The 57,671-nt window shown below is 30.8% G+C and carries 44 protein-coding genes and 1 pseudogene (1 of these 45 running past the window's edge); 32 read left to right on the top strand and 13 right to left on the bottom strand.

Going from position 1 to position 57,671, the window contains the following annotated elements:
• Positions 1-6: 6 nt before the first annotated feature.
• The 11 genes from IU405_RS15935 to IU405_RS12045 all read left to right on the top strand — a co-directional run bounded on the left by IU405_RS15935 (position 7) and on the right by IU405_RS12045 (position 18,453).
• Positions 7-99: an integrase core domain-containing protein gene (locus IU405_RS15935; RefSeq protein WP_410896734.1), complete on the top strand. Its 93-nt coding sequence runs from the start codon at positions 7-9 to the stop codon at positions 97-99.
• Positions 100-110: 11 nt separating this feature from the next.
• Positions 111-2,102 carry a DUF2075 domain-containing protein gene (locus IU405_RS12000; RefSeq protein WP_197438852.1) on the top strand — a complete coding sequence of 664 codons (1,992 nt, stop codon included), beginning with the start codon at positions 111-113 and terminating at the stop codon, positions 2,100-2,102.
• Positions 2,103-2,219: 117 nt separating this feature from the next.
• Positions 2,220-2,711 (top strand): DUF2251 domain-containing protein, encoded by a 492-nt coding sequence (locus IU405_RS12005; protein WP_197438853.1) that lies wholly within the window; start codon positions 2,220-2,222, stop codon positions 2,709-2,711.
• Between the two features lie 263 nt (positions 2,712-2,974).
• Positions 2,975-4,186: an RsmB/NOP family class I SAM-dependent RNA methyltransferase gene (locus IU405_RS12010; protein WP_197438854.1), complete on the top strand. Its 1,212-nt coding sequence runs from the start codon at positions 2,975-2,977 to the stop codon at positions 4,184-4,186.
• Positions 4,187-4,261: 75 nt separating this feature from the next.
• Complete coding sequence (locus IU405_RS12015; RefSeq protein WP_197438855.1) at positions 4,262-6,424, top strand: endonuclease; 2,163 nt, start codon at positions 4,262-4,264, stop codon at positions 6,422-6,424.
• Positions 6,424-7,512: an endonuclease gene (locus IU405_RS12020; protein ID WP_197438856.1), complete on the top strand. Its 1,089-nt coding sequence runs from the start codon at positions 6,424-6,426 to the stop codon at positions 7,510-7,512. Before IU405_RS12015 ends, IU405_RS12020 begins: the two co-directional genes overlap by 1 nt.
• Before the next feature lie 127 nt (positions 7,513-7,639).
• The gene (locus tag IU405_RS12025) at positions 7,640-10,432 is read left to right on the top strand and encodes a starch-binding protein (protein ID WP_197438857.1); all 2,793 of its coding nucleotides are present in this window, start codon (positions 7,640-7,642) and stop codon (positions 10,430-10,432) included.
• Positions 10,433-10,544: 112 nt separating this feature from the next.
• Entirely contained in the window at positions 10,545-14,243 is a 3,699-nt protein-coding gene (gene purL / locus IU405_RS12030) for a phosphoribosylformylglycinamidine synthase (RefSeq protein ID WP_197438858.1), read from the top strand.
• Entirely contained in the window at positions 14,243-14,770 is a 528-nt protein-coding gene (locus tag IU405_RS12035; protein WP_197438859.1) for a hypothetical protein, read from the top strand. The genes purL and IU405_RS12035 overlap by 1 nt, the downstream gene beginning before the upstream one ends.
• Before the next feature lie 71 nt (positions 14,771-14,841).
• On the top strand, positions 14,842-16,605 hold the full coding sequence (locus tag IU405_RS12040) for an AMP-dependent synthetase/ligase (protein WP_197438860.1): 1,764 nt from the start codon (positions 14,842-14,844) through the stop codon (positions 16,603-16,605).
• Between the two features lie 75 nt (positions 16,606-16,680).
• A complete protein-coding gene (locus tag IU405_RS12045; protein ID WP_197438861.1) occupies positions 16,681-18,453 on the top strand; it encodes an AMP-dependent synthetase/ligase in 1,773 nt (590 codons plus the stop codon).
• Positions 18,454-18,528: 75 nt separating this feature from the next.
• On the opposite strand, the gene holA is transcribed toward IU405_RS12045, so the two are convergent.
• On the bottom strand, positions 18,529-19,530 hold the full coding sequence (gene holA / locus IU405_RS12050) for a DNA polymerase III subunit delta (RefSeq protein WP_197438862.1): 1,002 nt from the start codon (positions 19,528-19,530) through the stop codon (positions 18,529-18,531).
• A gap of 17 nt (positions 19,531-19,547) precedes the next feature.
• On the opposite strand from holA, the gene IU405_RS12055 reads away from it, so the two are divergent.
• The 9 genes and pseudogenes from IU405_RS12055 to IU405_RS12095 all read left to right on the top strand — a co-directional run bounded on the left by IU405_RS12055 (position 19,548) and on the right by IU405_RS12095 (position 29,881).
• Positions 19,548-20,003, top strand: coding sequence for a type I restriction enzyme HsdR N-terminal domain-containing protein (locus IU405_RS12055; RefSeq protein ID WP_197438863.1), 456 nt, complete (start codon positions 19,548-19,550; stop codon positions 20,001-20,003).
• 34 nt (positions 20,004-20,037) lie between these two features.
• A complete protein-coding gene (locus tag IU405_RS12060; RefSeq protein ID WP_197438864.1) occupies positions 20,038-21,036 on the top strand; it encodes a glycosyltransferase family 2 protein in 999 nt (332 codons plus the stop codon).
• A gap of 398 nt (positions 21,037-21,434) precedes the next feature.
• On the top strand, positions 21,435-23,894 hold the full coding sequence (locus tag IU405_RS12065; RefSeq protein ID WP_197438865.1) for a T9SS type A sorting domain-containing protein: 2,460 nt from the start codon (positions 21,435-21,437) through the stop codon (positions 23,892-23,894).
• A gap of 180 nt (positions 23,895-24,074) precedes the next feature.
• Positions 24,075-24,656: pseudogene (gene nudK, locus IU405_RS12070) on the top strand (GDP-mannose pyrophosphatase NudK).
• Complete coding sequence (locus IU405_RS12075; protein ID WP_197438866.1) at positions 24,653-25,666, top strand: serine aminopeptidase domain-containing protein; 1,014 nt, start codon at positions 24,653-24,655, stop codon at positions 25,664-25,666. Before nudK ends, IU405_RS12075 begins: the two are co-directional and overlap by 4 nt.
• A gap of 82 nt (positions 25,667-25,748) precedes the next feature.
• Positions 25,749-26,744, top strand: a complete 996-nt coding sequence (locus IU405_RS12080) for a TlpA disulfide reductase family protein (RefSeq protein WP_197438867.1) — start codon at positions 25,749-25,751, stop codon at positions 26,742-26,744.
• A gap of 199 nt (positions 26,745-26,943) precedes the next feature.
• Positions 26,944-27,246, top strand: a complete 303-nt coding sequence (locus tag IU405_RS12085; protein ID WP_197438868.1) for a T9SS type A sorting domain-containing protein — start codon at positions 26,944-26,946, stop codon at positions 27,244-27,246.
• 229 nt (positions 27,247-27,475) lie between these two features.
• Entirely contained in the window at positions 27,476-29,245 is a 1,770-nt protein-coding gene (locus tag IU405_RS12090) for an ATP-binding protein (protein WP_197438869.1), read from the top strand.
• 30 nt (positions 29,246-29,275) lie between these two features.
• Positions 29,276-29,881 (top strand): response regulator, encoded by a 606-nt coding sequence (locus IU405_RS12095; RefSeq protein ID WP_231749713.1) that lies wholly within the window; start codon positions 29,276-29,278, stop codon positions 29,879-29,881.
• Positions 29,882-29,893: 12 nt separating this feature from the next.
• On the opposite strand, the gene IU405_RS12100 is transcribed toward IU405_RS12095, so the two are convergent.
• The 8 genes from IU405_RS12100 to nusB form a co-directional block, all read right to left on the bottom strand.
• Positions 29,894-30,514: an L-threonylcarbamoyladenylate synthase gene (locus tag IU405_RS12100; RefSeq protein ID WP_197438871.1), complete on the bottom strand. Its 621-nt coding sequence runs from the start codon at positions 30,512-30,514 to the stop codon at positions 29,894-29,896.
• A gap of 69 nt (positions 30,515-30,583) precedes the next feature.
• Entirely contained in the window at positions 30,584-31,288 is a 705-nt protein-coding gene (locus tag IU405_RS12105; protein WP_197438872.1) for a response regulator transcription factor, read from the bottom strand.
• A 7-nt stretch (positions 31,289-31,295) separates the two neighbouring features.
• Positions 31,296-32,852, bottom strand: coding sequence for a sensor histidine kinase (locus IU405_RS12110; protein WP_231749715.1), 1,557 nt, complete (start codon positions 32,850-32,852; stop codon positions 31,296-31,298).
• Positions 32,853-32,977: 125 nt separating this feature from the next.
• Positions 32,978-33,565 carry a dephospho-CoA kinase gene (coaE, locus tag IU405_RS12115; protein WP_197438874.1) on the bottom strand — a complete coding sequence of 196 codons (588 nt, stop codon included), beginning with the start codon at positions 33,563-33,565 and terminating at the stop codon, positions 32,978-32,980.
• A gap of 3 nt (positions 33,566-33,568) precedes the next feature.
• Positions 33,569-34,507 (bottom strand): CdaR family protein, encoded by a 939-nt coding sequence (locus IU405_RS12120; protein ID WP_197438875.1) that lies wholly within the window; start codon positions 34,505-34,507, stop codon positions 33,569-33,571.
• Between the two features lie 109 nt (positions 34,508-34,616).
• Positions 34,617-34,928 carry a preprotein translocase subunit YajC gene (yajC, locus tag IU405_RS12125; protein WP_197438876.1) on the bottom strand — a complete coding sequence of 104 codons (312 nt, stop codon included), beginning with the start codon at positions 34,926-34,928 and terminating at the stop codon, positions 34,617-34,619.
• 2 nt (positions 34,929-34,930) lie between these two features.
• Positions 34,931-35,392, bottom strand: a complete 462-nt coding sequence (locus tag IU405_RS12130; protein ID WP_197438877.1) for a DUF1573 domain-containing protein — start codon at positions 35,390-35,392, stop codon at positions 34,931-34,933.
• A 49-nt stretch (positions 35,393-35,441) separates the two neighbouring features.
• Positions 35,442-36,380 carry a transcription antitermination factor NusB gene (gene nusB / locus IU405_RS12135; protein WP_197438878.1) on the bottom strand — a complete coding sequence of 313 codons (939 nt, stop codon included), beginning with the start codon at positions 36,378-36,380 and terminating at the stop codon, positions 35,442-35,444.
• A 148-nt stretch (positions 36,381-36,528) separates the two neighbouring features.
• On the opposite strand from nusB, the gene IU405_RS12140 reads away from it, so the two are divergent.
• Positions 36,529-38,283 (top strand): ABC transporter ATP-binding protein, encoded by a 1,755-nt coding sequence (locus tag IU405_RS12140; RefSeq protein WP_197438879.1) that lies wholly within the window; start codon positions 36,529-36,531, stop codon positions 38,281-38,283.
• A gap of 80 nt (positions 38,284-38,363) precedes the next feature.
• Complete coding sequence (locus tag IU405_RS12145) at positions 38,364-38,735, top strand: PUR family DNA/RNA-binding protein (protein ID WP_197438880.1); 372 nt, start codon at positions 38,364-38,366, stop codon at positions 38,733-38,735.
• 108 nt (positions 38,736-38,843) lie between these two features.
• Here IU405_RS12145 and IU405_RS12150 read toward each other — a convergent pair whose 3' ends face one another.
• From IU405_RS12150 to IU405_RS12160, 3 genes are read right to left on the bottom strand one after another with little or no spacing between them, the layout of a single operon-like run.
• A complete protein-coding gene (locus IU405_RS12150) occupies positions 38,844-39,905 on the bottom strand; it encodes an isochorismate synthase (protein ID WP_197438881.1) in 1,062 nt (353 codons plus the stop codon).
• Positions 39,902-40,762, bottom strand: a complete 861-nt coding sequence (locus tag IU405_RS12155; protein ID WP_197438882.1) for an alpha/beta hydrolase family protein — start codon at positions 40,760-40,762, stop codon at positions 39,902-39,904. The genes IU405_RS12150 and IU405_RS12155 overlap by 4 nt, the downstream gene beginning before the upstream one ends.
• Before the next feature lie 3 nt (positions 40,763-40,765).
• Entirely contained in the window at positions 40,766-41,128 is a 363-nt protein-coding gene (locus IU405_RS12160) for a PaaI family thioesterase (RefSeq protein ID WP_197438883.1), read from the bottom strand.
• 127 nt (positions 41,129-41,255) lie between these two features.
• On the opposite strand from IU405_RS12160, the gene IU405_RS12165 reads away from it, so the two are divergent.
• From IU405_RS12165 to IU405_RS12190, 6 genes are all read left to right on the top strand, one after another.
• Positions 41,256-41,765, top strand: coding sequence for an IS1096 element passenger TnpR family protein (locus IU405_RS12165; RefSeq protein ID WP_197438884.1), 510 nt, complete (start codon positions 41,256-41,258; stop codon positions 41,763-41,765).
• Positions 41,766-41,873: 108 nt separating this feature from the next.
• The gene (locus tag IU405_RS12170) at positions 41,874-42,773 is read left to right on the top strand and encodes an ABC transporter ATP-binding protein (RefSeq protein ID WP_197438885.1); all 900 of its coding nucleotides are present in this window, start codon (positions 41,874-41,876) and stop codon (positions 42,771-42,773) included.
• Between the two features lie 17 nt (positions 42,774-42,790).
• Positions 42,791-43,636: an ABC transporter permease gene (locus IU405_RS12175; protein ID WP_197438886.1), complete on the top strand. Its 846-nt coding sequence runs from the start codon at positions 42,791-42,793 to the stop codon at positions 43,634-43,636.
• 223 nt (positions 43,637-43,859) lie between these two features.
• Positions 43,860-46,514 carry a T9SS type B sorting domain-containing protein gene (locus IU405_RS12180; protein ID WP_197438887.1) on the top strand — a complete coding sequence of 885 codons (2,655 nt, stop codon included), beginning with the start codon at positions 43,860-43,862 and terminating at the stop codon, positions 46,512-46,514.
• 29 nt (positions 46,515-46,543) lie between these two features.
• The gene (gene uvrB / locus IU405_RS12185; RefSeq protein ID WP_197438888.1) at positions 46,544-48,532 is read left to right on the top strand and encodes an excinuclease ABC subunit UvrB; all 1,989 of its coding nucleotides are present in this window, start codon (positions 46,544-46,546) and stop codon (positions 48,530-48,532) included.
• Between the two features lie 199 nt (positions 48,533-48,731).
• Entirely contained in the window at positions 48,732-50,696 is a 1,965-nt protein-coding gene (locus tag IU405_RS12190) for a c-type cytochrome (RefSeq protein WP_197438889.1), read from the top strand.
• Between the two features lie 73 nt (positions 50,697-50,769).
• Here IU405_RS12190 and sucC read toward each other — a convergent pair whose 3' ends face one another.
• Positions 50,770-51,966 carry an ADP-forming succinate--CoA ligase subunit beta gene (sucC, locus tag IU405_RS12195; protein WP_197438890.1) on the bottom strand — a complete coding sequence of 399 codons (1,197 nt, stop codon included), beginning with the start codon at positions 51,964-51,966 and terminating at the stop codon, positions 50,770-50,772.
• A gap of 239 nt (positions 51,967-52,205) precedes the next feature.
• Here sucC and IU405_RS12200 point away from each other — a divergent pair, with 239 nt between their 5' ends.
• The 4 genes from IU405_RS12200 to IU405_RS12215 form a co-directional block, all read left to right on the top strand.
• Positions 52,206-54,629, top strand: coding sequence for a DUF5916 domain-containing protein (locus IU405_RS12200; protein ID WP_197438891.1), 2,424 nt, complete (start codon positions 52,206-52,208; stop codon positions 54,627-54,629).
• Between the two features lie 84 nt (positions 54,630-54,713).
• Complete coding sequence (locus tag IU405_RS12205) at positions 54,714-55,373, top strand: ABC transporter ATP-binding protein (protein ID WP_197438892.1); 660 nt, start codon at positions 54,714-54,716, stop codon at positions 55,371-55,373.
• A 3-nt stretch (positions 55,374-55,376) separates the two neighbouring features.
• Entirely contained in the window at positions 55,377-56,144 is a 768-nt protein-coding gene (locus tag IU405_RS12210; protein ID WP_197438893.1) for a TIGR02757 family protein, read from the top strand.
• Between the two features lie 65 nt (positions 56,145-56,209).
• Positions 56,210-57,671, top strand: partial view of a S10 family peptidase gene (locus tag IU405_RS12215; RefSeq protein WP_197438894.1) — the 5' portion only. It continues 20 nt past the right edge of the window; only the first 1,462 of its 1,482 coding nucleotides appear in the window; the start codon lies at positions 56,210-56,212; its stop codon lies beyond the right edge, outside the window.

Genomic DNA, 57,671 nt, shown 5'->3' on the forward strand with positions numbered 1-57,671 from the left:
AAAGATATAAGTCAAGAGTGGATAAACGATTACAATTACAATAGACCACATAAATCACTTAAAAATAAATCACCAATTGAATACAGATTAAATGAATAAAAATTCTATTTTTGAATGGATCGAATTTAAGGGAAGCTTACAGAAGTTACTACTCAAATACAATTTCGGACTTCTTGCAAGACGATGAAACGCGAATTCTTGGACAACTAAGTTTGCATCACAATCATGCACTTGAAGACTTACAAAAAAACGCTTGGGTTAAACAAATAACAATTCTAAAAGACACACTGCAAAGTATTGACAACGGACAAATATATTTTGAATTTTCAATCCCACGTATGGGCAAGCGAGTTGACAACGTTTTAATAATTAACGACCTCATTTTTGTTTTAGAATTTAAAGTTGGTGACAATCAATATCAGAAACACTCAATAGAACAAGTGGTTGACTATTGTTTGGACTTGCAAAATTTTCACGAAGGCAGCCATCATGAAAAATTAATTCCTGTATTGATTTCAACAAAAGCAGAACCAATAGAGAACGTATTTAATAGCGAAGACAATCTATTTGAGCCTTTAAAAGCTAATCAACAGAATTTAAGTGACGTAATAAACAAGACACTTTTACAAAGCAACGGAAAACAAATAAATGCTACTGACTGGGAAAATTCAATTTACAAACCCACGCCAACTATTATTGAAGCTGCACAAGCTCTCTACAAGGGACACAACGTAAAAGAGATTTCAAGGCACGATGCAGGAGCAATCAATCTTTCAAAGACAACCGACTGCATCAATAACATAATTGAAACTGCAAAAAGAGAAAATAAAAAATCAATTTGTTTTTTGACTGGAGTTCCTGGTGCTGGGAAAACATTAGCAGGACTAAATATTGCTAACGAAAGAATGAAAGCGGATGAAGATGAACATGCAGTTTTTCTTTCTGGAAATGGGCCGTTAGTAGATGTTTTGAGAGAAGCCTTAACCAGAGATGAAGTTGCAACATCAAAAGAAAATGGTGAACCACTGACAAAAAAAGTTGCTGCAATAAAAGCTAATGCTTTTATTCAAAATATTCATCACTTTCGAGATGACAATTTAGTTTCTAAAAAAGCACCAGTTGAAAAGGTCGTAGTATTTGACGAAGCACAGAGAGCTTGGGCAAAGGAACAGGTAAGCTCCTTTATGAAACGAAAAAAAGGAGTTGAAGATTTTGACATGTCAGAGCCAGAATTCTTAATCAGTGTTATGGATAGACACGAAGATTGGTGCACAATCATTTGTTTAATCGGAGGCGGACAAGAAATAAATACTGGTGAGGCCGGAGTTTCTGAATGGCTTTCTTCTTTGAAAAACAACTACCCCCATTGGGATATTCATTACTCAAATTTGATTTCTAGAGACGATAATTATTTATCAGACACTGAATTACGAAATTGGGTTCAATCTGTAGCCACTGAAAAACATGAATTGCATTTATCAGTTTCTGTAAGGTCTTTTCGTTCAGAGAAAATTTCCGAATTAATGCACGAAATTTTAGAAGCAAAACATGAAAGAGCAAATACTATTTTAGGAGAAGTCAAAAATGATTTTCCAATTTTAATTACTAGAGACTTGACAACAGCTAAAAAATGGTTAAGAACTCAAGCAAAAGGAAGTGAAAGAATTGGACTAGTTGCAAGTTCAGGCGGTAGAAGATTAAGACCTTTAGGAATTGATGTGAAGAATGATATTTCAGCTCCAAATTGGTTTTTAAATAATTCAGATGATATACGTTCTTCTTATTTCTTGGAAGAAATAGCAACAGAGTTTGACATTCAAGGTTTAGAAATTGATTGGGTATGTTTAGCATGGGACATCAATTATTTTTTCAAGGATGGGAAATGGAATTGTCAATATTTTTCTGGGACTAAGTGGCAAAATATCCACAACGAAAATGACAAAACATATTTGCAAAATGCCTATAGAGTGCTTTTGACAAGAGCCAGACAAGGACTAATAATTTATATTCCAGAAGGTGACGACCTTGACCACACACGACCAAAAGAACTTTATGACAGCACATTTAATTACTTTCAATCATGCGGCCTAAAGACTATATAACTACCTTAGAAAAAGAAGCACGAACCGGTAACACGGGTTTGGCAAAAGTGGCGGTTCAGTGCACCGCAGACACATTTGTGGTTAATCAAAGTTTGGTTCTCCGCATCAACATTTGTGGTGAAGATCGCCACCTTCGCCAAGCCCGAAACCGTTAGCGATAATTATATAAAAGATACATTAGAAAAAGTTATGACTGACAAACCGAAGCTAATAATTTACGAAGAACAGCCTTTCAAAGTTGGAGAAGACACATTCATTGACAGTACAGCAGAAAACAACAATGCAGTTGTATTTGAAGACAATTGTGAAACTGGTTATTTTTACGCTGTAGACAGAAATGACCACTTGAAAGTATTAGACGGACTTCATATATATGATGTTTCAAACGTGACAGATAAGCACAAACCTTCGATTTTAAAAATCCTTTGGACTGAAAACGAATCAAAAACTTTTCTATCAATAAATAATTATTACCATGCAGTGTTTGACTTTAAGAATAAAGCTGGGTATTGTAGAAATGGGTTTCCTGAAACAAATAATTCGTGGACAAAAATAAAAGAGCGCAAACTAACTGACATATTAATTGACGATTTATCAAAAAACAAATAACTACCGCTAAGCCGTATAAAAATACGCTATTAACAATTTAGATTATTGAGAAGAAATAGCTAAGTTTTATTTCTTCATTTTGCTATTTAAATTCATTCATGTTTATTTTAAAACCTGCCACATCAATATTGGGTTCCATAAAGAAATTTTAAATGCAAAACAGCCCTTAGTTTGATATGTTTTACACCACTCACAATTCCCTCCTTTTTTTACACTGACTTCAACAAGCTATTTTGTAACTTTGTTGCCGATTAACAAAAACCATGAGATTACACAGAAACTTAACCTTTGCAGTTATAGACAGCATCAGAGATATTTTTAATGAAGGAGTGTATGCTGACAAAGCTGTTGAAAAAGCGCTACAAAGAGACAAACGTTGGGGTGCAAGAGACCGCAAATTTGTAGCAGAAACCATCTATGACATTGTGCGTTGGAATCGTTTATACGCAGAAATTGCCGAAGTAAAAGTACCTTATGATCGGGATAATATTTGGCGATTATTCACTGTTTGGTGTGTGTTGCGTGGCATTCCATTACCTGATTGGAATCAAATTGGGGATGTTCCTGTTCGAAGAATCAAAGGGAAATTTGATGAATTGTCAAGAATCAGAAAATACCGTGAATCCATTCCTGATTGGATAGATGAATTGGGCGTGCAAGAATTGGGAGAAGAACTTTGGACAAAAGAAATTGCGGCACTCAACCAACAAGCGGAAGTTGTTTTACGAACCAATACGTTGAACACCACCAAAGAAATGTTGCAACGAAAATTGAAAACAGAAGATATAGAAACAGAAAGCATTCCCTCCTATCCTGATGCATTGAAATTGGTGGAAAGAGCCAATGTGTTTACCACAGAAGCTTTTCACGAAGGGTTGTTTGAAGTGCAAGATGCTTCTTCGCAATTGGTGGCAGCCTATTTAGAGGTTGAACCAGGGATGAAAGTCGTGGATGCTTGTGCAGGTGCAGGAGGAAAAACATTGCACTTGGCTGCTTTGATGCAAAACAAGGGGCAAATCATTGCCATGGATATTTATGAAAGTAAGTTGAAAAAACTCAAAATAAGAGCTCGCAGAAACAAAGCACACAACATTGATTTGCGAGTGATTGACTCTACCAAAGTCATTAAAAAACTACATGAAAAAGCAGACAGGGTTTTGATAGATGCGCCTTGTTCTGGTTTGGGAGTTTTGCGCAGAAATCCAGATTCAAAATGGAAATTGCTACCAGAATTTATTGAAGAAATCAAACAAACCCAGCAAGAAGTTTTGCAAAACTATTCCAAAATGGTAAAACCTGGAGGCAAAATGGTGTATGCTACTTGCTCTATTCTTCCCTCTGAAAATCGTCAACAAGTTGACCTTTTCTTAACATCCGAAGCCGGAAAAAGTTTTAGTTTTGTAAAAGAGAATAATGTGTTTGCACATCAGTCAGGTTTTGACGGATTTTATATGGCATTGTTAGAAAAGAAATAAGTTTTTGCAATTTTTATTGTAAAAAAACTGCTAAGAAAAAGAATACGATTTTTTTGATAACCCAAATTTCATAGAATGAATATTCGTTTTACTTTTTTATTATTTTTAGTATTTTCAGTACAGTTATTTTCTCAACAAGCTTATTATAACGATGTCAATTTGAATTTGACTGGACTAACTTTGAAAGAAGCATTGGCTGTGAAAATAATCAATACGCATACAAGAACCTTGTTTTATGACCAAATTTGGAATGCCAGCAAAGCTACTGATGTCAACCCAAACAATCCCTCAGAAGTGATTTTGATTTATGGCTGGGAAAATGGCACTGATTCAGATGTTACCAATGATAGAACTCGAAACATCAATAATTTTAGCGGAAGTTCCGGAGATTGGAACAGAGAACACGTTTTTTCACGTTCTTTGGGAACTCCTGATTTAGGCGAAGCTGGCCCTGGTTCAGACGCGCATCATTTAAGACCTGCAGATGTGCAAAGAAATTCATCCAGAGGAAATCGGAAATTTTCAGATGCCAATGGTAATTCAGGCGCAACTTCAGAAATATATACAGACCCTATTGACGGAACAAATTCTGCTGGATGGTATCCTGGAGATGAATGGAAAGGCGATGTTGCACGCATGATGATGTACATGTATTTGCGATATGGAAATCGATGTTTGCCATCGAATGTGGGTTTAGGAAACAACACAAATACGCCTGATGACATGATTGATTTGTTTTTAAAATGGAACGCAGAAGACCCTGTTTCTGATTTTGAAAGACAACGAAATACCTATCACGAAAACACCAACAATCCTGAAGCGCAAGGAAATAGAAATCCTTTTATTGACAATCCACGTTTGGCAACCAGAATTTGGGGAGGTCCTGAAGCCGAGGATTTATGGGGGATTTACACAAGTGCTGATAATGAAGCTCCTTCAATTCCTACGAATTTAACGGCAACTAATGTTACTACTTTTTCTGTTGATCTTTCTTGGACAGCTTCCTCAGACAATGTTGCAGTGACAAGTTATGATGTGTTTGTCAATGGAAATTTATATAAAAATACCACTACAAATTCGATGATTGTTACTGGATTGGATTCTGATACAGACTATTCAATTACTGTTTTAGCGAAAGATATTGCCAATAATAGTTCAGCCCAAAGTGCGGCTGTCAATATCAAAACTTTGGTGGACAATGAAGCTCCTTCTATTCCCCAAAATATTTTGATTAACAATCAAACAACCACTTCTTTTGTAGTTTCTTGGGATGCTTCAACGGATAATACCGCTGTTACCTTATATGATGTTTTTGTAGATACTGTATTGAATGGAACCACTTCCGAAACCAGTTATACTGTTTCTAATTTGACTGCTTCAACAACCTACAGCATTCAAGTTCGTGCCAAAGATGTTAAAAATAATACATCAGAATTATCAACAGCTGTTGATGCAACTACTTCTGATATTAATCAAGTTTCAAGCGAATTATTTTTCTCAGAATACGTTGAAGGCTCATCAAACAATAAAGCTTTGGAAATTGTCAATAATACAGATGCAGATATTGATTTGGCAGGATTTAGCATCAAACGTCAAAAAGATGGTGGTGTTGATGGTGATGTTTGGGAAAATGAATTGCAATTATCAGGAATCATTTTGAAAAAAGATGTGTATGTTATTATCAATGGAAGTTCAAGTCTTCAAAAATTGATTGATGAAGCTGACTTTGTTCAACCAAATGCCAGTCAAACCAATTTTGGTGCACCCATCAATTTCAATGGAAATGATCCTGTTGGATTGTTCAAAGAGGGAGTTTTAGTTGATGTAATTGGAACCTATGATGGAGGAAGTGCAAATTTTGCCATAAACAAAACTTTACGAAGAAAAAATGGTGTTTCAAAACCCAATACCACTTTTGATATTGTAAATGAATGGGATTCTTATCCACAAGATACTGTAGAAGATATTGGAACTCATAGCAGTATTTTGAGTTTACAAACTTTTGAGAATTCAGGATTTACATTGTTTCCAAATCCCGTAAAATCTAAACTTTTTATTACAAATACTCTTGGAAACGAAATTTTATCCATTTCAATTTTCAATTCCATTGGAAAAAGAGTTTTTATTACTCAACAAATCTCAAAAGAATTGGACATACAGTTTTTATCAAAAGGAATTTATTTTATTAAAATATCTACTGAAAATGGTATCTTTGCCAAGAAATTTCTTAAAGAATAATGGTTAAAAATATACTATCTCTACTCTTATCATTTGTATTTATTATTGGGTATTCGCAAATTCCAGCAAACTACTATAGTTCTGCAACTGGAAGTGGTTATACTTTAAAAACCCAATTAAAAAACATCATCAAAAATGGGCATATTGATCAAGGTTATGGCTCTTTATATGATGGATATATAAAAACGGATAATGATAATTTTTATGAAAATGATAATACAGTTTTGGACATGTATTCTGAAAATCCAACCGGAAATGATCCATACAATTATCAACACAATCAAAGAAATTGCGGAAATTACAATTCAGAAAACGACTGTTATAACAGAGAACATATTTTTCCACAAGGTTTTTTTAATGAAAATCTTCCAATGCGATCGGATATACATCATGTAATTCCTTCAGATGGATATGTAAATGGCAAAAGAAGTAATTTCCCTTTTGGTGAAGTTTCTAATGCAAGTTGGACTTCTGATAACGGCTCAAAAGTTGGGACAAATACTTTTGACAGTTTCAAAGGAACTGTTTTTGAGCCCATCAATGAATTTAAAGGTGACATCGCAAGGATGTTGTTATACTTTGCAACTCGATATGAAGATGAAGTTTTGAATAGTTCTTGGGATGATCATGACAGTGCTGAAAGTAATCCTTTAAATGGAAGTAAAAACCAATTTTATGAAAGTTGGTATATTCGATTATTACACAAATGGCATACTCAAGATCCTGTAAATCAGAGAGAAATTGTTAGAAACAATGAAGCTTACAAATACCAAGGAAATAGAAATCCATTTATTGACCATCCAGAATATGTTGCCCAAATTTGGGGAAATGTTCTTTCTACAAAAATAGTTGAATTGGATGATTCTGTGAAAATGTATCCAAATCCCGCAGAAGGAAATTCACTTTTTTTCAAAACCTCTGAATCTGTAACCATTCAGATTTTTACGATTTTAGGAAAACAAATACTGTCTCAAAAGATGGATGAATCAACATCTCAAATGGATATCACCTCCCTAAAATCAGGAATTTATTTGGTGAAAATTTCTTCTAGTAAAATTTCTATCACTAAAAAGTTGATTAAAAAATAAGCCATTATTGATTTTTAAATTTCATATTTACGAACACGTGTTCGTAATGTTGATATCTTTTCATTGTATATTATATTCCTGAAAACTAGCTTTATAAAACATTTTTAAAGGCATTTTCATGAAAAAAATGATCTATTTTTTTGCGTTTATTTTATCTTCAACCTTTTATTCTCAGGTGCATACTACCTATTTGTGGCACATGCAACAACCTATTTATTGGCCCGATAAAAGCACTAGCAATCCCTTTGAATACCAAAAAGTTTGGGAATCGAATTTCTTAAAAAATAATGGGGGAAATATCTATGCTGACGGATTGTCTCATCCATTAAATAACTTAGAAGAAATTTTTGGGAAGGCGGATAGAGTAAATGCTTATCAATGGGAAACTAAAAATTCTATAAATGCTATCAGACATCATATGAATGCTGGAGCACAAGTAAATTATGGTGCTTGCTTGATTGAAAACATAAATTCTTTGGCTGCAAAAAATGCTTGGGGATATGTTCCCAATTGGCAAAATCATATCAAAGAAGCCCAAGGCTGGAAAACATCAGGTGGGTTTCCAAGGATGGATATTACTGGTTTTTCTTGGCATCATGTATTGAGTCCATTAGTGAGTGACCGAGTGTTGAAAAAAGAAATTCAGGGACATAAGTATATCATTCAACAAAATTTTGATGGAAGTTACTCAAAAGGTTTTTGGCCAGCTGAATGTTCTTTTTCGGAGCGAATTATTCAGGTTTTGGTTGAAGAAGGTTTTGAGTGGTCTGTCATTGCCAATAGTCATTTGGCTCGAACATTGAATGATTATCCAAATTCAAATTTTGGAACTTCTGGCGTGAATACAAATCCGCCAAATAAAGCGGATAAAGTTGATACAAATGGCATCAATTGGTGGAATGGTCAAATTGATGGTAGAGGAGGCACTTTTGCAGCTCCATATTCTTATCAGGCACACAAAGCTAAATATGTTAATCCAGTAACAGGCACTGAATATAAAATTACGGTGGTTCCTATGGCAGATTTATTGAGTTATAAAGATGGCTTTTCTGAACAAAGTACCCAAGATATTGATACACATATTGCGCCATTTTCAAATCCTAATCGTCCATCCATAATTTTGTTAGCACATGATGGAGACAATGCTTGGGGTGGAGGCGCAAGTTATTATCAAGAAGCCGTAAAAAATTTTACAAATGTAGCTGCCAATAAAGGATATACACCTAATACAATTCAGCAATTTTTAAATGACAATCCTGTTCCTGAAAATGCTATTGTAAAAGTAGAAGATGGTTCTTGGGTAAATGCTGAAAATGATTGGGGAAGTCCTCAATTTATCAATTGGTTATGGCCATTATACACATCCAATTTTGAATTTGACCCAAATGGTTGGACTGAAGATGCAAGAAATTGGGCAGTTTTAACTGCTGCTGAAAATTATGTCATCATGTCTGAAGATTTAGAGGGAGTTTCATCGATAGAAAATATTGTACATCCCTCTTCAAATTCAAAAAAATCTGCATTGGCTTGGAACGCATTGTTACCAGGTTTTACAAGTGGCTACATGTATTATGGCAAATCAATTGACATGGAAATAAAGCCAACAATTGCTTCTAATAATGCCATTACTTACGCTAAAGAAGTGATTGATGCCAATCCAAATGTTGATAACACAAAACCTTCTGTTTTTATTCCTCAAAGGTATCCATACAATCCTGGAGAAATTGGTTTTGGACCAACCTATGGTTATAAACAACACTTAAATTCAGCCGATTTCACAGTCTGGACTTTTGGCTACGATGTCAGTGGAATTCAAACAGCAACATTGAAATTCAGGGTTGATAAAGATGGAAAAAATCCTATTGAGACCAATGATAATGAAACATACGTTGGAGGAGATTCTGTAGAAAATTGGCAAAGTATTTCAATGATTGAAAAAGTATTTCCAAAAGGAAATATAACTAACGATTCTGAAATAGATTTTTTTGTACTTCCTGAATCTATTGCTAATTTATATTATGCAAAAATTCAAGGATTGTCAGAGGTATTGTTAGATTATTATGTAGAAATTACGGATACAAAAGGAAACATGACAAAATCAAAAATTCAACATGTTTGGGTGGGAAAAAATTTAGATGTTGCTCCAAAAGTAAGCTTTACTCCAGAAAATTCGTATTCTCAAACAGCTATTGAAGTAACTATTTCAGCTGAAGATTCAACTGACCAAAACCCTACTATTTATTATACTTTGGATGGTTCAACACCGACAATCAATTCTAATTCAGCTAGTAAATCAATAAAAATATCCATTTCAGAAACCACTACTTTCAAAGCTTTCGCAGTTGATAATGAAAATAATGAATCGGAAATTGTTACAAAAACATATACAATTGGTGCCATTCCTGATATTACTGTTTATTTTAAACCGCCTTCAAATTGGTCAAATGTCCCTAAAATTTATTGGTGGAATGCAGCTCCAAATGGTAGTTTGGCAAATCAAACTTGGCCAGGAATCAATATGGAAGTTCATGATAATGAATGGTTTAAACATACCTTTTCAGGAGTTACATCCATCAATGTAATTTTTAATAATGGTTCAGGAGGCAATGGAAATCAAACTGAAGATATCACAAATGTTACTCAAAATTTATGGTATGAATGGGGTTCAGGAATATTGTCAACAACAAATAATGTGAAATCAACAATACAAATTTATCCAAATCCAGCCACAAGTTTTGTGAGAATTGAGAGTAATTGGGAAGTAGATGCATATCAAATTCATGATGCTTTGGGAAAAATTATGCAACAAGGAAGAATTGATAATCAATTAATTGATGTTTCGAACTTGAAAAATGGATTGTATTTTTTGACATTGCAAAAAAATAATATCCATATCAAAACTGTCAAAATTATGAAATAGTATGTTTGTTCAAAACATCGTGAATAACTCCTAAATTTCTGTGAAGTTATGCGTTAGAAATCATTTGAAAAAAAGTAAATTTGCACTTTATTTTTAATCAAATTAGCAACCCATGATTCATTTCTTTGGCGATCAAAAAACAACCGTATTTGCTGTTCAATCTTCTCAAGAATTTTCAAACGAAACTATTTCAAAATTGACTTGGTTGTTTGGGAATCAACCCAAAATAAACGCGGCGTCTATTGACGCCTTTTTTATTGGACCTAGAGCAGCCATGATTACTCCTTGGAGTACAAATGCTGTTGAAATTACCCAAAATATGGGCATTTCTGGCATCATCAGAATTGAAGAATTTACAGCTTGCACCTCTGATTTTGCTGAGTATGATCCTATGATTTCAGAGAAATTCAACGAATTGCATCAATCTATTTTTACCATCAATATTCAACCAGAACCTATTTTAGAGATTGAAAATATTGCTGCTTTTAACAAGCAAGAAGGTTTGTCATTGAGTGATGAGGAAGTTACATATTTAGAAAACGTTGCTAAAAAAATAGGAAGAAAATTAACAGATTCTGAGGTTTTTGGATTTAGTCAAGTGAACTCAGAACATTGTCGTCATAAAATTTTTAACGGAACTTTTGTGATTGATGGAGAAGAGCAACCCACTTCATTATTCAAAATGATTAAGGAAACTTCTAAGCAACATCCTAATGATATTGTATCCGCATATAAAGATAATGTGGCTTTTATAAAAGGGCCAAAAGTGGATCAATTTGCTCCAAAAACTGCTGATAAACCAGATTTTTACCAAATTACTCCTTTTGATTCTGTCATTTCTTTAAAAGCAGAAACACACAATTTTCCAACTACTGTAGAACCATTTAATGGTGCTGCAACAGGTTCAGGAGGAGAAATCAGAGACAGATTGGCTGGTGGAAAAGGCTCTATTCCTTTGGCAGGAACCGCAGTTTACATGACCTCTTATTCTCGATTAGAAGAAAATCGTCCTTGGGAACAAAAGTTTGATGCCAGAAAATGGTTGTATCAAACTCCGTTAAATATTTTGATTAAAGCTTCTAATGGTGCCTCCGATTTTGGAAATAAATTTGGACAGCCTTTGATTTGTGGTTCGGTTTTTACATTCGAGCACGAAGAAAATCAAGCTTCAAGTGATGCAAAAGCTCGCAAATTGGGCTTTGATAAAGTGATCATGCAAGCAGGTGGAATTGGCTATGGAAAAGCAGATCAAGCCATAAAAGATGCTCCAAAAGAAGGAGATAAAATTGTGATTTTAGGTGGAGAAAACTATAGAATTGGAATGGGTGGTGCAGCTGTTTCTTCTGCAGACACAGGAGAATTTGCATCAGGAATTGAATTAAATGCTGTACAACGTTCCAATCCTGAAATGCAAAAACGTGTAGCCAATGCGATTCGTGGAATGGTGGAAAGTGAGGAAAATTTTATCATTTCCATTCATGACCATGGTGCTGGAGGACACTTGAATTGCTTATCAGAATTGGTAGAAAGTACTGGTGGATTGATTGATTTGGACAAATTGCCTGTGGGCGATCCAACTTTATCTGCAAAAGAAATTATTGGTAATGAATCTCAAGAAAGAATGGGATTGGTCATTGCTGAAAAACATTTAGAGACACTTCATAAAATAGCTGATAGAGAACGTTCTCCCATATATGATGTTGGTGAAGTAACTAGCAATGAACAGTTTACGTTTCAATCAGCATCAACTGGAATCAAACCTATGGATTTCGCTTTGGAAGATATGTTTGGTTCATCTCCCAAAACTATTATGACCGACAAAACTGTGGTCAGAAATTATAAAAATCCTAGGTATAAATCTAAAAATTTACATATTTACCTTGAACAAGTATTGCAATTAGAGGCAGTTGCTTGTAAAGATTGGTTGACAAATAAGGTAGATAGATGTGTGGGAGGAAAAGTTGCCAAACAACAATGTTTGGGTTCTTTACAAATTCCGTTGAATAATGTAGGTGTGATGGCATTGGATTATCATGGAAAAGAAGGAATTGCAACTTCCATTGGGCACGCTCCTATTTCCGCTTTGATTCATCCAGAAGCTGGTAGTAGAAATGCCATTACTGAAGCGTTGACAAACATTGTTTGGGCACCTTTAAAAGATGGATTACAATCTGTTTCTTTGTCAGCAAATTGGATGTGGCCTTGTAAAAATGAAGGGGAAGATGCACGATTATACAAAGCTGTAAAGGCAGTTTCTGAATTTGCTATTGAATTGGGAATCAATGTTCCAACTGGAAAAGATTCGCTTTCTATGAAGCAAAAATATCCGAATGAAGACGTAATTTCTCCAGGTACAGTCATCATTTCTGCTGCTGCAAATTGCAGTGAAATAACCAAAGTTGTAGAACCTGTTTTGCAACTTGATGGTGGAACTATTTATTATATCAACCTTTCTCAAGATGCGTATAAATTAGGAGGAAGTTCTTTCAACCAAATTTTAAACACCATTGGAAATGAAACTCCAGATGTAAAAAATGCTGATTTTATTAAAAAAACATTCAATTTACTTCAAAAATTCATCAAAAATGACCAAATCAATAGTGGTCATGACATTGCTTCTGGCGGATTGATTACGACTTTGCTAGAAATGTGTTTTGCAGAAGTACATTTAGGCGCTGAATTTGACCTTTCGATTTTGAATGAAAACGATGTGATAAAGTTGCTTTTTGCTGAAAATGCAGGGTTGGTTTTTCAGGCAAACGCTACTATTGAAGAAGAATGCAAGCAAAATGGCATTGAAATTTTCAATATCGGAAAAGCCACCAATTCAGGAAAAGTTATCATCAAAAATAACGAAGATACATTTACTTTTGATGTTGCTGAAACCAGAGATATTTGGTATAAAACTTCTTACTTATTAGACCAAAAACAAACTGCAAACAACTTAGCAACAGCTCGTTATCAAAATTATAAAAAGCAACCTTTGCAATTCGTTTTTCCTGAAAATTTCACTGGAAAATTAGCAGAAGTTGTTGGAAATATTTCTCCAATAAATCAACGTCCGAAAGCAGCTATCATTCGTGAAAAAGGTTCCAATTCGGAACGTGAAATGGCAAATGCGATGTATTTGGCAGGTTTTGATGTGAAAGATGTTCACATGACCGATTTGATTTCTGGAAGAGAAACTTTGGAAGATATTCAGTTTATTGGTGCTGTTGGAGGTTTTTCAAATTCGGATGTTCTGGGCTCTGCAAAAGGTTGGGCTGGCGCATTTTTATACAATGAAAAAGCCAATAAAGCACTTGAAAATTTCTTTGAAAGAGAAGATACATTATCTGTTGGAATTTGTAATGGATGTCAACTTTTTATGGAGTTAGAACTCATCAATCCTGAACACACAGTGCATGGAAAAATGCATCATAATGATTCTAAAAAACACGAAAGTTCGTTTACCTCTGTAAAAATTCAAGAAAACAATTCTGTAATGTTATCGACTTTAGCAGGCAGTGAATTAGGTGTTTGGATTTCACATGGAGAAGGAAAATTCCATTTACCAGAAACTGAAGAAAACTATCAAATTGTTGCAAAATATGGTTATGAAGGCTATCCAAATAACCCTAATGGATCTGATTTTAACACAGCTATGCTGTGTGACAAAACTGGTCGTCATTTGGTAACCATGCCACACATTGAGCGTTCAACGTTTCAATGGAATTGGGCTAATTATCCAAAAGGCAGAAAAGACGAAGTGTCACCTTGGTTGGAAGCTTTTGTGAATGCACGAATTTGGGTGGAAAATCAAAACAAGTAATGAAATTTTCAAAAGAGGAAAAAAAATTTTGGCAAACGCATTATCATTTTGACAAGCCTTCTCAACTTTATGAAAACTGGCAACAAATTTGGTCTGCTGATGGCAATGAAGATGATGATTTTTTTTGCTTTTTCACGAAAAGAGTTACTACAATTCAAGATGTGTATTTAAAAGATACTTTAATTACTGACAAAGCTGTAGCATATATGGTGCAATTTAAAGAACTGAAAAGTCTTTTTTTAAGAAGGCATGATAGGATTACGAAAGCATGCATTCCATTTATCAACCAAATGCAGCAGTTAGAGAGTTTAAATATTACAAGAACAAAAATTACACTGACTGATTTGTGCGATTTTTTAGAGAATCAAACTCTTAAGGAAGTTTTTTTAGATGCAGAGGATGATGAAAAAAACATCCTTGAAAAAGCTTTTATGTTGAAAGAACGAATGCCAAATTGTGATATTTTTCTGAATTGTTCGTCTTCAATTGATGCTTTTGGAATTAAAGAAAAGCCTATATTTAGTTGAATTTCAGCAAAATATAAACACTTTTTTATATTCTAATAAATTACTACATTGTCAATCTTAAACTTTGAACAATGTCAGCATCCATTTTACGCGTTTTTGATTTTGCCTATTATCAATTGGAAAATCATCCATCAAAAAGATGTTTTAATTATAAAAACGAGCAAAAATGGGAAGCAATTTCCACCGAAAAATACATTTCTGATGCCCATAAAGTTAGTAGTTCATTATTGAAATTAGGCATACAACCTTCTGATAAAATTGCTGTTATTAGCACTAATAACAATCCCAATTGGCATATTTTAGACATTGGAATTTTGCAAATTGGTGCTCAAAATGTTCCTTTATATGCGACTTTGTCTGAAAAAGATTACGAATATATTTTACATCATTCTGATGCAAAATATTGTTTTGTTTCTGACAATGATTTGTATCAAAAAGTAATTTCTATTCAAAACAAAACACAACTTATAAAAGTATTTTCCCTTGAAAATAGTAACACTGATTATGATTGGAATTCATTTTTAAAAATTGGAACTTCTAATGATTTTATTGATGAAATTTCAACATTAAAAAAATCAGTAAAACCTTCAGATTTAGCGACAATTATTTATACTTCAGGAACTACAGGAACACCAAAAGGTGTGATGTTAACCCATGAAAATATAGTATTTACGGTATTGAAAACTGCAAAAAGAATTGATTTAAAAGAAAATAACTCAAAGATTATCAGCTATTTACCTATTTGTCATATTTTTGAAAGAGCAGCATCCTATTACAACCAAATGATGGGTTTTGAAATTTATTTTGCTGAAAGTATTGACAAACTTGGTGAAACTATCAAAGAAGTAAAACCTCATTATTTGGCAGTTGTTCCAAGATTATTGGAAAAGATTTTTGATAAAATTGTTGATAAAGGAAGTCAGTTAAATGGATTAAAAAAAGGGTTGTTTTTTTGGGCTTTACATTTGGCAGAAAAATATGAACCATTTCAAAAAAATGGTTTTTGGTTTGATGTTCAATTACAAATTGCCAGAAAATTAATTTTTTCAAAATGGCAAGAAGCTTTGGGTGGAAACTTGCAATTTATGATTTCAGGAAGTGCGCCTTTGCAAGAACGTTTAATTCGGATTTTTACTGCTGCAGGAATTACCATTTTTGAGGGTTATGGATTGACAGAATCTTCGCCAGCAGGAACTTTAAATGAACAGAAAAACAACGGTTTTAAGATTGGAACTGTTGGAAAACCATTAGAAAATGTGGAGGTAAAAATTGCTGATGATGGAGAAATTTTAATCAAAGGAAAAAATGTAATGCTTGGTTATTATAAAAATTCCGAATTGACAAACGAGACCATCATTGATGGATATTTACACACAGGTGATATTGGAATTATTGATGCGGAAGGATTTTTAAAAATTACAGACCGAAAAAAAGAAATTTTCAAAACTTCTGGCGGAAAATATATTGCACCAGCTGCATTGGAAAGTGAGTTTAAAAAATCGCGTTTTATAGAACAAATCATGGTCATTGGCGAATCAGAAAAAATGCCTGCTGCATTGATTCAACCAAATTTCGAATTCATTCAAAAATGGGCAAAACGTCATGAATATTCAATTGCTGATGTGGCAACTGATGAAAAATTAATCAAACGAATTCAGAAAGAAATTGACTTTTACAATCAAAAATTTGGCAAGTGGGAACAGATTAAAAAATTTGAAATTACGCCTGATGAATGGACAATTGATGCAGGACATTTGACGCCCACAATGAAAATGAAACGAAAAGTAATCCAAGAAAAATATAAAAACTTAGTCCAAAAAATATATAATTCATAAAATATCAAGTAGTTTCATAAGTATTTGCAAAAGAGAGGTAAATTTATTACTTTGGCGTATCATAAAATGAACAATATGCAAACAGGAATTAGTAGATTATTTGATATCCCTTACTTTCAACTTGAGACGTATAACCTCAAAAATGCATTTTCTACAAAATATGAAGGGAAATGGAACTCCATTTCATCCAAAGAATATGTAGATTTATCCAATCAATTGAGCAGAGGTTTATTAAAATTGGGAATCAAACCCAATGACAAAATTGCGATTATTTCAACCACCAATAGAACTGAGTGGAATATTTGCGACATTGCTGTATTGCAATTGGGTGCACAAACAGTCCCAATTTACCCAACAATTTCTAAAGAGGATTATGAATATGTCATCAATCACTCAGAATCTATTTACTGTTTTGTTTCAGATATCACTGTGATTGAAAAAATCAATCAAATTAAAGCAAACACTCACTTAAAAGGCATTTTTACTTTTGATGATATCAAAGGAGAAAAAAGTTGGAAAAAAGTATTAGAATTAGGAAAAGATGAAAGCAATCAAGAAGAAGTTGAAATCAGAAAAAACGCTGTAAAATCAACTGATTTAGCCACCATTATTTATACTTCTGGAACCACAGGAAAACCGAAAGGTGTTATGCTGACACATGATAATATTGTTCAGAATGTATTGTGTTCTAAAAAACGAGTTCCTTTAGAATATGGAAATTCGAAAGCATTGAGTTTTTTACCTGTTTGCCATATTTTTGAACGCATGATTTTGTATTTATATCAATATTGTGGAGTAGATATTTATTTTGCAGAAACAATTGAAAAACTTTCTGAAAATGCGCAAGAAGTTAAGCCAGATGTCATGACTGCTGTTCCTAGATTGTATGAAAAAATATATGATAAAATTGTATTGAAAGGAGAAGATTTAACAGGAATCAAAAAGAAATTATTCTTTTGGGCTTTGAATTTAGGCTTGAAATACGAACCTTATGGCGCCAATGGTTGGTGGTATGAAAAACAATTAGGATTGGCCAGAAAACTCATTTTTTCTAAATGGCAAGCTGCTTTAGGTGGAAACTTAAAATTGATGGTCTCAGGAAGTGCTGCTTTGCAACCAAGATTGACAAGAGTATTTGCAGCAGCAGGAATGCCAATTATGGAAGGTTATGGATTGACAGAAACATCACCAGTTGTATCTGTAAATGACCAAAATAATGGTGGTTTTAGAATAGGAACTGTTGGAAAAGTTATTGATGGAATTGAAATAAAAATCGCTGAAACTGGAGAAATTCTGGTGAAAGGTCATAACGTGATGCAAGGCTATTATAAAGATCCTGAAAAAACAGCTGAAGTGCTTAAAAATGGATATTTTCATACTGGTGACAAAGGTGAGATTGACAAAGACGGCTTTTTGAAAATCACTGGAAGAACCAAAGAAATGTTCAAAACATCTGGAGGAAAATATGTTGTGCCACCTTTATTAGAAGGCGAATTAAAACAATCATTATTTATTGAACAAATCATGGTTGTTGGTGAAGGTGAAAAAATGCCAGCTGCCATTATTCAACCAAACTTTGAGTATTTAAAAGATTGGGCAAAAGAGCATGAAATTTCATTTTCAACACATAAAGATTTGATTGAAAATCCAAAAGTGATTCAAGTTATTCAGGATGCAATTGATTCTTGCAATAAAAAATTTGGCAATTGGGAGCAAATTAAACGATTTGAATTAACTGAAAAAGAATGGACAATTGATGGTGGTGAATTGACACCAACAATGAAAATGAAACGAGATGTTATCAAAGAAATCTATAAAGATTTATACAACAAAATGTATAGTAATTAAAATAATACTTACAAAAAACAAAAAGAGCAACTAGTTACATTCAACTTGTTGCTCTTTTTTTTATTTAAAAAAAAGTTAATGTAAAATCTTGAATAGCAATTCTTTTAAAATATCCTCTTGTGATTGATTTGCTCCAACACCTTTACTTTTCATATCAGCATCTCTCAAAAAAGAGAGAATACTCGTTACTTTTTGAATTGGATAATTTCTTGAAGCTAAAAAATATTCATCCACAAAATAAGGGTTAATTCCTAATGCTGATGCAACCGATTTTTTTGATTTATCCTGCAAACCATGAAAAAAAAGCAATTGTGTAAAAAAACCATTCAACAATGAAATAGTCATTACCAGTGGATTATTCTTAGGATTTTCAGCAAAATAATTAATGATCCTATTAGATTTTAAAATGTTCTTCTCCCCTACTGCTTTGCGCAATTCGAAGTTGTTAAAATCTTTTGAAATCCCAATATTCTCCTCAATATGTTTGTCATTTATAATAGTTCCTTCAGGAAGAATCAATACCAATTTGTTCAATTCATTGGAAATTTTACTCAAATCTGTTCCTAAAAACTCAATCAACATCAGTGCAGCTTTTGGCTCGATTTGGTATTTTTTTCCATTCAAAACTCTGCGAATCCAATCAGAAACTTGATTTTCATAGAGTTTTTTACTGTCAAAAATCAGCCCATTTTTAGCGATGATTTTATATAATTTTTTTCTTTTATCAAGCGTTTTATACTTATAATTGAGCACTAAAACTGTACTTGGTTGAGGGTTTTCAGCATAAGAAGCTAAGTTTTCAATCGTTCTGCTCAAATCTTGCGCTTCTTTTACAATAATTACCTGCCTTTCTGCCATCATTGGATACCGTTTTGCAGCAGCAATGATATCTTCAATGGTCACATCTCTTCCATACATCACTTGTTGATTGAATCCTTTTTCAGATTCATCCAGCACATTTTTTTCAATAAAATCAGAAATTTGATCAATATAATACGATTCTTCCCCCATCAAAAAATAGATAGGTTTTAAAATTTTTCTTTTAATATCTGCTACAATGTCGTTAATTTCATTCATTTTATTACTTTTGATTGATGCAAAAACTCAATCTTCCATCTTATTCGTTCAAACTCAAAAGTAAGGAAAATAAGACGCTTATTTTTGATAAATTCCGAAAAAAATATGTGGTTTTAACTCCCGAGGAATGGGTTCGTCAGCATGTTGCCTATTTTTTATTGGAAGAAAAAAAATATCCAATTTCTTTGATTTCTGTTGAAAAACAATTTCTTATTAATACCTTAAAAAAAAGAACTGACATCATCATATTTAACGCTTTGGGAAATCCTGAAATTATGGTGGAATGTAAGGCTCCTTCTGTAAAAATTACGCAAGAAACTTTTGATCAAATTGCGAGATATAATTTAAAAATAAAAGCTAATTATCTTTTTGTTACAAATGGTTTAGATCATTTTTACTGTCAGATGGATTTTGAAAATGAAACCTATATTTTCTTAGAAGAACTTCCTGATTTTATTAAGAAAACTTTATAACGAAACTCATTTTTAAAATGTAAATTCGCACCTTGTGAAAATAGCAATCGTCATATTAAATTGGAACGGAAAAAAACTACTGGAAAAATTCCTTCCTTCCATCGTTAATTTTAGTTCTGAAAAAGCTGAAATATTTGTAGCCGATAATGCTTCAACTGATGATTCTATCAAATTTATCAAAACTTTTTATCCCTCAGTAAACATCATCGAAAATAGCGTCAATGGTGGATATGCAAAAGGTTATAATGATGCTTTGCAAGCTGTTGAGGCTGATATTTATTGTTTGATAAATTCGGATGTTGAAGTTACTGAAAACTGGCTTCCTCCTGTGCTAGATGTTTTTGAAAAAAATAAAAATGTAGCCATTATACAACCAAAAATATTAGATTATAAAGATAAAAGTAGCTTTGAATATGCAGGAGCTGCAGGCGGTTTTATTGACTTTTTTGGATATCCTTATTGTAGAGGACGAGTTTTTAATTCCTTAGAAAAAGATACCCATCAATTTAATGATACTACTGAAATATTTTGGGCTTCTGGTGCTTGTTTTTTTATTCGTTCTGAAGTTTATCATCAATTAGAAGGTTTTGATGAGAATTATTTTGCACATCAAGAAGAAATTGATTTGTGTTGGAGAACAAATAATTTAGGTTTTGACATCAAATATGTGGGAACATCTACTGTTTTTCATATTGGTGGAGCCACTTTGCAAGAGACAAATCCTCATAAAACCTATTTGAATTTTAGAAATAGCTTGTTAAATGTGGTGAAAAATGTGCCTAAAAAATGGTTTTTAATAGTAGTTTTTTCAAGATTGATGTTAGATGGAATTGCAGGAATCAAATTTTTAATTGAACTAAGACCAATCCACACATTTGCGATACTAAAAGCACATGTTAGTTTTTATAAAAACCTACCACTGTTCCTCAAAAAACGCAGAAAATTATACAAAAAACAAGCCTATTTTTTACACATCAGTATAGTTTGGCAATATTTTGTTTTTGGAAGAAAGAAGTTTCAAGATTTAGATTAAACTATTTATATGATTAAATTTTATTAAGTGTTTTTTGGTTGAAAATCAACAAAGTAAGAAATCATATTTTCAAAACAAATTCTTCTTGTTATATAAGTGAAATGCTTTTTTGTAAAATCCATCCTTCCTTATTGAAATATTTCCGAATATGAATACTAGATTTTAATAAATTAATCTATTAAAATTTTATAGAAGTATAGTAATGATAATCATTCATAAAATATATTGCAAAAACAAGTAGAAATCATTTTATATTAATTAAATTTTAATGACACTCAAAAACCAATGAAAATATTTTTTAAAACCAATAATATTTAAAATAAAGCAGCTACCCATTTTAGGTAGTACAATTGGGTAGTAAAAGAAATAATTTTACAGCATCATAAAACTTTCAAAAAATGAAAAAACTACTCACAATTATATTATTTACGATTCCTTTCTTTTTCTATTCTCAAATAAATTTAATTAAAGATTTTTCAGGAACAGCATCAAGTAATCCTGGAAATGGTAAATCAGAAAATTTTTTTGTACAAAATAACTTGCTGTTTTTTAATGTTCAAGAATCTGATGGATTTTTTAGATTGTTTAGTTCAGATGGAACGGAAGCAGGAACTGTAGCATTATTAAATGAAAGTTCTAAGAGATTAATTAGCGAAAAACCTACTTGGACGATTGCAGAAAATGAAAATAATGCATTACTTTTTTTAGCTTATTTTGAAAATGCTTCAAATTTACCGGGAGCTTACAATAGAGCTTATTTTAAAAATGGAAATTTGTATGCTCCTTTAAATTACTTTACAACAGCTCCTTTACCATCAGCTAATGAAGGTCAGTTAATTTATGTAAATCTTCCTGCAACAAATTCTTCACTGCCATCAATATTATATTTTATTGATGAAAACAATCTTGTAAGAATATCCCTAAATGGAAGTAATGCAGTTTCACAAGGAAAAGTTGCTTCAGGTTGGATAACTATCAATGATATTTTTAAATTTAATGATGATATTTATTTTGTTGGTGATGAAGGTTCAGGAAATGGAATTGAATTGTACAAACATAATATATTAAATAATACTATTTCTATGGTTGGAAACTCCAATATAAATCCCACAGGAGATAGCAATCCATCAGATTTTATAATTGCAAATAATAAACTTTATTTTACGGCATTTAATGGAACAGAAAGGCAATTATATGTTCATGATCCTAATGCAATTGTTCAAATAGCACCAATAAATAATACTATTGATGCTGAAGAACTTACAATTTTAGATACTGGTACTACAATATCTCTAATTTTATCATCCACTGTAAGTGGAACAAAAAGACTTGTAAGAGTTAATACAGCAAATGATAATGCTAATTTATTGGCAAATGGGGGAACAAATCCTTCAGGATTTACACCTTTTAATGGATTTATTTACTTTTCAGCTGATGGTGCTAATGGAAATGAATTATACAAAACAAACGGCATTAATACATCAACAGGTTTAGTTGCTAATATTAATACTTCAAGTAATAGTTCACCAAGAAATTTTTTAGAGTTTAATGGAAATCTTTATTTCAATGCAAATGATGGAATTCATGGTGAAGAACTTTGGAAAATAGATACTTCAGATAATGCAACATTAGTCCAAGACTTTGTTGTTGGTTCAGGATATTTTGCTCCAATACCACTTGCAGTATTTAATAATAAGTTGATATTAAGTGGTTTATTGAATAGCAATGAAAGAGAATTATTTGCATATAATGAAATTCCAACACTTACTTTTGTACCAGATGATAATTTTGAACAGCAACTAATTAATCTAGGATACGATACTGTTTTAGATGATTATGTAACTACCTCTAATATTTTAAATGTGGAAACTTTAATTTTAGATGGTAGTGGTGGACTTCCTATATCAGATTTTACTGGTCTTGAAAACTTTAAAAATTTAAAAAAGTTCCAGTCAGTATTGAATACTGAAACAAAATTAGATTTTAGTCAAAACACAAAAATTGAAAATGTAGAGATTACTGATTTTACACTATCAAATTTAATTTTAAATCCTAGTAACAACCCTAATTTAAAAGAATTTATATTTGGATTTACCCAACTTACAAGTTTAAATTTAAGTGGATTTTCAAAATTAGGTTTTATTTATTGCGGATTTTCAAGTTCTCAATTAACAACAGTTGATATCAGTAATACCACAAATGTTAGTTTAAATGTTAATTTAACAGAAGCAAATGCATTGCAAACTTTAATTAGTGATAATTCAACAGCTTTAACATCCTTAACTTTAGACTCTAACGTTTTAACTAATTTAGATTTAACAACCAATATTAATTTAACTAGTTTATTAATAATAGGTTCAACACTATCTGAGCTTGATTTATCAAATAATGACATGCTAACAAATGTTTTATTATTTAGTACTCCAATATCTGCAATAAATCTCAAAAACGGAAATAATACTATTTTAACCAACTTTAGCTCTAATAATGGTAATGACAGTTTAAATTGCATTCAAGTTGATGATGAAAATGCTGCTACCAATGGTTTAGGAGTTTATGCCTCTTGGCAAAAACCAGCAAGTACTGTTTATTCTGAAAACTGTTCGTCATTATCTGTTAGTGATTTTAATAAAATCCATTTGTCAGTTCATCCAAATCCAACAGAAAATACTTTTTCTATAAAGGGAGATTATCAAAATATTTTACAAATTGAAGTTTATGATATTAATGGTAGGAAATTGAAAACTTTTTATAAAACACAAGAAAAATATTCAATTTCAGAATTAAATTCAGGGGTTTATTTTCTAAATATAAAAGGTGAAAAATCATTTTTAACCAATAAAATCATTAAAAAATAAATGCTAGAACAATTCAAAAAATACAAACTTGAAATCTCTTTAACTGTTTTATATTCTATTTTACTTTTAATAGTAAAGGTTTTACTATTCTAGAGTAATTAGTTTTTTGTTAGATAGATTAATTCCTTTAAAAAGGAATTAATCTTATTTTATACTTAAGATAAATAAAAAAACATATAAATGATTAATAAAGTAAAGATTATAAATACCGAAATTTTATCTGATAATTGGTATACATATAAGTAAAATAGCCTATCAATACTCTAAAAAGGATGGCTCTATTAAAACGCAAAGCAGAGAATGCTATGATAGAGGTAATGGTGCAACAATATTTATTTACAATAAAGAATTAAAATCAATTATACTAACAAGACAATTTAGACTTCCAACATTTGTAAATGCTAATAAAAGCGGAATGCTGATTGATGCTTGTGCAGGACTTTTAGATAAAGATAATGCAGAAGAATGTATTAAAAGAGAAACAGAAGAAGAAACAGGTTATAAAGTTACTGAGGTTAAAAAATTTTTGAGGCATATATGTCTCCTGGATCTGTAACTGAAATACTCTATTTTTTTATTGCTGAATATTCAAAAGACATAAAAGTATCAGATGGTGTAGGAGTTGAACATGAAGAAGAAAATATCGAAGTTTTGGAAATTTCAATTGACCAAGCAATGAAAATAATAGAAAATGGCGAAATAAAAGACGGTAAAACAATAATGTTACTTCAGTATCTAAAACTTAATAAAATACTTAAATGAAAATTAAAAATTTAATCTTAATTACAACAATTTTAGCTTTGCAAAACTCACTTGCCCAAAAATCAGTTGAGGATTTCGGGTATAGACATTTTAGTATATCATTTCAAAATGATTCTGTTGATTTTATCGTTAAATCTAAAGTAGGAGATGAACTGAAGAAGAAGCCTTTATTTATTTTTATTCAAGGTTCACAGGCAAAACCCTTAATTAAGTATGATAAAAATGGAGCTCATTATTCGCCTTTTTCATTTAGTGAAAAAATATTTACAGATAAATTTCATTTAGTTTGTATCAATAAACCTAATATTCCTTTAATAATAGAAAAATCTCAATTAGGTAAAAATGGGGAGTTTACAGATAATATTTCAAACGAACCTCCAAAGGAATACACAAAAAAAGCAAATTTAATTTATTACACAGAAAGAAATAATAAAGTCATACAGTATCTTGAAAAACAATCTTGGGTTGATACAAATATGATGGTTGTTGCTGGTCATTCAGAAGGAAGTTCTATTGCAGTAAAAATGGCAGTATCAAATAAAAGAATCACCCATTTAATATATTCAGGAGGAACTCCCTATTATTCCAGAATTTTATCAATGATTACTCAAGATAGAAAATTAGAAAACGAAAAAGAAAGTTGGGTTGAAAGTGATTTTGAATACTGGGAAAAAGTAAATCAAAATCCATTTGAAGACACAAGACAAAATGGATGGAATGCTTACAAAGGAACTTTTACTTTTTCTGAATTACTAAATGACGATTTTAAACGTCTTACAATTCCAGTTTTGATTTCTTATGGTACAAAGGATGAAGCTTGCCCATTTAATGATTTACTTCGTATAGAAATGATTCAGGAAAACAAAAAAAATATACATTTTAAAGCTTATTTTAATAGAGAACATAATTATTTTGAATTACAACAAAACGGAAAAGTAAATTATGAAAAATTTGGTTGGGATATAGTTGGTACTGATTGGTTAATGTGGTTAGCTTTAAATAAAACATAAAAAAAATAAATTAAAGTATTAATTTTTTAATATAACCGTTAATTTATTCTCACAATTTAATTTAAAAACAAAACAAACAATTATGAAAAAAATAATTTTAGGTTTAATTATAGTTTTAATTGTTTCTTGTAAAGAAAAACAAAAGATTGGATTTTCTATTAAAGGAAAAACAAACGGATTCGAAAATGGTACATTAATTTATCTGAAAATTGATAATAAAACTTTAGACTCTACAAAAGTTGAGAACAACACTTTTAAATTTAATACTAAACTGCCATTATCTCCAATAAAATTGTTACTTCATAATAAGGATTTTTCGAATTATAGGATTTTTTGGGCTGAAAATAATGCTATGATATTTGATGCAAGTAAAACTGATTTTAGAAATGCTAAAATTACGGGATCTGAGGCAGAAAATTTAAGCTTTAGTCTTAATAAAAAAATCGAAACTTTATCAATAAATGAAAGACAAAAAATGGAAATAGAGTTTGTGAGAAGCAATCCTAATAGTATTGTAAGTGCTGATATATTATCTATTTACTCTACAACTTGGGGAAAAGAAAAATCAAAAGAACTCTTTTTGCAATTTTCAAAAAACATTAAAAACTCAAAATATGGAAAAGAAATTGAAGAATATTTAGAGTTCAATAAAGAACCAAAAATTGGCGAACAATTTATAGATTTCGAATCTGAGAACCAAAATGGTGAATTTAAGAAGTTGTCTGAATTAAAAGGGAAAACAGTTCTTCTTGAGTTTTGGGCGTCTTGGTGTGCTCCTTGCAGAAAAGAAAACCCAAAACTTTTAGATATATATAAAAAATATAATTCAAAAGGATTTGAAATATTTTCAGTTTCATTGGATGAAGACAAAAGTAGTTGGATAAGAGCAATTAATGAAGATAATTTAATTTGGGAACAAGTAAGTGATTTAAAAGGTAATAGAAATAAAGCTTCATTAATTTATGGGGTTAGTGGAATACCTGATAACTTTTTAATTTCCGAAAATGGTAAAATAATTGCAAGAAATTTAAGAGTGGACAAACTAAATAAAAAGTTAGAAGAAATACTGAAACAATAAAAAATTTCAATAAAGAGAAAGTAGCTATATTATTGAATAAAATTTATTTTAATGATAATCAGACTTTTGTCAAAATATTATTCCAGGAGAAACAAAAAATACAATTACAGTAAATACTTGTGGAATTTACAGTTTTTATTGTTGTACTATATATTGTCCTGATGTATGCACGTATTTAGGAGATACTTTTCATACCAAATTGAATTTTGGAAATTGGGACTTTTGTTCATCTCTTGGTGTTGATGATTCAAAATCTAATGATAATCTTGGTTTATATCCTAATCCAACAGTTGATATTTTATTATTAGGAGGGAAAAAAGTTGGTATAGATATTTTTAGTGAAATTGAAATTTTTGATATGACCGGTAAAAGTTTAAAAACTTTAAAAAATCATAATTCTAAAAATCCAATTAATATTTCAGAATTGGCCAATGGTGCATATATTATTATTGCTAAAAATACTGATGATAAAGTTTTTAGAAATCGATTTATAAAAAAATAAGTCAGAATTTTTATTAAATTTAAAAAGTATTTTGCATTTTTTATTGTACCGACTACAAAAATCTAATAAATTAAAAATAATTTTATTCTGTAAATTTGGTTTAATTTTAAAGTAAAGTGTTGATTTAAAATGCAATATATCTTAATAGAATAATAATTTTTAAAGATCTTTCCATATCTTGTTAATAAAATGTGAAATAGCAAAAATGAAAAGCAAGCCATGTAAATCAATGAAAAAAAATACAATCATAATCTTATTCTTATTCATAGCTTTTAAAGCTTTTGGACAAACAAATAAAATTTCTAAAATCCTTTCAAATAATGAAGAAATAGATTCGCTTATAAAAGCTTTTGATTATGATTCCGTTGAAAAAAAATTACAAAATTCAATAGACTTAGCTAAAGAAATAAATTTAGATTCCATTTTTGCCATTGTTTTTGAAAGCCATGCAAAATATTATTATTATACTGGAGATTATGAAAAAACATCTAATTATCTCATTAAATCTGCAAAAATATATGATGAAATAGGACAAAAAAATAAAGCTATTAAAATGTACAATAACATTGCAGCCATACTTAGTTCAATAGGTTCATTTAATAAAGCTTTAAAAATTAGAAAAAAAATATTAACCTTTAAGGAAACAGATAAAGATCTTTTATTTAAAACGAGTGTGCTTTCTAATATTGGATCAGACTATAGGAAACAAAACCTAAATGATAGTGCATTTTATTATATTAATTTCGCTTTAAAAATTTCTAAAAAAAATCATTTCAAAGGTTTAATAGGTGCTAATTACCAAAAACTACAAAAAGTATATTTAGATTTAAAACAATACGATTTATCTATAAAATATGGAGATTCAACCTTTTTTTATAAAGAAGCTATAGAACGCCCATTATATGAAAATGCAATAGTAAATGCCGCAAATGCTTTGTATGAAGTAAAACAATATGATGCGTCTTTAAATAAATGTAATCTCGCCATAGAATTAATTAAACAAAGCAGAATGCTTGTTAATTTACCTCAAGTATATGAGTTAAAAAGTAAAATATACGAATCTCAAAACAACTTTAAACTTGCTAATTTATTTTTAAAAAAAAGGAACAATTTAAAGGATAGTATTTTAACCACTGACAAACAAGAAAAAATTCTCGAGCTAGAACAAAAATACCAAACTGAAAAAAAGGAAAAGGAAAACTTAAAATTAATTCAAGAAGCATCAGAAAAAGATTTAACCATCGCTAAAAAAAATAATTATTTACTTTTTGGTTCATTAATTTTTTCTGTAATCGTAATTTCATTAATCATATATCAATTACGAAAATTCAAAAACAAAAATGAAGCATTGCAAAGGGCAATTGAGAAAAGAGAACAAATAGAAAATGAACTTGAAATTGTTAGAGACAACATAGCCAAAGATTTTCATGATGATTTGGGAAATAAATTAGCTCGTATAACTGTTTTATCAGAGTATATGATTCAATCAGTAAAAAATTGGAATAAAAGTAAAATTATTGAAGCCTTAAAAAAAATCAACTTAGACGCTGATATTTTATACAAAGGTACAAGAGATTTTATGTTTTCTTTAAAAGCTAAAAGTGACTTTACCGAAGAATTATTTACTTATTTATCAGATTTTGGAGATGAATTTTTTCAATCATTTAATATTGATTTTTATGTTGAAAAAAAGTTAGATTTAAATAAAAAATTACCCTATTACTGGAATCGACAAATTATTATGATATTTAAAGAGGCAATGACAAATGCTGCAAAGCACTCACATTCAACTACAGTAAAATTAACTATGAAAATTAAAAACAATGATTTAGATATTATTTTTGAAGACAATGGTATTGGTTTTAATTTTGATAAAATAAGTTCTAAAAACGGGCTATCAAATATGCAATTAAGAGCAGAAAAAATGAATGTATTATTAACAATATCTTCATCAAAAAAAGGTACAAAAATTAGTTTAAATGCAAAAATATCAAATTAATTAAATTAAATTAAAATGAAGTATAAAGTTATGATTATTGAAGACAATGAACCGCTAAATGATATTTTTTGTGAAATCATCAATAACTCTGACACTTATAAAATTATAGGATCTTATTTGAATGCTGAAAATGCTTTAAATTATTTTAAAGATGAATTACCAGATATTGTTTTAATGGATATTGAACTTCCAGGTATGAATGGGATACAATGTACAAAAGAAATAAAAAAAATAAACCCTAAAACATTAGTTATTATGATTACCGTTTTTGAAAATTCTAAAACAGTTTTTGATGCATTATGCTCAGGGGCTTCAGGTTATCTTACAAAAAATACAACTTCTAACAAACTAATTTTAGCTTTAAATGAAGTAATTTTAGGAGGCGCTCCAATGAGCATTAATATTGCAAAAATGGTGGTTGAATCCTTTAAAAAAGCCCCAGATTCAGTATTAACGGAAAGAGAAACTGAAGTGATAACAATGTTATCTCAAGGCAATAGTTACAAAACGATTGCATTGAATCTTGAAATAAGTATCAATACAATTAAATATCATATTAAAAATATTTATGATAAGCTTCAAGTACATTCCAAAGAAGAAGCTATAAGAGAAGCATCCATAAGAAAGTTTATATAAGTAAATTTACTTTTATAAAATATCCAAACTTCCTTTTCCTTCTCTAATTACTGTTGGCTCAGAAGTTGTCAAATCGATAATTGTAGATGCATAATTATCTCCATATCCACCATCAATAACCAAATCAACTAAATGCTGCCATTTTTCAAAAATCAATTCAGGATCAGTAGTATATTCCAAAATATCATCTTCATCACGAATTGAGGATGAAACGATTGGATTTCCTAAAGTTTCAACAATGGCTCTTGCAATATTGTTATCAGGAATACGAATTCCGACAGTTTCTTTATTCTTAAAAGCTTTGGGTAAATTGTTACTTCCAGGTAAAATAAATGTGTAAGGTCCTGGCAATGCACGTTTTAATATTTTAAAAGTGGCAGTGTCAATTTGTTTTATATAATCTGACAAATGACTCAAATCATTACATACAAAAGAAAAATTTGCCTTTTCTAGTTTCACACCTTTGATTTGAGCAATTCTTTCCAATGCTTTTATGTTGGTAATATCACACCCCAAACCATACACAGTATCTGTGGGATAAATGATTAAACCGCCATTTTGTAATACTTTAACAACCTTATCAATTTGCTTTTGATTCGGATTTTCATTGTACAATTTAATGAATTCTGCCATGATTTAAAAATACAAAAAACTCTAGTTGTAATTACAAATAGAGTTTTGATTTTGGATAAATACGGATTTTTATGATTTATCAATCAAACGAAATCCTTCTCCATGAATGTTTAATATTTCTACATTTTCATCATCTTTCAAATATTTACGCAATTTTGCAATATAAACGTCCATACTTCTTGATGTGAAATAATTGTCATCTCTCCAAATTTTTGTCAATGCCAATTCACGAGGCATCAAATCATTTTTGTGAATGGCTAGCATTCTCAACAATTTACTTTCTTTTGGTGATAATTTAATTGGTTCTATTGTTGAAGGTGATGACAAATAACGCAATTTCGAATTGAATGAAAAACCACCAATTGTAAACTCAAAAATTTGATCAGATTCCGAAGTTTTATCTGATTCCTTGCGTTGTAAAATTGCCTTAATTTTATGCAATAAAACCTCAGAATCAAATGGTTTGTTCAAATAATCATCTGCACCAACTGCATACCCTTTCAAAACATCTTCTTTTAAGGTTTTGGCTGTCAAGAAGATAATTGGAATTTCTTTGTTGGTTACTCTAATATCTTGCGCTAAAGAAAATCCATCTTTTCGTGGCATCATTACGTCTAAGATACACAAATCATAATCGCTATTTTTAAACATTATCAAACCTTCAATTCCATCTTTTGCAAGTGTCACATTATAGTCATTTAATGATAAATAGTCTTTTAAAACAGTTCCAAAATTTGGATCGTCTTCTACTAATAAAATTTTTTTACTTCCCATTTTATATTTAATTTAAAGGTAATTTAACTGTGAATATGCTTCCTTTTCCTTTTTCACTTTCTACAAATACTGTTCCATGATGTTTTTCTACAATTTCCTTTACGTAAGCCAATCCTAAACCATGGCCTTTTACATCATGAATGTTTCCTTTTTGCTCTCTATAAAACTTGTCAAAAGCCATTTTTTGAGCTGCTTTTCCCATCCCAATTCCTTCATCTTTGATTTTAAAAATGAAAAATTTATTGGTACTTTCTGTATAAATATCAATTTTAGGAGCATCAACTGAATATTTAATGGCATTTTCTAACATGTTTACAACCACATTCAATAAATGAAATTCGTTTCCTGAAATTTCTGATGAAATTGCTTGAAAATGCTTTTCAATGCTTCCTCCTCTATCATCAATTAACAAACTTACGTGGTTAATAGCATCATCTATGATGTCGTGAACATCAACAGTATCCTTACTGATGGTCAATTGATTTTTTTCTAATCGTGAAATTCGCAATACATTTTCCACTTGCGAATGCATTCTTTTGTTTTCATCGCGAATCATTTTTACATAACGTAACACCTTTTCTGAATCTCCTAATATTTTTGGATTTTTGATGGAATCTAAAGCCAAATTGATGGTAGCAATTGGAGTTTTAAATTCGTGTGTCATGTTATTAATGAAATCTGTTTTGATTTCTGATATTTTTTTCTGTTTGATTAATTGATATAATGAACTTGAAAAAGCAATGATAATGACAAAAATGAAAAACAAAGACAATAATAAAATGGACGAAATACCCGATAATATGTGTTCATTTTTCGATGGAAAAGTGACAAACAAATTATATTCTGGCTTATTATTAGAATCATACAAAAGCGGATATTCATAACTCTCATTGATATTGATGGTATAATATCCTGATTTTAATTTGGTTGCCAATCCTTCATTTGTATAAACGCCATATTTAAAGTCTAAATGAATATTATTTTTATCAAGTTCTTCTTTTATGGTGGCATTTAACTCTCTGTTACTTACTCTTTTGTTTAGTGGATTTACTCTTTTAAAATCTTTCATTATTTGAGTAAACTGACTTTTTTCTAAACTTTTCATTCTTCCTAAAAATGAAAAACGTTCAACATCTTCAGCATTGAAAATATTGTCTGGACTTTTGATAAATTTACTTTGAAAAAAATCTTTTTTTCCAGTAACTCTTGTAAAAATTATTTTTTCGTCGTCTAAAAAATCTAACGGAATTTCAAAATTTTCCTCTAAAACAGTCGTCCCAAAAGTGATTTTAGTATTGTTTGCGGTATCAATTTGTTGAAAAAGATAATTTTTTATTTGCGCATTATCTGCAAGTGTTTTGTGTTCTAAAATATCTTGGATTTGAATCTCAATAAGTCTTTCCTCCTTTTCATTGATTCTTTCAGCAACACGTCCTAAGGATTTTTGAACATCATTTTTAAACTGTTCTTTTCTACTTTCAACGGCATTATTAATCCAATAGAGTTGCACAGCAATAATTCCAATTAAGGAAATGCTCATCAATACAACTATGAAAATAAACATCTTTTTTCCCACGTATCAAAGTTACGTGATAAAAGAATTGAAAATTAAACTTTCTGATAAAAATTAACTGAAATAACGGAAATTTAAGAGTGTTTTAACAATTCCATTACAAATACTTAAAAGCATCAGCGCTTTTCTGTTAAAATATTATGAATATATTTTACTTGATTTTTCGTATTTTCAAGTGTATCATTGATGATAATGTAATGTGATTGTATCATTTTAGATTCTTCACTCAGTTGATTTTGTATTCTGTTCAAAACAGCTTCTTTGGAGCAATGATCTCTTTCCATAACACGCTCAATTCTAGTTGATAAACTAGCAAAAACAGTAATAATCACATCACAAAGCACATTGCTTTTGCTTTCAAAAAGAATCGCATTTTCATAAATAATCAATAATTTATCTTGATTTGTATGAATAAAATTCTGAAAGTGATTGCGAACTTCAGGATGAACTATTGAGTTTAAGATGGCCAATTTTTCAGGATTTTGAAACACAATTTTCGCTAAGAAATCTCTCTGTAATTCACCGTTTTTATAAGTCTCATTTCCAAATTCTACTATTACTTTCTCAGCAATAATTTTGGAGGAATTCATCAACTTTTTTGCTTCTTCATCAGCAGTGTAAATTGCAGTATTTTTATAGGCTGCAAAAAGTTTTGCAACTGTAGATTTTCCACTTCCAATTCCACCTGTTAAACCAACAACCATAGATTATTTTTGAATTAAAAAATCAATTTTTGTGGGAATAATTTTAACATTCTCAACAAAATCTGGTTTTAAAACTATTTTCGGAATCAAATATCCCAATTCATTTTTTTTAGACATTTCATAATCACATTCAACTACAAATGAAGCTTCTGAAACCCTAGAAAATTGCGATAATGCAACAACAAAAGTCACTAAAACTGTTTCCGAAAGTGTGGTAATTTTAATATCTGAAGGCACATTTTGTAACTTAAATGGAACTTGTAAACTGCCTTCTGTAAATTTGTCAACTTTTGCTGAAATTACTGCTTTTGAAGTAGTTAGCTTTATATTTTTAATTTTAGAAGGCTTTAAAATAGCAACATTATTGGAAAAATCTGCATTTACATTGGTCAACTTCAAACTTTCCAATTCCAAAAAATCGATATTTTTTAATTGACTTTCAGCACCAGAAATTGTGATGGAGTCTGGAGCTATTGTAACATCACCCAAAAGCTTATATCCTACTTGATAATTGATATTCAAATTGGGTTTCAAAGCCACTTTTTTAGAATATAAAGAACCAATTTTCACATAAATTGTATCTTTTAAAATATTTTCAATTTCAACTCCTGAAATGAATTGCTTTTGAATAGTTGTCAACTGATTTTTAGGCAAAACATAGGTTTTTCCAGATGCTTTTTTTGAAAAGTTCGAAACATCTATAGTAATTTCTTGATCAAAAATCTGCGACCAAAAAAGTCGAAAACCAGTACCTTTCACATAAAATGCTGTTTTTTGTGGAGATGTTTCTAAAAGAATATTTTCCTGAGGAATATTGGTAAATGTTACTTCATAAGAGATCATCGTTTTGTATTCTTTAGAAAAAGTAATCAATACCCAAATCAAAAAAGAGGCTATTAAAAATACAAAAAATGATTTCGATATTGTTTGTGAAGTTTTCAAAAGTTGATTCTTTAATTAATACAGTCGAATATACCTAATTTGAAATAAAAAAAGTGAACATTTTCAAAAAAAGAAAACGTTCACTTTCATATTGTAATGATGTAAAAATCTAACTAACTTCTGTGTTGTTATACTTTTTGCTCAATTCCATAGAAATTGCAGAACGCTCAAACTTGATTTTTCCTGCAGCTGTTTCAATAGTAACTGTATTATCAGATTCGTGGATTTCAGCAATTTTTCCGTGAATTCCACTAGAAGTTACTACTCTTGCTCCTTTTTTAATACCTGCTTGAAACGCTTTTTCTTTCTTTTGACGAGTCATTTGTGGACGAATCATGAAAAAATATAATACTAAAATCATCGCTAAAAAAGGTAGCATGCTTGCTAAACCTCCAGCTTGTAAAAAAATAATTGAAATCATGGTTAATTTGTTTTTGGAATTACTGAACCTTTTAATATTAAGGTTTCCATTCCTGATTCAGTGTTGGTTGTTAATGTAATTGATTTGCTTTGTCTATTTGGTTTTCCAGAAGTGTTAAAAGAAACTTCAATATCTGCTGAATCTCCAGGTTTTATAGGGTCTTTTGGCCAAGTTGGAACTGTACAACCACAAGAAGCTTGCGCATTTGTAATGATCAAATCTGTTTTTCCAGCATTCGTAACTTTGAAAGTTGTTTCAACAATATCACCCTCATTTACAGTGCCAAAATCATACTCAACTTTATCAAAAGCGATAGTTGCAGCGCCTTTTTTTATTTCTGTATCTCTTGATTTAGCTTCCTCTAAATTTTCTTCATTAATTTTTGCTTTTGCATCGCTATTTGCACATGAAATAGTAATGAATAATGCACTAAAAAAGGTCAATAAAATGGATATTTTTCTCATGATTTTAAAATTTTGGTAAAAGTAACAAATATTTTTTTCAATTAACTATTTACAGTAAACCTCTTCCTATTTTAACAATTTTTTGATCTCTTTCAAATTCTTTCGAAATTTTATCTAAAACACCATTGATAAAATAACTACTTTTTTCGGTTGAATAATCTTTCGAAATTTCAATGTACTCATTAATGGTAACTTTCACAGGAATGGAAGGGAAATTTAAAAATTCAGCTATTGCCATTTTGATTAAAATCATGTCAATATCTGCAATTCTGTCTGTTTCCCAATTGGGAGTTCTTTCTGAAATTTCTTTTTCATACTCTTTCATTTTCAAAATTGTTTTTGTAAACAATTTCGAAACATATTCTTCATCGTCTTTGTCTTTGTATAAACTTCCCATTAAAAAATTTGCATTGTTTTTTGACTTGCTCAATGTTTTTAAAACCCAGGTATTTACAAAAGGAATATCATCCACCCAAGTAATCATTTTATCCTCAAAATACTCTGCTAATTTTTCATTTGGAGCAATAATTTCTCTAAAAAAATCAATCACAAAAGAACGATCCACATTGAAAGAGTCTTCAACAGTATCTAAATAATTTTTATAAATTTTACTGTTTTGGAGTTCGTCATAAATTATTTTTACATATTCATCATCCACTTCCCAATTTTTCAATTTGTTGATTTCGCAATAACTAATCAAACTAACACTTTCTTGGATTGTATTAATTAATCTGTTGTTTAAAAATTTGGTGTTGGGTTTTAAATCTTCTTTTGTAGCAAGAATTTTCTTTTTAGAAAGTGCTATTTTTTTTGCAGCAAGTTTTTGTACTTCAATAATTAATAAAAGATTTAGTACATACAAATCAAACATTTTCAGAATGCTATGCTTCAAAAATTTTTCCTCTTTTACGATATCATCGCTTTGAGATTGTTGCATTGCATAAATGGATTGCATTACTTTAACTCGAATATGTCTTCTGTTTATCATCTAAAAGAACTTAAATAAGATGCGTTTTTCGCGATGCAAAAATAGCACTATTTTCTTTTTTGAAGGAAATCTTTTTAATTCTTTTTTTAGAAATGATTTCACAATGAAATTGGTATCTTCGTGCTCTATTTTTATCAAAAAAACACTTTTGAAAGCACTACAGCATTTAAACAAATATTTTGCGAAATATAAATGGCGTATTTTGATTGGATTGTTAATTACAGTTCTTTCTAAAATTTTAGCGCTCAAAATTCCTCAAATTATCAGACAATCATTGAATGTGGTTGAAGAATATCAACAAGGAATTGTAACTGACATTGCTGAAGTTAAAAAAATATTATTAATTAATGTTTTGATTATCATTGGTGTAGCTTTACTGAGTGGATTTTTTACGTATTTGATGAGACAGACTATTATTGTCACATCAAGGTTGATTGAATTTGATTTGAAAAATGAAATTTATCAACAATATCAACGTCTTTCTCTGAATTTTTACAAGAAAAATAGAACTGGTGACTTGATGAATAGAATTAGTGAAGACGTTTCCAAAGTGCGTATGTATGTTGGTCCCGCAATTATGTACACCATGAATATGTTAGTACTTTTTATTGTTGGATTTGCGCAAATGTTAAAAGTAGATGTAAAATTGACAATTTACACCTTAATCCCTTTTCCATTTTTAGCTATTTCCATTTATTTTTTAAGCACAATTATCAATAAAAGAAGTACCATAGTTCAGCAATATTTGTCAAAATTAACCACGTTTACTCAAGAATTTTTCTCAGGGATTAATGTGGTAAAATCTTACGGAATTGAAGCTTCAATCATTAAGGAATTTGATACAATTGCTGACGAAAGCAAGGAAAAAAACATTCAATTACAACATGCAAATGCCTTATTTTTTCCATTGATGGTTTTATTAATTGGAATCAGTAATATCATTGTAATTTACGTTGGAGGAAATTTATATATTGAAGATAAAATCCAAATTGGAGTTGTTGTCGAGTTTTTATTGTATGTAAATATTTTGACTTGGCCTGTGGCAGTTGTTGGTTGGGTAACGTCTATGGTGCAAGAAGCTGAAGCATCTCAAACAAGAATTAATGAATTTTTAAATGAGGTTCCAGAAATTGAGAATTATTCCAATGAATCCATAGAAATTGAAGGAAAAGTCACTTTTAAGGATGTTACTTTTACCTATGAAGACACCAATATTACTGCTTTAAAAAACATCAATTTTAACGTAAATTCGGGTGAAACTTTAGCGATTTTAGGAAATACAGGTTCAGGAAAATCAACCATAATTGAATTGATTTCACGATTGTATGATGTTACTGAAGGGTTGATTTTGTTGGATGACAAACCTATCAAAGAGTTGAATTTGAATGATGTAAGAAATCAAATTGGTTTTGTACCTCAAGATCCATTTTTGTTTTCAGATACGATTGAAAACAATATCAAATTTGGCAAACAAGATGCTACTGAAGAAGAAATCATGGAAGCTGCAAAAAATGCAGTTGTTCATGAAAATATTATTGATTTTGCAAACGGATATGAAACGATTTTGGGCGAACGTGGAGTTACGTTATCTGGAGGACAAAAACAGCGAGTTTCTATTGCAAGAGCCATTATCAAAAATCCAAAAATCCTTATTTTTGACGATTGTTTATCAGCAGTTGATACCGAAACTGAAGAACGAATTTTGGCAAATTTGGAAAAAGTATCGAAAAGCAAAACCACATTTATCATCAGTCACAGAGTATCATCAGCCAAAAATGCCGATAAAATTATTGTCTTAGAAGATGGTAAAATCATACAACAAGGAACTCACAATCAATTGATAACCGAAAACGGTTACTATAAAAACTTGTACGAACAACAACTTTTAGAAAAAGAAATCTAAACTTTATGAGTATCAAGTAAAATATTTTATTAGATTTGTGCATAACATAAACGAAATTATAACACTATTTAAAAAGAATTATGGCAGAGAGAGTTGAACAGGAAGAAATTTTTTCACAGGTTTTAAGAGCAGGAAGAAGAACGTATTTTTTTGATGTAAGATCAACAAAAGCAGATGATTATTACTTGACAATTACTGAAAGTAAAAAATTCACACACGATGATGGTTCTTTTCATTACCAAAAACACAAAATTTATTTGTACAAAGAAGATTTCAATGATTTTCAAGAAATGCTAACCAAAGCAACTGATTATATATTGAATGAAAAAGGTGATGAAGTGATTAGCGAGCGTCATCAAAAAGACTTTAAAAAGGAAGATGATGAAGAAAATGAAAGTGAAGAAATAAAATCTTCAAGTAGTTTTACTGATATTTCTTTCGACGATATTTAAAAGAAATTTCAAATTTGTTAGAAATCATAATTGACAAATTTTAGCAACAATTTTTAATTCAAGTTTTATTTACACTAAGAAACCGTGAGCATTTTGTTTGCGGTTTTTTTATAAAACTGATTTCATTGTTTTACTTTTTGAAACCGTTTCTTGCCATTCTTTTTCAGGATTGCTATCTTTTGTAATGCCACCACCAATGAATAAATTTGCGATTGTATCCTCAATTTTCATACAACGTAAATTCACAAAAAGTTGAGTTTTATTTGATGTAGATTCTTTAGAAATACCATTTAATTCTCCCAGAAAACCCGTATAAAATTCTCTATCATAGTTTTCATGTTCTAGAATAAATTCTTTGGCATCATTTCTCGGCAAACCACAAACTGCTGGAGTTGGATGCAAACTTTCAATCAACTCTTTTAAATTTGATGTGGAAGAATGTAATTTTCCTGAAATTGCAGTTTTTAAATGAAATAAATTTCCTGCTTTTACAGTTTCTGGATTCTTAATTTGGATACTTTCAACCTTGTTTTTTAATTGATTTTCAATAAAATCAGTTACTAGAGATTGTTCTTCTAATTCTTTTTGTTGCCAAACTACAGATGAAAAATCATTAGCAACTTGTGTTCCTGCCAAAGACATCGTTTCAAAACGAAGATTTTCAACTATCAAAAGTGTTTCTGGAGTTGCTCCCAACCATAAACCAACATTTGGGTGAAACCAAACATATACAAAGGCATTTTGGTATTTTTGAAGTAATTTTTTATAGACAGAAACCACATCAAAAAAATCCAATTGAAGGGATTCTTTTCTTGAAATTACTATTTTTTGAAACCTCCCTTTCTTGATTTCATCAATAGCTTTTTCAACCATTTTTTGATGATGTGGTTTTTGAGATGGATTTTCAATAAACTGATTTTCTACAATTATTTCATCGCTAAAGTCTATCTCTTCAGTAAAAAAATCAGATTCATTACTTGGAAAAAAAACAGGTTTTCTAGAAGCATCAAAAGGAGCGAAAATAAAACCTCTTTGAGAAAAATCGTCCACCAAAAACAAAGAATCATTTTTTTGTAATACCGATAAAATCTCTTGTGTGTTTGGTTTTCTATACACCACAAAAGGTTGCTTTTCTTGGTAAGAACGGGCTATTTTTTGGAAGATTTTCAATTCAAACAAAGGATCAATTGTTCTCTAATAAAATCAAATCTGTTCCAAATAATACCATGATCACCTCTTCTAATTTGAATTAATTCAAATTGCTCTTTAGGAAATTGGGCTGCTAATTTTTCGGAATTTGCATAAGGAACTAAATCATCATTCTCACCATGAATAGCCAAAATTTCATTCGAATTTTGATTCCAATGTTTTTCAAATACTTTCAAATCATTTTTGTGAGAAAGCTTCTCTTTAGCAGCTTGTTTCCAAATTGGAGGCACCAACCAACGAGTTGCTTTCCATTGATAAAAATTTAATAACCAAGGCATTACCTCTCTATTACTAAAAACTGCAGGTGCTAACAATACCGCTTTTTTATAACGTGTTGTATCGGCTAAAACGATTGGACCTCCATACGAATATCCTACAACAACTGTTTTGTTTTTGGGCAAATCTTTGGTGATGCTTTGCAACATATCTCTTTCAAAAGCAATGGATTCTTGTACATCATTTGCATCATCATAATTGTATCCAACTCTATCATAACTTACAAAATTTGCTTTTGAATATATCATAGAATCTTTCATGTATTTTACGAAATCCAAACACGACCCTATAGTTCCATGAACAAAAACAATGGTTGGTAAAACAGTATCATTTACAATAGACAATTTTCTATATTTCAAATTATTAAAATTATGATAAGAAATTTTTGGATTCAATGACACATCCTCAAACTCACTTAAAATGGCTTTATCCGATTTTGGTGACGTGTAGAAATAAAAAAGTCCATAAATTAAGGTAAACAAACACAGCAAAATGATTGAAAAAACTTTTAAAAATCTTCTAAAAAAAACAGAAATAAACATCTTTTACTTTTTATCCAAAACAATATTTGTGAGCTTACAAATAGAAATTAGATGCTGCTCATCATCAAAAATCTTAACTTCCCACAAATGAATCGTTTTTCCTTTGTGAATTTGCTTGGCAACTCCATAAACTACACCTTCCTTGACACTTTTTATATGATTGATACTCAACTCAATTCCTTTAATCATTTTCGTTTCAGAATCCACAAAAAACGCTGAAGCACAACTCCCAACAGTTTCAGCTAATGCAGCAGTTGCACCACCATGTAACAAACCATAAGGTTGATGAACACTACTATTTACAGGCATTTTTGCAGTCAATGAATCTTCAGTCACATCAATAAACTCGATATTCAAAGTTTGCATCAATGTGTTTTTGGAAAAACTATTTAAAGTATGAAGTATTTTTTGCTTGTCCAATCAATTTCAAATTTAAAGGCGTAAAAATACACATAAAATATCGTATTTTTGTTACGTTTTTTTATAGAAGTTTATGTACAAAATTCGAGCAATCTTAGATACACAAGAGGATATCATCAGAACTATTTTGGTTGATGATACTATTAATTTAGAAAAATTACACATAATTATTGCCAAATCTTTTGGTTTTGAGGGTCATGAAATGGCTTCATTTTACAGAGCAGATGAAGATTGGAATCAAGGCGAAGAAATTCCATTGTTTAACATGGCTGAAGCTGGCGAAGATATTTGCATGGAAAACTGCATTCTGAATGAAACGTTACCAGAAGTAAATGACAAATTAATCTATGTGTATGATTTTTTGAATATGTGGACTTTTTATGTGGATGTTGTAGAAATTTCCGATGAAAAAAGAACAGATTTACCCAGAACAATTTTGGCTGTTGGTGAAGTTCCTAATGAAGCTCCTGAAAAGCAATTTACTGCAGATGACTTTGAAGACGATTTTGATGAATTTGGTGATGATGATATGATTGATGAAGAATTTGATAGTTTTGATGACATTGAATATCCTGAATATTAGTCTCTGAATAATTTTTTGAAATTGTTTTTAAAAGTTTTTTGTTGGGTTTATGTAACAATATGATTTTTAAATCGTCCTAAATAAACAACTAACTAAAAAAACTACTTTTTGGAAACGATACTTTCAATCAAAAATCTTGACAAAAAATACGGCGCTGTTCATGCCGTAAATAATCTTTCTTTTGACATTAAAAAAGGAACTGTTTACGGAATTTTAGGTCCAAATGGCAGTGGAAAATCAACAACTTTGGGGATTATTTTAAATGTTGTCAACAAAACTTCTGGAGAATTTTCATGGTTTGATGGAAAACTTTCTACACATGAAGCATTAAAAAAAGTAGGTGCTATTATTGAGCGTCCAAATTTTTATCCTTACATGACTGCTACTCAAAATTTAGCGTTGATTTGTAAAATCAAAGGAATTTCGACTGAAAAAATCGATGAAAAATTAAAAACTGTCAATCTTTTTGAGAGAAAAGACAGCAAATTCAAAACATTTTCTTTGGGAATGAAGCAACGTTTGGCAATTGCATCAGCATTGTTAAATGATCCTGAAATTTTGATTTTAGACGAACCAACAAATGGTTTAGACCCTCAAGGAATTCATGAAATTCGTCAAATCATCAAAAAAATTGCAGCAAATGGAACAACCATTTTATTAGCTTCTCACCTTTTGGATGAAGTGGAAAAAGTGTGTTCGCATGTAGTTGTCATCAGAAAAGGGGTAAAATTATACAGTGGTCGTGTTGACGAAATGACTTCATCCAAAGGATTATTTGAATTAAAAATCGAACAAGACACCCAAAAATTGATTCAGATTTTAGAAAATCACAAAGATATTGAACGAGTTTCCCTGGATCATGAAACCATTATTGCAACATTGAAAAATGATATTTCTGCATCCGAAATCAATCAATATATGTTTGAAAACGGACTTATTTTATCGCATTTAGTAAAACGCAAACCTAGTTTGGAACAACAATTTTTAGATTTAACAAACAACAATTAACCTTCAAAAAATACGTCATGTTCAGACTACTTTCTATAGAATTTCATAAATTAAAATACAACAGAGCAAGCAAAGTGTTGTCTATCATTTACTTTGGATTGCTAACTTCCATCGCCTTAATTGCTGCTATTAAATTTGAATTTGGTAGTTTTAAATTACATCTTGCTGATGCAGGAATTTTTAATTTCCCTTATATCTGGCATTTTAATACGTACATAGCTGCCATTTTAAAATTCTTTTTATTGTTAGTCATTGTTTCCATGATGTCTAATGAATACAGTTATAAAACACTGAAACAGAACTTAATAGATGGATTAAGCAAGAAAGAATTTATCTTATCAAAATTTTATACAGTCATTGCATTTGCTTTGATATCTACCATTTTTGTTTTCGTAGTTTCATTGATATTAGGATTGATTTATTCTGATTACGATGAGAGTTCCATCATTTTTTCTGATATGGAATATTTGTTGGCATTTTTTGTAAAACTACTTGGATTTTTCTCTTTTGGATTATTTTTAGGAATTCTCATCAAACGTTCTGCTTTTGCTGTTGCAGGAATGTTGGTTTGGTTGATTGGCGAAAGTATTTTCAAAGGATATTTATATTGGTCTTTTAGAGGTGCAGAAAATGTGAGTGAAAAAGTAGATCGTTTTATGCAATTTCTTCCTTTAGAAGCAATGACAAATTTAATCAAAGAACCTTTTTCAAAATTAGGAGCTGTAAGAAGTGCCGCAAATACAATGGGTGAAGCTTTTACAAAAAGCTATGATGTAGAATTTTTAGCAATATTAATTGTACTTTTTTGGACTTTTATTTTCATTTTTTCATCTTATAAAATTCTAGAAAAAAGGGATTTATAATACTCCAATCTTTAAACAAAACTGCTCTAAATTGAACTTTTTAGGGCAGTTTTTTTATGTCAATTTTTCTTTTTCCAACATTAAGTGTTAAAATACTACGCTTCAACTCTTTTTTAAATATCTTTGAGTTTTACAGATTTTTTAAAATCAAACAATAATAAGCGAGATTTCAACTTTTATGTTCAACGTTTTCAGATTATTTATTTTCTTAGTACCCTTTTCAATGTTCTCACAAAATGAAACTATCAATTGGTATTTTGGAAACAAAGCTGGTATCAAATTTGAAAATGGAAGAATTATCAATTTAGATAATAGTGAAATGAATGCTCCTGCAAATTGCACCTCTATTTCTGATGAAAATGGGCAATTGATGTTTTATTCTGATGGTGCAACTGTTTGGAATCGAAATCATGAGATTATGAAATTCGGAACAGGTCTTATAGGTCAAACCTCTCATTATCAATCTGTAATTATTGTTCCAAAGCCCAATTCAAATAAAATATATTATCTAATTTATACTCGTTCAGAAAGTGTCCCTTCACTTTCATACAACCCTGGTACTTATTATTCAGAAATCGAATTTAATGCTGAAAATCCACTTGGAATCGTCAATACTAAAAATTTTCTTTTAAATAAAAATGCGCCTTCTGAAAAATTAACTGCTGTGCATCATAAAGATGGAAATTCATTTTGGCTACTAACTTTAAATGCAGAAGATGAAGACAACTCATCACCAAAAAAGATATTCAATCTCTTTAAAATCGATGAAACTGGAATAAACACCACTCCTACTGAAATTATTGCAAATGAGGAAATTGAAAATTTGGGTGTCATGAAATTTTCTCCTGATGGAAAAAAATTAGCAATTTCTGCAAATACAAATAATGATTCTTTAAAGAGAATTATTATTTATGATTTTAATACGGAAACAGGTGATTTAACTTACTCAACAGTTTTAATTGTAAATCAAGGACTTGCTCTTTTCCCATCAAATGGAATTGAATTTTCACCTAATGGAAAATATATGTATGTATCCATTAGTAATGGAACTAGATTAGTTCAATACGAAATGAGTGATTTAGATTTTGGAACTGATCCAAAAACTTATCTTTTCTCAAGTAGCAATCCAAAAATTGAAAGTCTTCAAATAGGAAATGATCAAAAGATTTATGTTGCTTTTGATGATGGTGATGAAGGCTATGGTTTTTTAGGAGTCATCGAAAATCCTGATGAAAAAGGCGTATTAGCAAATTATAGACACAATGCCGTTCGTTTATCTCCAAATGCCTCCAAAAGAGGATTGCCAAATTTTATACAATCCTATTTTGCCTCAAAAATAACTACTGAAAACGTTTGTTATGTAGATGAATTTTCATTTTCTGCAACTTCATTTGCATCAATTTCTAATATTTCTTGGGATTTTGGTGATGGAACAACTGCAAATGGAATCAATGTAAAGCACACGTATTCAAGTCCTGGAAGTTATACTGTTTCTGCAATTTTAAATATTGGTTCACAAAATATCACTGTTTATAAACAAGTAAGAGCATTTGAATTACCAATATTAATAGCAAACCAAGAATTGGTAGAATGTGATGAAGATTTAGACGGACTTTCCACTTTTAATTTATTGAATATCAGAGATAAAATTTTAAGCAGAGGTTCAACAGATATTTCAGATTTTTATTTGAGTCAAGCTGATATTTCTTCAAATTCAAAAATTTCTAATCCTGAAAACTTTCAAAATATAAGGCCAAATCAAGAAATCTTTGTCAAAGTGACCAATGAAAATGGATGTTTTGAAACTACGTCATTCTTTTTAAGAACTCGTTTTGTAAGTTTAGGAAACATAGAAAATGTATATATTTGTGAAGATTCTGATGGAATTATTGGAAACGCTGAAGGAGAATTTGACACGTTTATCCTTGAAAATTCTATTAGAAATCAATTGGGTTTGGCAAGTTCTTTAAGACTTTCTTTTCACCCAACTTTTCAAGAAGCTCAAACCAATACCAATAAATATACAGGACTTTTTAATGAGAAATCAAGAACTATTTTTTTAAAAGTTTTGGAAGCTGATTTGAGTTGTGGTGGCATAAAACCGTTCAACATTGTAGTGAATAGTGAACCAAAAATCAATCTTGAAGAAGTCTATACTATTTGTTTCATTCCTTCTTCAAAACCTGCTGTAATTATAAGCGCTGATAGTAGCAATGACAGTTATGAATGGAGAAATAGCGCTGGAAATATCATTAGTACTTCCCAAAATTTTACACTAACTTCTATTGGAGAATTTTCTTTGACGGTTTATAAAACAGAAAATAATTTGCGTTGTTCCAATTCAAAAACTTTTCAAGTAGTAAATCCAACTCCTCCTGAATTTTCACAAATCATTGTAAATACAGAAGATGAAACCAATAATATCATTGAAGTTTTCATCAATGGAAATAGTTTGTATGAATTTTCATTGGATAATATTAACTTTTCAGGAAGTGTTACTTCTTTCACATTTTCGAATGTTGCTTCGGGTTTAAGAACGGTATTTGTTCGCGATATAAATTCGTGTGAAGAACCAATTCAAAGAACGGTATCTGTGATTGGTTATAAAAAATATTTTACACCAAATGGTGATGGAGACAATGATTTTTGGAATATTGAAGGCCTGGATAGCAACTCTTTCAAATCAATAAAAGTAGTTATTTTTGACAGATTTGGAAAAGTAATTGCTTCCATAACCGATTTTACAACTCCTGGTTGGGATGGCAGTTTCAACGGAAAAAATCTTCCAGCGAATAATTATTGGTTCACTTCAGAAATTATTGACAAAGACGATAATGTCATCAAAAAATCTGGAAATTTTAGCTTAATTCGAAATTAACAACAGCGTTCAATGCGTATTTTTGCAAAATGAAATTTACGTTAGAATCCAACTTTTCACCAACTGGAGATCAGCCACAAGCGATTAAAGAATTGACGCATGGAGTTATTTCTGGAGAAAAATTCCAAACGTTGTTAGGCGTAACTGGTTCTGGAAAAACGTTTACAGTGGCCAATGTTGTGCAAAATGTAAACAAACCAACCTTGGTTTTGGCACATAACAAAACACTGGCAGCACAATTATACTCCGAATTCAAGCAATTTTTCCCTAAAAATGCTGTAGAATATTTTGTTTCTTATTACGATTACTATCAACCTGAAGCTTATATTCCTGTCACTGGAACTTATATTGAAAAGGATTTATCCATCAATGATGATATTGAACGCCTACGATTGAGCACCACTTCTTCCCTACTTTCTGGAAGGCGTGATGTGTTAGTAGTTGCTTCAGTTTCATGTTTATACGGAATTGGAAATCCTGTTGAATTCAAAAAAAATGTGATTCCTGTGGGAGTTGGACAGCAAATTGCAAGAACCAAATTTTTGCATCAACTAGTCACAAGTTTGTATTCCAGAACTGAACACGACATCAAAAGTGGAACGTTTAAAGTGAAAGGAGATGTTGTGACGATTTATCCTTCTTACGGTGATAATGGCTTTAGAATTCATTTTTTTGGAGACGAAATCGAAGAAATTGAATCTTTTGATTTGGAAAGCAATGCCATCATTGAAACTTTTCAAGAATTGACCATTTATCCTGCAAATTTGTTTGTTACTTCTCCTGATGTATTGCAAAATGCCATTCATCAAATTCAAGAAGACATGGTAAAACAAGTGGATTATTTTACTGAAATCGGAAAACATTTAGAGGCAAAACGTTTGAAAGAACGAACAGAATTTGATTTAGAAATGATTCGTGAATTGGGCTATTGTTCAGGAATTGAAAATTATTCTCGCTATTTAGACGGACGTGAACCTGGCACAAGACCTTTCTGTTTGCTGGATTATTTTCCTGAAGATTATCTCATGATTATTGATGAAAGTCATGTGACTGTTCCTCAAACCCATGCCATGTATGGAGGTGACAGAAGCAGAAAAGAAAATTTGGTGGAATATGGATTTCGTTTACCTGCAGCCATGGACAACAGACCTCTAAAATTTGAGGAGTTTGAAGCCATCCAAAATCAAACCATTTTTGTAAGTGCCACTCCTGCAGATTATGAATTGCAGAAAACAGAAGGTGTTTTTGTGGAGCAAATTATTCGTCCAACAGGGTTGCTAGATCCTGTGATTGAAATAAGACCAAGTCTGAATCAGATTGATGATTTGATTGAAGAAATTCAAATTCGAGTTGAAAAAAACGAACGAACTTTGGTCACCACCTTAACAAAAAGAATGGCGGAAGAACTCACAAAATACCTTACAAGAGTAGATATTCGTTGCAGGTATATTCATTCAGATGTGGATACTTTAGAGCGTGTTGAAATCATGCAAGATTTGCGAAAAGGGTTGTTTGATGTATTGATTGGCGTCAATTTGTTGCGTGAAGGATTGGATTTGCCTGAAGTTTCGTTGGTTGCCATTTTAGATGCTGACAAAGAAGGTTTTTTACGTTCACATCGTTCGTTGACTCAAACTATTGGACGAGCAGCTAGAAATGTGAATGGTTTGGCGATTTTATATGCGGACAAAATCACCAATAGCATGCAAAAAACCATTGATGAAACCGATAGAAGACGTGAAAAACAAGTGATTTATAACACTGCAAACAACATAACTCCTACTCAAATCAACAAAAAAATAGACGATTCGTTGTCCAAAAGTGCCATTTCTAGCTATCATTATGACAATGCGATTCAAAAAGTAGCCGAAAATTCGTTGGAATATTTGCCCAAAGAAGAAATTGAAAAACGCATCAGAGAAAAACGCAAACAAATGGAGGCTGCTGCAAAATCGTTGGATTTTATTGTCGCTGCAAAATTGCGTGATGAAATTGAAGTTTTGAAGAAGAGTTTGTAAGATTCGAAAATAATTTACAATCCTAATTCAAAAACTATTACGATTTTATATTTCAATTTTATTCACTAATTTCGGAAAAATTAAAAAAACGAATTTTAGTTATAAATCTATGAAAAAGAAAACCAACTTCTATTTTGTATCAATGCTTTGTATATTGATGATTTCATCTTGTTCAAAAGATAAAATTAAATACACTAAAATGCCTTATCCTTTATTGGGTGATGGAATTGGTCTTGAAAAAGTTACTTTTTTAGTAAAGGACCTAAAAAAAACACGCAATTATTTTGCAGATACTCTAGGATTTGACATGGGCAAAGAAGATACCTTTAGTAAAGGCCAATTTGAAGGTACGCTCACCACTGGTATTTATTTTCCTGACCTTACATCAATCGAGTTTTTTGCCTTGCAAGATTCTTTAATCACCAAAAACACACCTTCTTTTATTGCTGATTTTTTAGCAGTTGACCAAGGAATTCAAAAATATTCCCTTTCTAGTTCTTCTGTAGATTCAACTTATTCATGGCTTACAAAGCAAGGTTTTCAGTTAGATTCTATAAAATCTTATCGTACGCAAGCAACCACTCGCAAAGGTTGGTCTGGTGATAATGGTGGTTCTCAAGAAAAAAGTATCGATTTTAAAAATGCTAATAAAGGATATTTCCCTACCTTTTTACAAGGAATTGATTCTGATTATAAACAAATGAATCAAATGTGGAAAACCTACTATGGTTATGGTCGAAGTTTTTCAAATCATCCAAATGGAGTGGTTGGAATTGTAGGTTTTCAAATTGCAGTTGACAGCCTTGAAGTTGCAAGTGATAATTTTCAAAATATGGGATTTATTGAAATAGAAAATAAAAATGCTAAAAATTCAGTCCGATTTAAAGTTAAAAGACATCAAGAGTTGGAGTTAAAATCACCTATTTCTGCAGATGATGAGATTTCTAAATTTTTAAAAAAGTGTGGCTCAGGAGTTTTTTCCATTCGTTTTGAAGTAAAAAATATGGATTCTACTTTTCATTATTTTAAACAAAGATTGCCAAAAAAGGCGTTTTCAATAGATGCTAAAAAAAGTCAACTAATTATAAAAAGGGAATTTGCACAAGGTGTTCAACTTGAATTTATACCCGAACCAAAAGAACAAGCCATCATGGCTCAAAAACTAAGGATAGGGGAAAAATTAGACAGTGTAGCTTCTAAGAATGCTGCAAATTTATATCAAAAATATTGTGCACTTTGTCATGCCAAAAATCGCGAAGGCTATGCTGCAGACAACGCTCCTTCTCTTCGTTCTCATTCATTGTTAGGCACTTCCAAAAACAGTAATTTTATGCGCTATACCATTCAATTTGGACGTGCAAATACAGCAATGGCAGGGTATTTAGATTCTCAAGGTGGACCCATGGAATATATTGAAATCGAGTTGTTATTGCAATGGCTGTATGAACAAAGTGGTCTAGAAAAAGAGATTGAAATCTCAAGAGAACCCGTTAAAGGAGATATTACATTAGGAGCAAAAGTGTACGAAAACAATTGTGCGGTTTGTCATGGTAAAAAAGGTCAAGGAATTTCAGCACCTGCACTTGGAAATCCAATGTTACTGGCAACTGCAACTGACGAATTTCTAAAATATGCCATTACTGAAGGTAGAGATGGTACACCAATGGCAGCATTTAAAAACGTACTAAGCAAAAAAGAAATTAACGGAGTTACCGCATTTTTAAGAAGTCGTGCATCTGGTTGGAATGTACCAAAAACAACCCCAGTAAAGGTGCCAAAACCTGAAGAATATATTCTTAATCCTAAAAATAAAAATCCGAAATTTACTTTAAAAGAAGGTCTATACGTTCCTGCAAAACAAGTGTTTCAAGCCTTAAAAGACAGTGCTCGTTTTGTGATTTTAGACGCACGCTCTACAGTTGCTTGGAGGCAAACTCACATTCCAGGGGCTGTTCCTGTGCCTTATTACGAGGAACCAGAAACTTTTATAAACGACATTCCTAAGGATGATACATGGATTATTGTCTATTGTGCTTGTCCGCATGCAGCCTCAAGACGCGTAGTAAATACTTTGAGACGTTATGGCTTTAAAAAAACTGCCATTATTGATGAAGGTGTACTTGTTTGGGCGCAATTGGGCTACCCTGTGTTGCATGGTGAATAACTACTAAAGAAAATATGTTACATAAAAAAGCCTTGTTTTCACAAGGCTTTTCTAAATATATATTAAACTAAAACTAAGCACTCAACACTTCTTGCACTTTATCAGCAGCTTCTTGAAACTCAGTAGCTGAAATTATTTTCATTCCTGAGTTGTCAATCAATTCTTTTGCTTCTTTTGCATTGGTTCCTTGCAATCTACAAATAATTGGCACTGTGATTTTATCTCCCATATTTTTGTAAGCATCAACTACACCTTGTGCAACTCTGTCACAACGTACAATTCCACCAAAAATATTTACCAAAATTGCTTTTACATTCGGGTCTTTTAAAATGATACCAAAAGCAGTTTCTACTCTTTGTGCATCAGCAGTACCACCAACATCTAAAAAGTTAGCAGGCTCTCCTCCTGATTCTTTAATCAAATCCATAGTTCCCATTGCCAATCCAGCTCCATTTACCATGCATCCAACGTTTCCGTCTAAATCAACATAGTTTAAGCCAGCAGCTTTTGCTTCTACTTCAATCGGATTTTCTTCACGCAAATCACGCATTGCTTCATAATCTTTATGACGATACAACGCATTTTCATCCAAAGAAACTTTTGCATCTACAGCCATAATTTTATCATCCGAAGTTTTTAAAACAGGATTGATTTCAAACATGGAAGAATCCGATTTGATGTACGCAGTATATAAAGCTGTTACAAATTGCGTCATTTCTTTAAAAGCAGTTCCTGATAAACCTAAATTAAATGCAATTTTACGCGCTTGAAAAGGCATGATTCCCAACAAAGGATCAATTTCTTCTGTAAAAATTAAATGTGGTGTTTCTTCAGCAACTGTTTCAATATCCATTCCACCTTCAGTAGAATACATAATCATATTTTTTCCAGTTGCTCTGTTTAACAAAACAGACATGTAATATTCTTCTGGTTTTGAATCTCCAGGATAATATACATCCTCAGCAATCAATACTTGATTTACCAATTTTCCTTCGGCAGAAGTTTGTGGTGTAATCAACATCATTCCCAAAATATCATTTGCAATACTTTCTACTTGCTCTAAATTCTTTGCCAATTTTACACCCCCACCTTTTCCACGTCCACCTGCATGAACTTGTGCTTTTATCACATGCCAACCTGTACCAGTTTCTTCTGTTAATTTCTTAGCAGCTGCAACAGCTTCAGCAGGAGTACTTGCTACAATTCCTCTTTGAATTCTTACTCCAAAACTACTTAATATCTCTTTTCCTTGGTATTCGTGTAAATTCATTTGTATCGCTTTTAAAACGCTTGCAAAAGTACAAATTCAAAAATTAAAATTTGGAAATTTTTTATTTAAAAAACTTTAAACTTAGCATATCTATCAAAAAACAATATTACTTACTTTTTGCGTTTTAGTTGTTTAAGAAATAATTAATACGAAAAATGTAACATTCACAATTTTATAATGTCTTTTACCATGAATCATTATTTTGATTCCTTAAAAACGAACCAATCAACCAAAAATAAATGTTCAGAAAAAAATCTCTATTAATCGTTTCATTACTTTTTTCAAGTATTGTATTCTCCCAAAGCAAAAAAGAAAGAAAAACTATCAAAACAACAAGAGTTGAAATTGCTCCAAAAATCGATGGAATTATTGATGAAGACGCATGGAAAAACGCTGAATTATGCAAGGATTTTGTAACATTGAGACCTTCAAATGGAGAACTTGTTGATGCTAAATATCAAACAATTGTAAAAGTTATTTATGATGATGAAGCAGTGTATATTGCCGCGCAAATGCTTGATCCTGATCCTAAAAATATTCCAAAAGAATTTGCTGTAAGAGACAATTTTAGTCAATCCGATTTCTTTTTAGTGACCATAAACCCAAATGATGACGGACAAAATCCGTTTGAATTTATAGTTCAAAGTACAGGAAATCAAGCAGATTCTAAAGTTTCAAACGGAAATGAAGATTTCAATTGGAGCGCAGTTTGGGAAAGTAATGTTTCGATTGATGAAAAAGGTTGGAATGTGGAAATGAAAATACCTTATGGAGCACTTCGTTTTGCAAATAGACCCATACAATCTTGGGGGTTTAACTTTCATAGAAGATTAGAAAAATTAAACGAACAACACACTTGGACACATATAGATAATACTGTTGGAAGATGGACACAATATGATGGTTTGATTGAAGATTTTAGAGATATAAAACCTCCAATAAGATTAAATTTTTATCCTTATGCATCTGCAACTAGCAATACATTTCAAGGAAACACAAGCTATGATTGGAGTGTTGGAATGGATATTAAATATGGTATCACAGATAATTTTACTTTTGATGCTACTTTGATTCCTGATTTTAGTCAAGTTGGTTTTGATGATGTTGTTTTAAATTTGGGTCCTTTTGAACAGCAATTTACGGAACAAAGGCAATTTTTTTCAGAAGGAACAGAATTATTTAACATTGGAGGATTATTTTATTCTCGAAGAATTGGAGCTGCTCCAATTGATCAATTTAATGTGTATAATTCTTTAAATAGCGATGAAGAAATTATTGATTATCCTGAAAAAGTGACCATGATGAATGCAATAAAAATATCTGGAAGAACTAAAAATGGATTGGGAATTGGTTTTTTCAATGCTATTACGCAAAAAACAGAAGCTACTATAAAAAACAATGCAACAAATGAAATCAGAAAAGAGGTAATTGATCCTTTTACCAATTTTAATATTTTGGTTTTAGACCAACAATTCAATCAAAATTCATCCATTTCATTAATCAATACAAACGTTTCAAGAAATGGAAGATTCAGAGATGCAAACGTAACTGCTTTAGATTGGCATTTAGAGACCAAAGACAGCAAATACAATGCAGATGGTTCTATTAGAATGAGTAACATTTCTGATGATACAAACAACCCAAACACAGGCTATACTTTTGATAATAGTTTTGGGTACAATTCTGGACATTGGTTTTGGGAATTGGGTTATAATTTTGAAAACAAAGATTTTAATCCAAATGATTTTGGTATTTTATTTAGCAATAACGAACAAACCATTTATGGAAATGCAGGATGGAGAACGCTTCAGCCTACTAAAAAATTTAATAGATATAGTTTTAATTTTTATCAAAATACCAATTTCCAACATTTTTCAGGAGTTTTTACAGGATTTCAAGCAGGATTAAACTTTAATGCTCAAACAAAAGAACGTTTTTCATTTGGTGGAAATCTAAATTATGGTACAGAAACAAAAGATTTTTTTGAGCCAAGACAAGGAACTACAAGTGGTATTTATTTTCTACAGCCTGAAAGAAAAAATATAAATATTTGGATTTCTACCAATTCACAAAAGCTTTTTGCTGTCGATTTTGATCTTTTTTACAGTGATTTTTCAAACAATCCAAAATCTGGTTATGGTTTTGGTTTGGCTCCTCGTTATCGTTTTAGCAATCAGTTTTCTTTACGCTATCAATTGAATTTTAGCAAAACCAATAATGACCAAGGTTTTGTTGATCAAAATGCAAATGCAATTATTTTTGGAATGAGAGATTTCAAAAATTATACAAATACGATTGGAGGAAATTATAGTTTTAGCACCAATTCATCTTTATCATTAAGCTTAAGACATTACTGGAGTTCAGCAAGTTACAATGACTTTTTTAATCTAAATAGCAATGGAGGTTTAGACGAAAACAATACCTATGTTGGAGAAAATGTAAATTTCAATAACTGGAATTTAGATTTGAATTATATTTGGCAATTTGCACCTGGAAGTCAACTCATTGCATTTTATAGAAATTCAATTTCTAATGCTGATTCCAACTCAAATTTAACTTTTTTTGAAAACTTAGATAATTTATTCAGTCAATCCCAAAGACATACTTTTTCTATTCGCTTTGTATATTTTATTGATTATGAAAAAGTAAAGAAAATGATTTAGTGATTTTGATTCTTTTATAAAACAAAAAATACCTTAAAAGTCCGTCTGATTTTTTATACTTTCGTGATAAATTTGAAATAACTTATGATTGTTGCAGAAAATATTCACAAATATTATGGTGATGTTGAAGTATTGAAAGGCGTGAATTTACACATCAAAAAAGGTGAAATTGTTGCTATTGTTGGGCCTTCAGGTGCTGGGAAAACCACTTTATTGCAAATTTTAGGCACTTTAGATCAGCCTCAAAAACAAATTGATTTTACATTGAAAATCAATCAAATTTCTTTAAAAAATCTTTCTGACAAACAGCTTTCAGAATTTAGAAATAAACACATTGGTTTTATTTTTCAATTTCATCAATTATTGCCCGAATTTACAGCGTTAGAAAATGTGTGCATTCCAGCTTTTATTGCTAAAAAATCAAAAAAAGAAGCTGAAAACGAAGCAAAAAAAATCCTTGATTTCTTAGGATTGTCTCTCAGATTGCATCACAAACCTAATGAACTTTCTGGTGGTGAGCAACAAAGAGTGGCAGTTGCAAGAGCTTTAATCAACAATCCAAATGTGATTTTGGCTGATGAACCAAGTGGAAATTTGGATAGTGAATCTGCAAAAAACCTACATGAATTGTTCTTCAAATTACGTGATGAATTTGGACAAACGTTCGTTTTAGTGACGCACAATGAAGAATTGGCAAACATGGCTGACAGAAAACTCACCATGATTGATGGAAAGATTATTTAGGAAATGAATCAACAAGATTTAAAAGATTTTTTAGACGAAAAAGTAGCACTTTACAACAATCCAAGCTTTATTGAGGTTGATCCCATTCAAATTCCGCATCAATTTTCACGAAAAGAAGACATTGAAATTGCAGGATTTTTGACAGCAACCATTTCTTGGGGAAATCGAAAAATGATTATTCAGAATGCATCTAAAATGATGGAATTGTTGGAACATAGTCCTTATGATTTTGTCATGAACCATCAAGAAAATGACCTAAAATCATTTGAAAATTTCGTTCACAGAACTTTTAATTCATTTGATTTACAGCAATTTATAAAATCACTAAAACATATTTATCAAAATTATGATGGATTAGAAAATGTGCTTTCGATAAATGATACATCCAGAAATTACCAAATATCAATTCATCATTTTAAACAACTTTTTTTTGAAATTCCGAATCATATTCGTACTCAAAAACACATTTCTGATCCTTTGAAAAATTCGGCTGCAAAACGCATCAACATGTTTTTACGTTGGATGGTTAGAAATGACAATTCAGGAGTTGATTTCGGTATTTGGAAAACGCACAATCCAGCAAATTTGTCTTGTCCTTTGGATGTTCATTCTGGAAATGTTGCCCGAAAATTAGGCATTTTAAAAAGAGCACAAAATGATTGGAAAGCCTTAGAAGAATTGGATAAAAAACTCCGAAAATTAGACAAAAACGATCCTGTAAAATATGATTTTGCCTTGTTTGGTTTGGGTGTTTTCGAAAAGTTTTCATAAGAAATCAACAATTGTTTTTATTTCATTTTAATTGTGATATTTTAGACAGCTAAATTTCTAATATCATGAAAAAAATAGTTTTCTTATTTGTTTTTATATCGCAAATTTTTTCGGCTCAAGATGCAAGAATTCCTTTGGATACTATGGTTGTCACAACAAATTCTGTGATTATCAAAGGAAAAACAGTTCCATACAAAGCCACAACAGGAATGCAACCAGTTTGGAATGACAATGGTGAAATTATTGCTTCTTTGTACTATACTTACTACAAAAGAACTGATGTAAAGAATGATGAAGATCGTCCAATTATCATGTCTTTTAATGGTGGCCCAGGTTCTGCTTCTGTTTGGATGCACATTGCTTATACAGGCCCAAAAGTGTTGAAAATAGATGATGAAGGATATCCTGTGCAACCTTATGGAATCAAAGACAATCCAAATTCTATTTTAGATGTGGCAGATATTGTATATATAAATCCAGTAAATACGGCCTATTCAAGACCTGTTGTTCCTGAAGGAAAAAAATTGGATAAGTCTCTTTTCTTTGGAATTAATGCAGATATTACTTATTTAGCAGGATGGCTGAACACCTTTATCACCAGAAATAATCGTTGGAAATCTCCCAAATACATCATTGGTGAAAGTTATGGAGGCACAAGAGTGATGGGTTTGGCTGTAGAATTACAAAACAAACAATGGATGTATTTGAATGGTGTAATTATGGTTTCACCTGCTGATTATAAAGTGTTAAGAACAGAAAGTTCCCTAGATTATGCCATCAATCTTCCCTATTTTACTGCTACAGCTTGGTACCACAAAATGTTACCAACAGAACTTCAGAATAAAGATTTATTAGAAATTTTACCAGAAGCTGAGCATTTTGCCATCAATAAATTATTACCTGCCATTGCAAAAGGCGGTTTTATTTCCGAAAATGAAAAAAATGTAATTGCAGAAAAAACAGCTTATTATTCTGGATTGAGCAAAAAAGCGGTGCTTCAAAATAATTTAGAAATATCTCCCAGTTTTTTCTGGAAAGAATTATTGAGAGATAAAACTGGTCAAACAATTGGACGATTGGATTCAAGATATTTAGGAATTGACAAGCGAGAAATTGGCGAAAGCACAGATTACAATCCTGAGTTGACTTCTTGGTTACATTCTTTTACACCCGCAATCAATTATTACATTCGAGAGGAATTGAATTTCAAAACGGATGTAAAATACAATCTTTTTGGCCCTGTTTCTCCTTGGGATAATAACAATGACAATGTTAGAGAAGGTTTGCGTCAAGCAATGGCTCAAAATCCATACTTAAAAGTATTGATTCAGTCAGGATATTATGATGGTGCAACAACGTATTCAGCTGCAAAATATACCATGTGGAAAACGGATCCAAGTGGAAAAATGAAAGATCGATTTACTTTCAAAGGTTACAGAAGTGGACACATGATGTATCTAAGAAGTGAAGATTTACAAAAATCAAATGATGATTTGAGAGCATTTATCATGAATAGTTTATCTAAAA

Source organism: Polaribacter sp. BAL334, assembly GCF_015767435.1.
Classification (GTDB): domain Bacteria; phylum Bacteroidota; class Bacteroidia; order Flavobacteriales; family Flavobacteriaceae; genus Polaribacter.

What these genes read in the sequence shown, in the direction of transcription:
- IU405_RS12200 (WP_197438891.1), top strand. Translation starts at nt 52,206, where the DNA reads ATGTTCAGAAAAAAATCTCTATTAATCGTTTCATTACTTTTTTCAAGT.
- IU405_RS12165 (WP_197438884.1), top strand. Translation starts at nt 41,256, where the DNA reads ATGTACAAAATTCGAGCAATCTTAGATACACAAGAGGATATCATCAGA.
- IU405_RS12045 (WP_197438861.1), top strand. Translation starts at nt 16,681, where the DNA reads ATGCAAACAGGAATTAGTAGATTATTTGATATCCCTTACTTTCAACTT.
- IU405_RS12190 (WP_197438889.1), top strand. Translation starts at nt 48,732, where the DNA reads ATGCCTTATCCTTTATTGGGTGATGGAATTGGTCTTGAAAAAGTTACT.
- uvrB (WP_197438888.1), top strand. Translation starts at nt 46,544, where the DNA reads ATGAAATTTACGTTAGAATCCAACTTTTCACCAACTGGAGATCAGCCA.
- IU405_RS12105 (WP_197438872.1), bottom strand. Translation starts at nt 31,288, where the DNA reads ATGGGAAGTAAAAAAATTTTATTAGTAGAAGACGATCCAAATTTTGGA.
- IU405_RS12175 (WP_197438886.1), top strand. Translation starts at nt 42,791, where the DNA reads ATGTTCAGACTACTTTCTATAGAATTTCATAAATTAAAATACAACAGA.
- sucC (WP_197438890.1), bottom strand. Translation starts at nt 51,966, where the DNA reads ATGAATTTACACGAATACCAAGGAAAAGAGATATTAAGTAGTTTTGGA.
- IU405_RS12080 (WP_197438867.1), top strand. Translation starts at nt 25,749, where the DNA reads ATGAAAAAAATAATTTTAGGTTTAATTATAGTTTTAATTGTTTCTTGT.
- IU405_RS12090 (WP_197438869.1), top strand. Translation starts at nt 27,476, where the DNA reads ATGAAAAAAAATACAATCATAATCTTATTCTTATTCATAGCTTTTAAA.
- IU405_RS12155 (WP_197438882.1), bottom strand. Translation starts at nt 40,762, where the DNA reads ATGTTTATTTCTGTTTTTTTTAGAAGATTTTTAAAAGTTTTTTCAATC.
- coaE (WP_197438874.1), bottom strand. Translation starts at nt 33,565, where the DNA reads ATGGTTGTTGGTTTAACAGGTGGAATTGGAAGTGGAAAATCTACAGTT.
- IU405_RS12205 (WP_197438892.1), top strand. Translation starts at nt 54,714, where the DNA reads ATGATTGTTGCAGAAAATATTCACAAATATTATGGTGATGTTGAAGTA.
- IU405_RS12035 (WP_197438859.1), top strand. Translation starts at nt 14,243, where the DNA reads ATGAAATTTTCAAAAGAGGAAAAAAAATTTTGGCAAACGCATTATCAT.
- nusB (WP_197438878.1), bottom strand. Translation starts at nt 36,380, where the DNA reads ATGATAAACAGAAGACATATTCGAGTTAAAGTAATGCAATCCATTTAT.
- IU405_RS12100 (WP_197438871.1), bottom strand. Translation starts at nt 30,514, where the DNA reads ATGGCAGAATTCATTAAATTGTACAATGAAAATCCGAATCAAAAGCAA.
- IU405_RS12015 (WP_197438855.1), top strand. Translation starts at nt 4,262, where the DNA reads ATGAATATTCGTTTTACTTTTTTATTATTTTTAGTATTTTCAGTACAG.
- IU405_RS12055 (WP_197438863.1), top strand. Translation starts at nt 19,548, where the DNA reads ATGCAAAAACTCAATCTTCCATCTTATTCGTTCAAACTCAAAAGTAAG.
- IU405_RS12020 (WP_197438856.1), top strand. Translation starts at nt 6,424, where the DNA reads ATGGTTAAAAATATACTATCTCTACTCTTATCATTTGTATTTATTATT.
- IU405_RS12075 (WP_197438866.1), top strand. Translation starts at nt 24,653, where the DNA reads ATGAAAATTAAAAATTTAATCTTAATTACAACAATTTTAGCTTTGCAA.
- IU405_RS12065 (WP_197438865.1), top strand. Translation starts at nt 21,435, where the DNA reads ATGAAAAAACTACTCACAATTATATTATTTACGATTCCTTTCTTTTTC.
- IU405_RS12040 (WP_197438860.1), top strand. Translation starts at nt 14,842, where the DNA reads ATGTCAGCATCCATTTTACGCGTTTTTGATTTTGCCTATTATCAATTG.
- purL (WP_197438858.1), top strand. Translation starts at nt 10,545, where the DNA reads ATGATTCATTTCTTTGGCGATCAAAAAACAACCGTATTTGCTGTTCAA.
- holA (WP_197438862.1), bottom strand. Translation starts at nt 19,530, where the DNA reads ATGAATGAAATTAACGACATTGTAGCAGATATTAAAAGAAAAATTTTA.
- IU405_RS12025 (WP_197438857.1), top strand. Translation starts at nt 7,640, where the DNA reads ATGATCTATTTTTTTGCGTTTATTTTATCTTCAACCTTTTATTCTCAG.
- IU405_RS12130 (WP_197438877.1), bottom strand. Translation starts at nt 35,392, where the DNA reads ATGAGAAAAATATCCATTTTATTGACCTTTTTTAGTGCATTATTCATT.
- IU405_RS12110 (WP_231749715.1), bottom strand. Translation starts at nt 32,852, where the DNA reads ATGTTTATTTTCATAGTTGTATTGATGAGCATTTCCTTAATTGGAATT.
- IU405_RS12210 (WP_197438893.1), top strand. Translation starts at nt 55,377, where the DNA reads ATGAATCAACAAGATTTAAAAGATTTTTTAGACGAAAAAGTAGCACTT.
- IU405_RS12095 (WP_231749713.1), top strand. Translation starts at nt 29,276, where the DNA reads ATGATTATTGAAGACAATGAACCGCTAAATGATATTTTTTGTGAAATC.
- yajC (WP_197438876.1), bottom strand. Translation starts at nt 34,928, where the DNA reads ATGATTTCAATTATTTTTTTACAAGCTGGAGGTTTAGCAAGCATGCTA.
- IU405_RS12180 (WP_197438887.1), top strand. Translation starts at nt 43,860, where the DNA reads ATGTTCTCACAAAATGAAACTATCAATTGGTATTTTGGAAACAAAGCT.
- IU405_RS12010 (WP_197438854.1), top strand. Translation starts at nt 2,975, where the DNA reads ATGAGATTACACAGAAACTTAACCTTTGCAGTTATAGACAGCATCAGA.
- IU405_RS12145 (WP_197438880.1), top strand. Translation starts at nt 38,364, where the DNA reads ATGGCAGAGAGAGTTGAACAGGAAGAAATTTTTTCACAGGTTTTAAGA.
- IU405_RS12160 (WP_197438883.1), bottom strand. Translation starts at nt 41,128, where the DNA reads ATGCAAACTTTGAATATCGAGTTTATTGATGTGACTGAAGATTCATTG.